The 57671-nt window shown below is 71.3% G+C and carries 49 protein-coding genes (1 of these 49 running past the window's edge); 34 read left to right on the top strand and 15 right to left on the bottom strand.

The window, feature by feature from the left end:
• The 16 genes from U8525_RS21455 to U8525_RS21380 all read left to right on the top strand — a co-directional run.
• Nucleotides 1–459: the 3' portion of a sigma-54-dependent transcriptional regulator gene (locus U8525_RS21455; protein WP_374268154.1), read on the top strand. Its footprint begins 954 nt before the window's first position; only the last 459 of its 1413 coding nucleotides appear in the window; its start codon lies off the left edge, out of view; it ends in the stop codon at nt 457–459.
• A gap of 225 nt (nt 460–684) precedes the next feature.
• Nucleotides 685–1767 carry a type IV pilus assembly protein PilM gene (gene pilM, locus U8525_RS21450; protein ID WP_014399064.1) on the top strand — a complete coding sequence of 361 codons (1083 nt, stop codon included), beginning with the start codon at nt 685–687 and terminating at the stop codon, nt 1765–1767.
• A 30-nt stretch (nt 1768–1797) separates the two neighbouring features.
• Complete coding sequence (locus U8525_RS21445) at nt 1798–2481, top strand: PilN domain-containing protein (protein WP_374268153.1); 684 nt, start codon at nt 1798–1800, stop codon at nt 2479–2481.
• A 22-nt stretch (nt 2482–2503) separates the two neighbouring features.
• The gene (locus U8525_RS21440; protein ID WP_374268152.1) at nt 2504–3121 is read left to right on the top strand and encodes a type 4a pilus biogenesis protein PilO; all 618 of its coding nucleotides are present in this window, start codon (nt 2504–2506) and stop codon (nt 3119–3121) included.
• Between the two features lie 44 nt (nt 3122–3165).
• Nucleotides 3166–3726, top strand: coding sequence for a pilus assembly protein PilP (locus tag U8525_RS21435; RefSeq protein ID WP_374268151.1), 561 nt, complete (start codon nt 3166–3168; stop codon nt 3724–3726).
• Between the two features lie 58 nt (nt 3727–3784).
• A complete protein-coding gene (gene pilQ, locus U8525_RS21430; RefSeq protein WP_374268150.1) occupies nt 3785–6559 on the top strand; it encodes a type IV pilus secretin PilQ in 2775 nt (924 codons plus the stop codon).
• 35 nt (nt 6560–6594) lie between these two features.
• The gene (locus tag U8525_RS21425; RefSeq protein ID WP_374268149.1) at nt 6595–7251 is read left to right on the top strand and encodes a hypothetical protein; all 657 of its coding nucleotides are present in this window, start codon (nt 6595–6597) and stop codon (nt 7249–7251) included.
• A gap of 33 nt (nt 7252–7284) precedes the next feature.
• Nucleotides 7285–7647: a hypothetical protein gene (locus U8525_RS21420; RefSeq protein ID WP_374268148.1), complete on the top strand. Its 363-nt coding sequence runs from the start codon at nt 7285–7287 to the stop codon at nt 7645–7647.
• 141 nt (nt 7648–7788) lie between these two features.
• Nucleotides 7789–8370, top strand: coding sequence for an elongation factor P (efp, locus tag U8525_RS21415; protein WP_374268147.1), 582 nt, complete (start codon nt 7789–7791; stop codon nt 8368–8370).
• 40 nt (nt 8371–8410) lie between these two features.
• The gene (gene accB, locus U8525_RS21410) at nt 8411–8992 is read left to right on the top strand and encodes an acetyl-CoA carboxylase biotin carboxyl carrier protein (RefSeq protein ID WP_374268146.1); all 582 of its coding nucleotides are present in this window, start codon (nt 8411–8413) and stop codon (nt 8990–8992) included.
• A gap of 73 nt (nt 8993–9065) precedes the next feature.
• A complete protein-coding gene (gene accC / locus U8525_RS21405) occupies nt 9066–10451 on the top strand; it encodes an acetyl-CoA carboxylase biotin carboxylase subunit (RefSeq protein ID WP_374268145.1) in 1386 nt (461 codons plus the stop codon).
• 191 nt (nt 10452–10642) lie between these two features.
• Entirely contained in the window at nt 10643–13774 is a 3132-nt protein-coding gene (locus U8525_RS21400) for a tetratricopeptide repeat protein (protein WP_374268144.1), read from the top strand.
• 26 nt (nt 13775–13800) lie between these two features.
• A complete protein-coding gene (locus U8525_RS21395) occupies nt 13801–14742 on the top strand; it encodes an ExeA family protein (protein ID WP_374268143.1) in 942 nt (313 codons plus the stop codon).
• Nucleotides 14743–14746: 4 nt separating this feature from the next.
• Nucleotides 14747–18667 carry a translocation/assembly module TamB domain-containing protein gene (locus tag U8525_RS21390; protein WP_374268142.1) on the top strand — a complete coding sequence of 1307 codons (3921 nt, stop codon included), beginning with the start codon at nt 14747–14749 and terminating at the stop codon, nt 18665–18667.
• Between the two features lie 14 nt (nt 18668–18681).
• Nucleotides 18682–21744, top strand: coding sequence for a POTRA domain-containing protein (locus tag U8525_RS21385; protein WP_374268141.1), 3063 nt, complete (start codon nt 18682–18684; stop codon nt 21742–21744).
• Nucleotides 21745–21799: 55 nt separating this feature from the next.
• A complete protein-coding gene (locus tag U8525_RS21380) occupies nt 21800–22291 on the top strand; it encodes a hypothetical protein (protein ID WP_374268140.1) in 492 nt (163 codons plus the stop codon).
• An 11-nt stretch (nt 22292–22302) separates the two neighbouring features.
• Here the strand turns inward: U8525_RS21380 and U8525_RS21375 are convergent, their stop codons facing one another.
• The 3 genes from U8525_RS21375 to U8525_RS21365 are packed head-to-tail and all read right to left on the bottom strand — an operon-like array spanning nt 22303 to nt 25468.
• On the bottom strand, nt 22303–23469 hold the full coding sequence (locus U8525_RS21375) for an Ig domain-containing protein (protein ID WP_374268139.1): 1167 nt from the start codon (nt 23467–23469) through the stop codon (nt 22303–22305).
• A complete protein-coding gene (locus tag U8525_RS21370) occupies nt 23466–24218 on the bottom strand; it encodes a hypothetical protein (protein WP_374268138.1) in 753 nt (250 codons plus the stop codon). The genes U8525_RS21375 and U8525_RS21370 overlap by 4 nt, the downstream gene beginning before the upstream one ends.
• Nucleotides 24215–25468, bottom strand: a complete 1254-nt coding sequence (locus U8525_RS21365; protein ID WP_374268137.1) for a hypothetical protein — start codon at nt 25466–25468, stop codon at nt 24215–24217. The genes U8525_RS21370 and U8525_RS21365 overlap by 4 nt, the downstream gene beginning before the upstream one ends.
• A gap of 129 nt (nt 25469–25597) precedes the next feature.
• Here U8525_RS21365 and U8525_RS21360 point away from each other — a divergent pair, with 129 nt between their 5' ends.
• The 4 genes from U8525_RS21360 to U8525_RS21345 all read left to right on the top strand — a co-directional run bounded on the left by U8525_RS21360 (nt 25598) and on the right by U8525_RS21345 (nt 29802).
• Nucleotides 25598–26227, top strand: a complete 630-nt coding sequence (locus tag U8525_RS21360) for an RNA polymerase sigma factor (RefSeq protein WP_374268136.1) — start codon at nt 25598–25600, stop codon at nt 26225–26227.
• Nucleotides 26224–26994: a hypothetical protein gene (locus tag U8525_RS21355; protein ID WP_374268135.1), complete on the top strand. Its 771-nt coding sequence runs from the start codon at nt 26224–26226 to the stop codon at nt 26992–26994. Before U8525_RS21360 ends, U8525_RS21355 begins: the two co-directional genes overlap by 4 nt.
• Before the next feature lie 416 nt (nt 26995–27410).
• Nucleotides 27411–28730, top strand: coding sequence for a lysophospholipid acyltransferase family protein (locus U8525_RS21350; protein ID WP_374268134.1), 1320 nt, complete (start codon nt 27411–27413; stop codon nt 28728–28730).
• Between the two features lie 124 nt (nt 28731–28854).
• Nucleotides 28855–29802, top strand: a complete 948-nt coding sequence (locus U8525_RS21345; RefSeq protein ID WP_374268133.1) for an NAD(P)/FAD-dependent oxidoreductase — start codon at nt 28855–28857, stop codon at nt 29800–29802.
• A gap of 67 nt (nt 29803–29869) precedes the next feature.
• On the opposite strand, the gene U8525_RS21340 is transcribed toward U8525_RS21345, so the two are convergent.
• From U8525_RS21340 to U8525_RS21305, 8 genes are all read right to left on the bottom strand, one after another.
• Nucleotides 29870–30721, bottom strand: coding sequence for a helix-turn-helix domain-containing protein (locus tag U8525_RS21340; protein WP_374268132.1), 852 nt, complete (start codon nt 30719–30721; stop codon nt 29870–29872).
• Between the two features lie 98 nt (nt 30722–30819).
• The gene (locus U8525_RS21335; RefSeq protein ID WP_374268131.1) at nt 30820–32100 is read right to left on the bottom strand and encodes a spinster family MFS transporter; all 1281 of its coding nucleotides are present in this window, start codon (nt 32098–32100) and stop codon (nt 30820–30822) included.
• Entirely contained in the window at nt 32097–33032 is a 936-nt protein-coding gene (locus U8525_RS21330; RefSeq protein WP_374268130.1) for a Ppx/GppA family phosphatase, read from the bottom strand. Before U8525_RS21330 ends, U8525_RS21335 begins: the two co-directional genes overlap by 4 nt.
• A gap of 14 nt (nt 33033–33046) precedes the next feature.
• Entirely contained in the window at nt 33047–34243 is a 1197-nt protein-coding gene (locus U8525_RS21325; protein ID WP_374268129.1) for an aminotransferase class V-fold PLP-dependent enzyme, read from the bottom strand.
• A gap of 57 nt (nt 34244–34300) precedes the next feature.
• On the bottom strand, nt 34301–35590 hold the full coding sequence (locus U8525_RS21320) for an LpqB family beta-propeller domain-containing protein (RefSeq protein WP_374268128.1): 1290 nt from the start codon (nt 35588–35590) through the stop codon (nt 34301–34303).
• Nucleotides 35587–36357: a TonB family protein gene (locus tag U8525_RS21315; protein WP_374268127.1), complete on the bottom strand. Its 771-nt coding sequence runs from the start codon at nt 36355–36357 to the stop codon at nt 35587–35589. Before U8525_RS21315 ends, U8525_RS21320 begins: the two co-directional genes overlap by 4 nt.
• A gap of 3 nt (nt 36358–36360) precedes the next feature.
• Complete coding sequence (gene tolR / locus U8525_RS21310) at nt 36361–36849, bottom strand: protein TolR (RefSeq protein WP_374268126.1); 489 nt, start codon at nt 36847–36849, stop codon at nt 36361–36363.
• A 12-nt stretch (nt 36850–36861) separates the two neighbouring features.
• Nucleotides 36862–37578: a MotA/TolQ/ExbB proton channel family protein gene (locus U8525_RS21305; RefSeq protein WP_374268125.1), complete on the bottom strand. Its 717-nt coding sequence runs from the start codon at nt 37576–37578 to the stop codon at nt 36862–36864.
• Nucleotides 37579–37733: 155 nt separating this feature from the next.
• On the opposite strand from U8525_RS21305, the gene U8525_RS21300 reads away from it, so the two are divergent.
• Nucleotides 37734–38744, top strand: a complete 1011-nt coding sequence (locus U8525_RS21300) for a hypothetical protein (RefSeq protein WP_374268124.1) — start codon at nt 37734–37736, stop codon at nt 38742–38744.
• Nucleotides 38745–38855: 111 nt separating this feature from the next.
• A complete protein-coding gene (gene murI, locus U8525_RS21295; RefSeq protein WP_374268123.1) occupies nt 38856–39671 on the top strand; it encodes a glutamate racemase in 816 nt (271 codons plus the stop codon).
• 37 nt (nt 39672–39708) lie between these two features.
• Here the strand turns inward: murI and carF are convergent, their stop codons facing one another.
• Nucleotides 39709–40566: a plasmanylethanolamine desaturase gene (gene carF / locus U8525_RS21290; RefSeq protein WP_374268122.1), complete on the bottom strand. Its 858-nt coding sequence runs from the start codon at nt 40564–40566 to the stop codon at nt 39709–39711.
• A 267-nt stretch (nt 40567–40833) separates the two neighbouring features.
• On the opposite strand from carF, the gene U8525_RS21285 reads away from it, so the two are divergent.
• The 10 genes from U8525_RS21285 to U8525_RS21240 all read left to right on the top strand — a co-directional run bounded on the left by U8525_RS21285 (nt 40834) and on the right by U8525_RS21240 (nt 52003).
• Entirely contained in the window at nt 40834–41403 is a 570-nt protein-coding gene (locus U8525_RS21285; RefSeq protein WP_374268121.1) for a hypothetical protein, read from the top strand.
• 102 nt (nt 41404–41505) lie between these two features.
• The gene (gene ftsE, locus U8525_RS21280; RefSeq protein ID WP_374268120.1) at nt 41506–42198 is read left to right on the top strand and encodes a cell division ATP-binding protein FtsE; all 693 of its coding nucleotides are present in this window, start codon (nt 41506–41508) and stop codon (nt 42196–42198) included.
• Nucleotides 42195–43097 (top strand): cell division protein FtsX, encoded by a 903-nt coding sequence (locus tag U8525_RS21275; protein ID WP_374268119.1) that lies wholly within the window; start codon nt 42195–42197, stop codon nt 43095–43097. The genes ftsE and U8525_RS21275 overlap by 4 nt, the downstream gene beginning before the upstream one ends.
• The gene (locus tag U8525_RS21270) at nt 43094–44230 is read left to right on the top strand and encodes a murein hydrolase activator EnvC (RefSeq protein ID WP_374268118.1); all 1137 of its coding nucleotides are present in this window, start codon (nt 43094–43096) and stop codon (nt 44228–44230) included. Before U8525_RS21275 ends, U8525_RS21270 begins: the two co-directional genes overlap by 4 nt.
• 82 nt (nt 44231–44312) lie before the next feature.
• Nucleotides 44313–45173 carry an alpha/beta fold hydrolase gene (locus tag U8525_RS21265; RefSeq protein ID WP_374268117.1) on the top strand — a complete coding sequence of 287 codons (861 nt, stop codon included), beginning with the start codon at nt 44313–44315 and terminating at the stop codon, nt 45171–45173.
• An 84-nt stretch (nt 45174–45257) separates the two neighbouring features.
• Nucleotides 45258–46604 (top strand): S41 family peptidase, encoded by a 1347-nt coding sequence (locus U8525_RS21260; RefSeq protein WP_374268116.1) that lies wholly within the window; start codon nt 45258–45260, stop codon nt 46602–46604.
• Between the two features lie 67 nt (nt 46605–46671).
• Nucleotides 46672–48546: a PEGA domain-containing protein gene (locus U8525_RS21255; RefSeq protein ID WP_374268115.1), complete on the top strand. Its 1875-nt coding sequence runs from the start codon at nt 46672–46674 to the stop codon at nt 48544–48546.
• Nucleotides 48547–48548: 2 nt separating this feature from the next.
• Nucleotides 48549–48851, top strand: a complete 303-nt coding sequence (locus tag U8525_RS21250) for a hypothetical protein (protein WP_374268114.1) — start codon at nt 48549–48551, stop codon at nt 48849–48851.
• Between the two features lie 313 nt (nt 48852–49164).
• On the top strand, nt 49165–50139 hold the full coding sequence (locus tag U8525_RS21245; protein WP_374268113.1) for a D-alanine--D-alanine ligase: 975 nt from the start codon (nt 49165–49167) through the stop codon (nt 50137–50139).
• Between the two features lie 340 nt (nt 50140–50479).
• The gene (locus U8525_RS21240; protein ID WP_374268112.1) at nt 50480–52003 is read left to right on the top strand and encodes a cellulose synthase family protein; all 1524 of its coding nucleotides are present in this window, start codon (nt 50480–50482) and stop codon (nt 52001–52003) included.
• Nucleotides 52004–52098: 95 nt separating this feature from the next.
• Here U8525_RS21240 and U8525_RS21235 read toward each other — a convergent pair whose 3' ends face one another.
• On the bottom strand, nt 52099–52626 hold the full coding sequence (locus U8525_RS21235; RefSeq protein WP_374268111.1) for a hypothetical protein: 528 nt from the start codon (nt 52624–52626) through the stop codon (nt 52099–52101).
• A gap of 83 nt (nt 52627–52709) precedes the next feature.
• Here U8525_RS21235 and U8525_RS21230 point away from each other — a divergent pair, with 83 nt between their 5' ends.
• Nucleotides 52710–53729: a PEGA domain-containing protein gene (locus tag U8525_RS21230; protein ID WP_374268110.1), complete on the top strand. Its 1020-nt coding sequence runs from the start codon at nt 52710–52712 to the stop codon at nt 53727–53729.
• Between the two features lie 51 nt (nt 53730–53780).
• Here U8525_RS21230 and U8525_RS21225 read toward each other — a convergent pair whose 3' ends face one another.
• Nucleotides 53781–54377 (bottom strand): hypothetical protein, encoded by a 597-nt coding sequence (locus U8525_RS21225; RefSeq protein ID WP_374268109.1) that lies wholly within the window; start codon nt 54375–54377, stop codon nt 53781–53783.
• A 51-nt stretch (nt 54378–54428) separates the two neighbouring features.
• Here U8525_RS21225 and U8525_RS21220 point away from each other — a divergent pair, with 51 nt between their 5' ends.
• Nucleotides 54429–56255 (top strand): M1 family aminopeptidase, encoded by a 1827-nt coding sequence (locus tag U8525_RS21220; RefSeq protein WP_374268108.1) that lies wholly within the window; start codon nt 54429–54431, stop codon nt 56253–56255.
• 12 nt (nt 56256–56267) lie between these two features.
• Here the strand turns inward: U8525_RS21220 and ftsY are convergent.
• On the bottom strand, nt 56268–57671 hold a 1404-nt coding region (ftsY, locus tag U8525_RS21215; RefSeq protein WP_374268107.1), incomplete at its 5' end, for a signal recognition particle-docking protein FtsY.

Raw genomic sequence — 57671 nt, 5'->3', positions numbered from 1 at the left:
CGCCGCGAGGACATCCCGCTGCTCGCCCGCGCCTTCCTCCAGCGCTTCAACCGCGACCTGAACCGTGATCCGCCGTTGGAGGGCTTCACCCCTGAGGCCGCGGCCCTGCTGACGGCCTACGCCTGGCCCGGCAACGTGCGCGAGCTGGAGAACGCCATGGAGCGCGCCGTGCTGCTTTCGGAGGGCGTCCTCGTCGAGCCGGGCAGCCTGCCGGAGAAGCTGTGGGCGGCTTCCGCACCCGCTCCGGCCGGGACAGCCGCGCCGCTACAGGCCGGTGGCGACCTGTCGCTCAAGCGCGCCATCCGGGAGCTGGAGGAGTCCTACATCCGGGCGGCCCTGCGGCGCACGAAGGGCAACCGCACCCGGGCGGCGGAGGTGCTGGACATCAGCCACCGGGCGCTCCTCTACAAGATAAAGGAGTACGGCATCGACCCGGACGCGGAAGGGGCTCGGAGCTGAGGGCAGGGGAGCGGGTGGCGGGCAACCTCCCAGATTCCTCCACGGACATTTGACGGAACGCGGCTGGGGCCGGAAAATCGGGCCTCCGCGAAGGTGGGTCCGGGGGCGCGGTCGTGGTCGGCTTTCACGGCGCTCTCCCGTCCGCAGGGCGGCCGGGCGCCAAGCACTTTTTAGGAGGGGTATCAAGCCGGTGCTACGCTGGCGCCCTCTCCGATGGAGTTACGCATGGCGAAGGGCAAACTGGCACTCGGGCTGGATATCGGGTCGACGTCGATCAAGATGATCATGCTCAAGGAGCAGCGCAAGCGCGGTGAAGTCGGCTACGCGCTCCAGAGCTTCGGAATGAAGCCGCTGCCTCCCGAGGCCATCGTGGACGGCGCGTTGATGAACTCCACGGCCATCGTGCAGGCCGTCCAGGAGCTGATGTCCGAGCTGAAGGTCAAGGGCAAGGACGTCGCCATCGGCGTGTCCGGTCACTCGGTCATCATCAAGAAGATCCAGATGCCCCGCATGAGCCAGGAAGAGCTCGAGGAGAGCATCCAGTGGGAGGCGGAGCAGTACATCCCCTTCGACGTGAAGGACGTGAACATCGACACGCAGATCCTGGATGGCGGGGGCAACGACGCCACTGGCCAGATGGACGTCCTGCTCGTCGCCGCCAAGAAGGACATGATCAACGACTACACCACCGTGGTCTCCGAGGCGGGCCTCGCGCCGGTGGTGGTGGACGTGGACGCGTTCGCCGTCCAGAACATGTTCTCCACGAACTACGAGCTGCCGGACAAGGAGACCGTCGTCCTCATCAACGCCGGCGCCTCCGTGGTGAACATCAACATCATCGCCAACGGCGTCACCGTCTTCACCCGTGACGTGACCATCGGCGGCAACCAGTTCACCGAAGAGATCCAGAAGCAGCTCAACGTCTCCTACGAGGAGGCGGAGGCGCTGAAGATCGGCGGCAACCGCGCGGACGCGGACGCCGTCGTTCCCCAGGACGTGGAGCGCGTCCTCTCCAGCGTGGCGGAGCAGGTGGCCGGCGAGATCCAGCGCTCGCTGGACTTCTACGCGGGCACCGCCGCGGACTCGAACTTCACCAAGGTCTACCTGTCCGGCGGCACCGCGAAGATCCCCGCCCTGTTCAAGACCATCGAGGCTCGGACCGGCGTGCCGGTGGAGATCCTCAACCCGTTCCGGAAGATTGAAGTGGACAACCGCAAGTTCGACCCCGCGTTCATCATGGACGTGGCGCCCATGGCCGCGGTGGCAGTGGGACTGGCGCTCCGGCGCCCGGGCGACAAGCTGGGCTGATACCGCTCTGGCCACGAGGAACTCACGCACATGATGATCCGAATCAACCTGCTGCCCGTCCGGGCGGTGAAGAAGCGGGAGATGGGCCGGCAGATCCTGGCCATCTACGCCGTAGCGCTGCTGCTGGCGGTGGGCGGCAACTACTTCTGGTTCAAGAACCGCAACGACGAACTGGACAGGGCCAAGCAGGGCATCGCCCAGACGCGCGCGAAGATCGCGGAGCTGGAGAAGGTCATCGGCGAGGTGACCAACATCAACGCCCGCAAGAAGGAAGTGGAGGGCAAGCTCGCGGTGCTGGACTCCCTGCGCAAGGGCCGCAGCGGGCCGGTGCGCATGCTGGACGCGTTGTCCTCCGCGATGCCCAAGAAGGTCTGGCTCAAGGACTTCGTCGAGTCCTCCAACAAAGTCACCATCAACGGCTCCGCCGTCAGCCACGACGAGGTCGCGGAGCTGATGCGCGGTCTGGGCGGCATGGTGTGGACGCCCAAGGGCATGGGGCGCCTGGTGGATCAGGCCCGCGGCGCCGCCAAGACGTCGCGCGTGGAGCTCTTCAACACGGAGACCGCGAGCGTGGAGGAGTTCTCCGCGAGCGACATCAAGCCCTTCTTCGGCAACATCGAACTGACCAACGCCGTGCAGTCCAAGACCACCCAGGCCGGCGCCCCGACGTTCGTCGATTTCAAGCTCACCCTCACCGCCAACTACGCCATCTGATTGGCGGCGAAGGACCCCTGTCATGGAAAAATACCTGGATCAGCTCGCGAAGGCCCCCCCCGCTGCGAAGTTCGGCGGGCTCGTGGCCCTCGTCGTCCTCTTGACCGTGGCCAACTTCTTCTCGTTCATCCAGCCCACGGAAGAGGAGATCGTGCGCAAGAACTCGGATCGCCGGAAGCTGGACCTGGAGCTCGCGGAGAAGAGCGAGATCGCCCAGAACCTCAACGAGCGCCGCCGTGAGATGGACGTGCTCGAGCAGAAGCTGGCGGAGGCCCTCACGGAGCTGCCGGAGCGGCGCGACATGGAGGAGCTGCTCGCGCAGATCAACGACATCGGCAAGAAGTCCGGTCTGGAGATCTCCCGCGTGGAGCCCGACAAGGAGTACGTCAGCGGCAACGAGTTCTTCGCGCGCATCCCCATCAAGATGACGGTGAGCGGCAACTACCATGAGATCGCCATGTTCCTGCAGGAGATGGCGAACATGCGACGCATCGTGAACGTCAACAACATCAAGCTCGATGGCGCGACACTGAAGAACGAGAAGGTGGTCCTCCAGAGCAGCTTCCTGGCGACGACGTTCCGGTTCGTCGACACGAAGGCCGCAGACACGAAGGCCACCGACAAGAAGAAGCGCAACTAGAAACTTGATCCGCCCGGCAACAGGGGCGACAAGGGATGACGCGGATGAAGACGTTCAAGTCCACGATGACCGCTGCGGTGATGGCGCTGACCCTGTCTGCTTGTTCGGACACGCCCAAGGCCCCACCACCTGCTCCCCCCCAGGCCGCCGCCCCCGCGCCGGCCCCGGTGGAGGAGAAGACCGAGGCGTCGGCGGCGCCAACGTTCGTCTACACCTACAGTCCGGTGGGCAAGCGGGACCCGTTCCGCAGCCCGCTGGAGGAGCTCGGGCCGGTGGCGCGCGACGCACCGGAGCGGACGTGCAACGAACCCCTGTGCGTGTTCGACCTCGACCAGCTCAAACTGGTGGCGGTCGTCACCGGGGATGCCAGCCCGCTGGCGATGGTCGAGGACCCCCTGGGTCGCGGCCACATCGTCCGGCGCAACACCCGCGTGGGGCGCCAGGGCGGCAAGGTCACACAGATTCTCCGGGACTCGGTCACCGTCACCGAGGTCTTCACGGGGGCCAAGGGCGAGCTCATCAGCAATCCGGTGAGCCTGCAGCTCAAGGCGGATGGCGCGAAGGACCCCGCCTACAACCTGATGACGGGCAAGAACTGGGAGTAGCGCCCCACGGCGCGCCGGCGGGCAGATGTGGCCCGCTTCCAACTTGTTGAGGGGACGCATGCTCGAGCAGAGCGCTGTGACGAGGGGCAAGTGGATCATGGCGGCCGCATGGGCGGTCGTCCTGGCAAGCGCCAAGGTGTACGGCGCGGATCTCAATACGCTGAAGGACCTGCAGGTGACTCGGACAGGAGCCGGCGCCCAGGTCGTGGTGACCGGGAACCGGCCGCCCACCTTCACCGTCTTCCGGCTCAGCGGGCCGGAGCGGCTGGTGGTGGACCTGTCGTCCGCGGACGCCACCGGCATCAAGGGGCACCACGACGGCACCGGTCCGGTGTCCGGCGTGGTCGCCGCCCAGTTCTCCGACGCGCGCGCCAGCGTGGGCCGCGTGCTGGTGGCGCTCGACCAGGCCTCCCAGTACGACGTCCGCGCGGAGGGCAACCGCGTGGTCATCTCCGTGGACGGCTCGCCGACGGCCCCCGCCGCCGCGACCGCCCAGGCGCCGCAGGCTCCGGTGGAAGCGAAGCCCTCGGAGCCCGCGCCGAAGCCCTCCGTCGCCGCCGCGCCCGTGAAGGACACGTCCGCGCCGGTGGAGGCGATGGTGGCGGTGGTGCCGGAGGCGGGGACCTCCTCCAAGGCGGCCCCGTCCCAGGCGCCGGGCCGTGAGAACGTGGTCGCCACGGAGGCGGATGAGCGCGAGGTGGCCCACCCGGCCCAGCGCATCACCCGGCTCGCGCTGGACGGGGACGCGCTGCGCGTCACCACCGACGGTGAGATCGCCCGCTACGAGGTCCTGGAGCTGGTGGACCCGCCGCGCCTGGCCGTGGACGTGTACGGCGTGGGCCTGAGCGCGAAGGCGCCCAAGATGAAGGGCAACCTGCTCAAGGACGTGCGCGTGGGCGCGCACGAGGACAAGGTGCGCCTGGTCCTCGTGGCCAAGGGCGACATGCCCGCCTACCGCGTGGACCGCGCCGAGCGCGGCCTTGATGTGGTGCTGGGCGGCGCGGTGGCGCGCAAGCCCAAGCCGTCCCAGCCCCGCGACGCGGTGGCGGAGACGGAGCCCCTGCGCCCGCAGCCCCTGCCCGTGGAGACGGCGAAGCCGCAGCCCGCCGTGGCGCAGGCCGCGCCGCAGCCGGCGGTGGTGGAGGTCAAGGACCTGTCCTTCGACGAGAGCCCCTCGGGCGGCCGCGTGCAGCTGAAGCTGTCCGGCGCGACGGCGTGGAAGGTGGACCGGCCGGATCCGCGCAGCGCGGTGCTGACGCTGGAGAACGCGCGGCTGCCCAAGAAGCTGGAGCGCAGCCTGGACACCAGCGCGCTGGATACGCCGGTGAAGATGATCAGCGCCTTCAGCGTGCCGGGTGAGGGCCGCAAGGTGCGCCTGGTGGTCGCCGCGGACGGCGCCATCGAGGAGAACGTCACCCAGGGCGCCAACAGCCTGAGCTGGCGGCTGGACGTGCAGGGCGTGAAGACGGAGGAGGTGGCCGTCACCCAGCGCACCGCCGGCTTCACGGCGGAGGCCCCGGCCTACGCGGCGGAGGGCGCGCCCCAGCAGGCGCGCTACCGCGGCAAGCGCGTGTCCTTCGAGTTCAAGGACATCGACATCCAGAACCTGCTGCGCGTCATCGCGGAGATCTCCAAGCGCAACATCGTGGTGGCAGACGACGTGTCGGGCCGCGTGACCATCCGCCTGCGCAACGTGCCCTGGGACCAGGCGCTGGACCTCATCCTGCGCACCAAGCAGCTGGGCCAGGAGCAGGTGGGCAACATCATCCGCATCGCGCCGCTGAAGACCCTGGAAGAGGAGGCGCGGCTGCGCCAGGAGCGCAAGAAGTCGCTGCAGCAGCAGGAGGACCTGCTGGTCAGCCTGGTGCCGGTGAACTACGCGGTGGCCGGTGACATGTCGGCGCGCGTGAAGGACGTGCTCAGCGACCGCGGCTCGGTGACGGTGGACACGCGCACCAACGTGCTCATCATCAAGGACATCCGCTCCAACACGGAGAAGGCGCGCGCCCTGGTGCGCAGCCTGGACACGCAGACGCCGCAGGTCCTCATCGAGAGCCGCATCGTGGAGGCGAGCACCACCTTCAGCCGCGCCCTGGGCGTGCAGTGGGGCGGTCAGACGCGGTTCTCCACGGCGACCGGAAACCCCACCGGCCTCATCTTCCCCAGCACCGTCGGCGTGACGGGCGGCGCGGGTGGCACGTCGCCGGGCGTTCCCGCCCAGCCCAACTTCGCGGTGAACCTGCCGGCGGCGGTGGGCCAGGGCCTCGGTGGTGCCATGGGCTTCGCCTTCGGCTCCGCGGGCGGCGCCGTGCAGCTCAACCTGCGCCTGTCCGCGGCGGAGACGGAGGGCGCGGTGAAGACCATCTCGTCGCCCAAGGTCACCACGCTGGACAACAACACGGCACGCATCAGCCAGGGTCTCTCCATCCCGTTCAGCCAGACGTCGGCTGGCGGCGTGAACACGACCTTCGTGGAGGCGCGCCTGTCGCTGGAGGTCACGCCGCACATCACCCAGGACGGCAGCATCCTCATGTCCATCGCGGCGCAGAACAACCAGCCGGATCCGTCCAACACGGGGGCCAACGGCCAGCCGTCCATCCAGCGCAAGGAGGCCAACACCCAGGTGCTGGTGAAGGATGGAGACACGACGGTCATTGGCGGCATCTACGTGCGTCGAGGCAGCACCTCGCGCGACGCGGTGCCCTTCCTGTCGCGGATTCCCGTGCTCGGCTTCTTCTTCAAGAGCACCTCTGAGACGGATGAGCGTCAGGAGCTGCTCATCTTCATCACGCCCCGCATCCTCAACCGGCAGACCATCGCGCAGAGCCTCTGAGCTGCATCGCGCCCTGATTGGGAGAGACCATTCCAATGAAGCCCTTCATCATCGCGGCGGCCCTGTCGCTCGGGCTCTGCTCGTGCACCGAGAGTACCCCCGTCGTCCAGATCACCAGCCTCAAGCTGCCCAGCGCGACATGCGAGGTCCAGCTCACCGCGCCGGGCATCGCGCGCGGCTCACTCAACGTCGGGGTTGGCCGTAGCTACGTGCTGGCCTTCCTCGTGAACAACACGTACCTCCAGACGGGCATCGAGATCGGCGACAGCCCCCTGGAGCCGGGCGACGGCACGGGGGGGGCTGGCACCGCGTTCATCAAGTCGCTGCGGCTGTCCTACGCGACGTCTCCGAACCTCAGCCTCCCCGATGGAGTGGTGAACTACACAGCGGGCCTGTCTCCCTCCAGCGAGGACAACATCCTCGTGGCCAACCTGCTGACTGCGGAGGCCGCGCAGAAGCTCGCGGACAACGTGGCGGCTGGTGAGGACGTCGAGGTGAGCGTCACCGCCCAGTTCGCCGGGGAGTTCAGCGCGAGTGGAAAGAAGTTCGAGACCAACGAGGTCGTCTATTCGTTCCGCGTCTTCAATGCTCCCGTGACCATCCCCGCCTGCGAGCCCGATGAAGTTCCCGACCCCGTGGCCCCCTGCGGCCAGGCCGGCGGACAGGATGGCATCTACCCCAAGTGCCAGTAGCTCCGGCACCCGTCACCCCGCGCAGGGAGGACCATGTCTTTTCGCACGCACCTTGAAGCGGTGGTGAACCAGGTGGACGGAGCCCTCGCGTGCAGCGTGATGGGCTTCGACGGCATCTCCGTGGAGACGTTCCAGAAGGACGAAGCCACGGAGCTGGACGTCTCCGGCACCTGGGTGGAGTACGCCAACCTGCTCACGCAGTTGAAGCACGCGGCCGAGTCGCTGAAGACGGGCACCGTCACCGAGGTGTCCGTCAACAGCGAGAAGGTCCTCACCGTCATGCGCCTGCTGACGCCGGAATACTTCCTCGTGCTGGCCCTGCGCGCGGACGGGAACTTCGGCAAGGGGCGCTATGTCCTGCGCGTCACCGCGCCGAACGTGAAGGCGGAGTTGTAGCAGCGCACGTCCGCTCGGGCAGGGGCTTGTCGAGCCTGCCCGGCGACGCAGCGTGCCTCCGCTTTCCTCTTTGCAGGAACCAGGGCATGGGCTAGACACCCCGGACTTTCGTCTTTACGTCTGTCTGAAGGAGTCGGTCCCATGGCCGGTTTTGTCGATACGTCCGAGTTCCGCAATGGTTTGAAGATCTTGTGGGAGGACCGGCCGTTCGTCATCGAGTACTTCCAGCACGTCAAGCCGGGCAAGGGCTCTTCCTTCACGCGCACGAAGATCCGCAGCCTGCTCGACGGTCGCGTCCTGGAGCCCACGCTGAAGTCCGGCGACAAGGTGGGCGTCCCCGACATCGAGTCCAAGGACATGCAGTTCCTGTACGTCCAGGGCGACGAGTACCACTTCATGGAGAAGAAGACCTTCGAGCAGACCTTCCTGACCAAGGAGGGCCTGGGCGAGGCGGCCAACTTCCTGAAGGAGAACCTGGACGTCGAGATCCTCTTCTGGAACGGCAAGGCCATCAACGTGACGCTGCCGAACTCCGTGGACCTCAAGGTCACCAAGTGTGACCCGGGCGTGCGCGGCGACACCGTGTCCGGCGCCATGAAGCCCGCGACGCTGGAGACCGGCTTCACCGTGAACGTGCCCCTGTTCATCAACGAGGGCGACATCCTGAAGATCGACACGCGTGAAGGTGGCAAGTACCTCACCCGCGTGGCCACCGCGGGCTAGCAGCGGCTTCCCATCACCTGACGACCCGGGAGGGGTCTGAATGGCAACGAAGCGCAAGGCAACCCGGCCGGCTGTGTCCTCGGGCGCGGCCTCCGGGCGGGATTCGGGCAGCACGACCCTGGACGTGGACGCCCTCCGGCAGATCGTCGAGATCCTGGAGGCCTCTGACGTCACCCGGCTGGTGTGGACGAAGGGCCCGGAGAAGCTCTACATCCGCCGCGGTCACGCGCCGGAGACGACCATCGTCCACCACACGGCGTCGTCCGGCCCCGGGGTGACGGTGTCGCCGCCGGTGGAGTATGCCGCGCCGGCCGCGCCCCGCCCGCCCCCCGCCGCGCCCGCGGCCGCCGCTGCGGCGCCGGAGAAGCCCGCGGAGAAGCCGGGCCACCTGGTGAACAGCCCCTTCGTGGGGACGTTCTACCGGACCCCCGCGCCGGATCAGCCCCCGTTCGTGGACGTGGGCACGGTGGTGCGCAAGGGCCAGGTGCTCTGCATCGTGGAAGCGATGAAGTTGATGAACGAAATCGAGTCCGAGGTCGCCGGCCGCATCGCCGAGGTCCTCGTGGAGAACGGTCGCCCGGTGGAGTTCGGCCAGGCGCTGTTCCGCATCGAGCCGGCCTGAGTCTCTCTTTGTCAGGCGCGTCCGGCCCTCCCGGGCGGGGCGCGCCTCAAGGCCCTCGCGAAGGAGCACGGCCGTGTTCAAGAAGGTCCTGGTCGCCAACCGCGGGGAGATTGCCCTGCGGGTCATCCGCGCATGCCGTGAGCTGGGCATCGCCACCGTGGCGGTGCACTCCACCGCCGACGCCAACGCGCTGCACGTGCGCTTCGCGGACGAGGCCGTCTGCATCGGGCCGCCTCCGTCCAAGGAGAGCTACCTCAACGTGCCGCAGCTGCTCTCCGCAGCGGAGATCACGCGCGCGGACGCCATCCACCCGGGCTACGGCTTCCTGTCGGAGAACGCCGAGTTCGCGGAGGTCTGCGAGAACTGCAAGATCCGCTTCATCGGCCCGCGTCCGGAGATGCTGCGGCTGATGGGCAACAAGGTGAGCGCGCGCGCCGCGGCCCGCGAGGCGGGCATGCCGCTGCTCCCGGGCAGCCCCGGCACGGTGAAGGATCCGCGCGAGGCGGAGGCGTTCGCGAAGGAGATCGGCTTCCCGGTCATCCTGAAGGCGGCGGCGGGCGGCGGCGGCAAGGGCATGAAGATCGTCCGCGAGCCGGGCGTGCTCGCGCAGGCGTTCTCCACCGCGCAGGCGGAGGCGCTGGCCTCCTTCAACAACGGCGACCTCTACATCGAGCGGTACGTGGAGAAGCCGCGCCACATCGAGATCCAGATCGTCGCGGACGAGCACGGGAACATCATCCACCTCAACGAGCGTGAGTGCTCCGTGCAGCGCCGGCACCAGAAGCTCATCGAGGAGAGCCCGTCGCCCGCGCTCACGCCGGAGCTGCGCCAGCGCATGGGCGAGGTGTCCGTCGCCGCGATGAAGAAGCTCCGTTACAACAACGTGGGCACCATCGAGTACCTGCTCGACGAGCGCGGCGAGTTCTACTTCATGGAGATGAACACGCGCATCCAGGTGGAGCACCCCGTGACGGAGCTGGTCATGGGCGTGGACCTGGTCCGTGAGCAGATCCGCATGGCCTACGGGCACCCCCTGCGCTTCAAGCAGGAGGACATCCAGATCCGCGGGCACGCCATCGAGTGCCGCGTGAACGCGGAGGACCCCGTCACCTTCGCGCCGTGGCCGGGGAAGATCACCGGCTACAGCGTGCCGGGTGGCTATGGCGTGCGCGTGGACTCGGCCGCGTACGAGAACTACACGGTGCTGCCGCACTACGACAGCCTGCTGTCGAAGCTCATCGTGCACGCGGAGGACCGCGAGACGGCCATCCGCCGCATGCAGCGCGCGCTCTCCGAGTACGTCGTGGAGGGGATCCGCACCAACATCCCGTTCCACCGGGCCGCACTGGCGGAGGAGTCCTTCCAGGAGGGCAATTACGACACCCGCTTCGTGGAGCGCCTGCTGGCGAGCGAGACGGGGTCGCGCCGCCTCAAGAAGGCCGTGGAAGAGACGCCGTAGCGCTCGTGGCGAAGTCGTGGAAAGCCCGCCGGGCGGACGAGCGTCCAGGCGGGTGATCCAGCCCTGGGGGAGGGCAGGCTGTTTCTTGACCCGCATCGGAGGATTCCGTTAGCCTCCGAACCTCCCCCCCAGAGAAGGACTGAAACCCGCGAAGTTCCTCGGGGTTTCTGCCTGCCGGAAGCGCACGCTCGATGGACAAGAACAAGATCATCGAAGCCGCCGCGAAGCTGGTCGCGAAGGGCGCGTACGACAAAGCCATCAAGGAGTATCAGAAGGTCCTGGAGGTCGACCCCAAGGACATCCGGGTCCTCCAGAAGATGGGGGAGCTGTACCAGAAGAAGAACGACAACGCGCAGGCGGCGCACTTCTTCATCAAGGTCGCGGAGAGCTACTCCTCGGACGGCTTCTTCCTCAAGGCCGTCGCCCTCTACAAGCAGGTCCTCAAGCTCAACCCGAACCTGCTGGAGGTGAACCTCAAGCTGGCGGAGCTGCACCAGCAGCTGGGGTTGATGTCGGAGGCGATGGCGTACTTCCAGATCGTCGCCAATCACTACGACAAGGCGGGCGACACCAAGTCGAGCCTCGATACGCTCAAGAAGATGGTGGATCTCGACCCCGAGAACGTGGCGTCGAAGATCAAGCTCGCGGAGCTGTACGCGCGCGAGAGCATGACGCAGGAAGCGGCGCAGGAGTTCAAGCGCGCCGCGGAGTACCTCAAGCGCAACGCCCGCGCGGATGACTGGCTGCGCGTCGCCGAGCGCCTCTCCGCGCTGGAGCCGGACAACCTCCCGCTCGCGAAGGAGCTGGCCGCGTCGTACCTGCAGCGCGGTGATCAGAAGCGCGCGCTCGCCAAGCTCCAGGTGTGCTTCAAGGCGGATGGCCGCGACGTGGAGACGCTGACGCTCCTGGCCCAGGCGTTCCAGGGGCTGGGCCAGGTCTCCAAGACGGTGTCCGTCTACAAGGAGCTCGCGAAGATCCACCAGGAGCGCGGCCGCACCGCCGAAGCGGACGGGGTGTGGACGCAGATCGAGCTGCTGGACCCGCAGGACCCGGATCTGCTCGCGCGCCGGGGGCCCGTGGCCGCGCCGGAGCCGGAGCCCGCGCCCGTCGCCGTGCACGCCCCCATCGAGGAGGCCGCGCCCGCATGGAGCGCGCCGGCCCCCGCGGCGCCGCCCCCGTCCCGTCCCGCGCCGCCCGCGGCCGTGGTGCCCCCCCCGCCCGCGGGCTTGAGCCGCGAGCAGCTGTCCAAGCTGCTGACGGAGACGGACGTCTACGTGAAGTACGGGCTCCACGACAAAGCGCTGGAGCACCTGCGCAAGGTCTTCTCCGTGGATCCGGAGAACCTGGACGCGCACGAGAAGGCGTACCACATCTACGTGGCGGCCAATAACGCCGCGCAGGCGTCGGAGCAGCTGCTGAACGTGCTGCGCCTGTGCACGCGCCGCGCGGACGTGCAGCGCGCGCAGCCCTACCTGGCCACCATCCTCCAGGAGGATCCGGGGCATCCGGAGGTGCCCGCCTTCCTGTCCGTGCTCCGCTCGGAAGGCGGCATCATGGCGCCGGCGGTGACGCCGGGCGTGGAGTCGCTGGAGGAGGACGCCATCCTGGTGGACTCCAACGACGACGAGATCCTCGTCGCGGATCCACCGGAGGACGCGCTCGCGCAGCCCGTGGGGGATGAGCTGGCGCTCGCGGCGCTGAGCCACGGGGGCGACTCGGACGAGATCGTCGACGACGAGGTCGCGGAGGCCACGTTGAGCGGCGAGGAAGCCGTGATGGGCGAGCCCATCAGCTCCGCCGAGAACACCGTCTACGACCTGCCGGCCCAGGACGGCCTGGTGATGGGGGCCGACGAGGACTCGCTGGTGCTCGCGGACGAGCCGGGCCTGGGCGGCCTGGAGGCCTCCGACGACGAGCCGCTGGTCGCGCAGGACGACGCGCTGGAGTATGCGGGCGGAGACGAGCCCATGGTGCTCGCGGACGACGCGGGCGGCATGTCCCTGGGGGATGAGGACGAGCCGCAGCCCACGCGCGTGCTGTCCCCGACGCGCGCGCTGCTGGACGAGGCCGCGCCGGACACGCTCCAACTGCCGGCCCTGGTCGACGCCGGCGACGAAGCGCTGCTGGACCCCGGCATGGCGCTGGGCGAGGACAACGACGCGCCCACGCGCGTGGGGCTCGCGCCGCTGGATGCGTCCGCGCTGGACGACGCCGGCCTCGACGAGAGCTTCACCACGCCAGCGGAAGAGGCGCCCTCATACGATGGCGGCGTGTCGCTGGGCGACGAGGACGACGACGAGCCCACCGCCGCGCACATGGTGCTCCCGTCGATGGAGTCGCTCTCCTACGACGAGCCCCAGGTCGAGGAGCCCACGCCGGAGCCTGAGCCGGAGCCCGTGGCGGTCGAGGCCGAGCCGGACGCCGAGCCCGAGGAGGAGCCCGCCTCCGAGGAGTGCGACGAGGCGTCGTTCTTCCTGGACCAGGGGCTCTTGGAAGAGGCGCGCGAAATCCTGGAGACGGTGGCCATCGCGTTCCCGGGCCACGTGCGCGCCTCCGAGCTGATGGCGCGGCTGGAGGAGATGGAGGCCGGCGGTGGCGCGGCCTCCGCGGACGACGCGCCTTCCGAGCCGATGCACGTGCCCTCCGTGCAGCCCGTGACGGACGCGTCGGTCGACGACGACGCCGGTGGCGGCGACGCGTTCGACCTGGCGGCGCAGCTGGCCGGCGAGCTGGACGACCTGGGGGGCGAGTCGCTGGCGGCGGTGCCTCCGGCGGAGGAGGACTTCCAGTACTCGGTGGACGAGGTCTTCGCCGAGTTCAAGAAGGGCCTCGCCAAGGTGGTGAAGCCCGAGGACGTGGACACGCACTACGACCTGGGCATCGCCTACAAGGAGATGGGCCTCCTGGACGACGCCGTCCACGAGTTCGACGTGGCCCGCCAGGGCTGCGCGGGCACCCCGCGCGAGCTGGACTGCCTGACCATGATTGGCATGCTGCACACGCTGCGCGGCAGGCCGGACGAGTCCGTGACCGTGTTCAAGGAAGGCCTCGCCAACGTGCTCGCGACGGGCGAGGTGGCCAAGGCGCTGGGCTTCGAGCTGGCGACCGCCTACGACGCGCTCAACGAGCAGGGCAAGGCGCTCTTCCACTTCCAGCGTGTGGCCGCCATGGACGCGAAGTATCGCGACGTGGGGGCGCAGGTGACGCGCCTGTCGGCGGTGACCGCCCCGGAAGAGGACCCGCTGCCTCGCGCCGGCAAGGGCCCCGCGACGCCGGTTCCCACCGCGGGCGCGCCGAAGGCTCGTAAAGTAGGGTACGTGTAGCGCGTCCCCACGAGGCCCGGCGAGCGATGACGACCTACCTCGATTTCTTCGAACTCACCCAGGAGCCGTTCTCCAACGCTCCGGTGAGCCGCTTCTATTACAACTCCGCGCAGCACTCGCAGGCCCTCACCCGGCTGATGCACGCCGTGGGCTACATGAAGGGCCTGTCCATCCTCATCGGCGACATCGGCGCGGGCAAGACGACGCTCGCCCGGCGCATGCTCGACTCGCTTCCGGAGTCCGAGTACGAGGCCGCGCTGCTCGTCATCATCCACTCGGGCATCACCGCCCAGTGGCTGCTGCGCCGCATCGCGCTCCAACTGGGCGTGGAGAACCCCGCGCAGGAGAAGCTGGCGCTCCTGTCGCAGCTCTACCAGCGGCTGCTGCAGATCTACGAGTCCGGCAAGAAGGCCGTCGTCCTCATCGACGAGGCGCAGATGCTGGAGACGCGCGAGCTGATGGAGGAGTTCCGGGGGCTGCTGAACCTGGAGGTGCCCGAGCGCAAGCTCATCTCCTTCGTCTTCTTCGGCCTACCGGAGATCGAGAAGAACCTGAAGCTGGATCCGCCGCTCGCCCAGCGCGTGGCGCTCCGCTACAAGCTGGAGCCCTTCACGGCGGAGTCCACGGAGGCCTACGTGAAGCACCGGCTGCGGCTCGCCGGCTGCCCGCGCATGCCCTTCACGCCGGAGGCGCTGCTCGCCGTGCACGAGCACTCCGGCGGCACCCCGCGCGTCATCAACACCCTGTGCGACAACGCGCTCTTCGAGGCGTTCCTCGCGCGCTCGGAGACCATCAGCGCGGAGCTGGTGCACCGCATCGGCGACAACCTGGGGCTCCAGGGCGGCTCGGCCGCCTCCCAGGCGAGCGAGCGGCCGAGCGCGCCCGCCACGTCGCTGCCCCGGACGGCGAACACGAAGATCGACCTGGCGGAGATCGACCGCTACCTCGAGGGACTCGGTAAGCTCTAGCGGCTTGTCCATCCCCAGCCGCAACGGTGCGCGCAAGGCGCTCTTGTTGGTGCTCCTCGTGATTTCGGGGAGCGTCTTCCTGTTGCGTCAGCCGTTCACCTGGGACGCCGCCTGCACCGTGGCGCGCAGGCACCTGCCGGACCTGCTGGGCGTGGACGTGGGCATCGGCCGGTGCGAGCTGGATCCGCTGGGCTCGCGCGTGGTGCTGCACGGCGTGTCGGTGTTCGCGCGCGGGACGGACACGCCGCTGTTCGCCGCGGACGAGGCGGAGGTGGCGCTGGGCTTCCTGTCGCCCCTGTCCCGCCGCCTCATGCTGGGCCAGGTGCGCGTGCGCCATCCTCGCGTGGTGCTGGACCTGTCGCGGCCTTCCTCCAGCCCCCCTTCCGCCGACGGCACGTGCCCGCTCACGCCGCTGACGCGCGTGGGCGTGGGGCGCGTGGACATCACCGGCGCGGCGGTGCGCCTCGCGCTGCCGGACGGGCGGGGCGTGGAGGTGGAGAGCCTGGACGTGGGGTGGGTGGAGCGCTGGGGCGTGATGGAGCTGGAGGTGGGCGCGCGGCGGGGCCTGGTGCGCCTGGGGCCGGGCGGCGGCGAGCTGACGCTGGGGAAGCTGGGCTTCACCGGCGCGCTGGACCCGGACGAGGGCCTCCTGGACGTGGAGCGCGCGGAGGTGACGCTCGATGACATCACCGCCACGGTGTCCGGCCGCGTGGAGACGCTGTGCCACCCGGTGCTCGCGCTGGACGCGCAGGTGTTCCTGCCGCTGCGCACGCTGTCGCAGGCGAGGCTCTTGCCGCGTCCGGCCACGGGGCACCTGTGGACGCGCCTGTCCGTCACCGGGAAGCCGTCCGCGCTCGTGGTGGGCGCGGACCTGTCCGCGAGCAACCTGGCCTATGAGCAGTACGGCCCGGTGAGCCTCAACGCGCGCCTGTCCTACGCGGGGGACCACGTGCGCGTGGAGTCGCTGGAGGCCCCGCTGGGCACCGGCAAGGTGAAGCTGTCGGGCGCGCTGCGGCTCACGCCGGAGCTGCCGGTGGACGTGACGCTCCAGACGGAGGACGCGTCGTTCGGGCGCATCCTGGAGCGCGCGGGCGTGGCGGGCTCCTGGGTGGACTTCCCCGCGACGGCGAACGCGCACCTCAGCGGGACGCTGCTGCCCCGTCCGTCGCTGTCCGGGCCCCTGGACCTGCGCAGCGGCCGCTTCGTGCTGGCCACGCGCGCGTTTGATGCGCCGGTGAGCGCCGGCAAGACGCTGCTCACCTTCGAGCGGGGCCGCGCGCAGACGGCCGTGAAGCTGACGGGGGACCGCGTGTCCTTCACCCGGCTCACCGTGGAGTCCGGCCGCTCGCGCGTGCACGGCGACGTGACGCTCTACTTCGACACCGTGCGCGGCCTGGACATCCAGGGCAACGGCGAGCTGGAGCTGTCGGACTTCGGCCACATCGCGGAGCTGCCGTGGTCCGGGAAGGGCTCCGCGAACTACTCCATCGTGGGGCCGTACTCGGACGTGAAGGTGGACGCGAGCCTGTCCCTGCGCGACTTCACCTTCTGGGGCTTCGGCCTGGGCGTGACGCAGGCGAAGCTGTCGTACTCGGATGGGCTGCTGTCCTTCCCGTCGCTCACCGGCCAGAAGGGGCGCACGCAGTACTTCGGCAAGGCGGCGCTCACCTTCGCGCGCCTCCTGCACCTGCGCCTGGACGTCACCGTGCCGCAGGGGCGCACCGAGGACCTGGTGGACGTGGTGGCGGGCCTGAGCCCGTCCATCGCCGTGGTGCAGGGCCAGTTCGCCGGCGCGGCCTCCGGACGCGTCGAAATCGACAGCCCCCTGGAGAAGCTGGAGGGGCTGGTGGCCTTCGACCTGCGCGACACCACGTACCTGGGGCGCCGGCTGGGCGCGGGCTCCGCGCGGCTGCGCTTCGTGGACGGCAAGGCGATGGTGCTGGAGCGCACCGTGCTGGACGGCCGCCTGGGGCGCACGTGGGTGGAGGGCACCTTCGGCTTCGCGGGCACGCTGGACTACCGCTTCGGTGGAGAGAACCTGTCGCTGTCGGAGGCCGTGGGCCCGGAGACCGCGGAGCGGATGGGCATCCAGGGCACGCTCGCGCTCCAGGGGACCGTGGCGGGCTCGGCGGACAAGCCGGACATCCAGGCCACGCTGCGGGGGCCGCGCATCACCTTCGCGTCGCGCGACCTGGGCGCCATGGACCTCGCGCTGCACCAGGAGGGCAAGCAGCTGCGCGTCACCGGCCGCCCGTTCCGCGACGCGCAGGGCTTCCTGAACATGACGGTGAAGGAGCCCTACCTCTTCGAGTCCACCGTGGACCTGCTGCTGCCGGAGATCAGGCCGCTCCTGCCGCAGGTGCCGGCGCTGGCGGGCGTCACCGGCATGCTCGCGGGGCGCGTGACGCTGCAGGGGCCGCTGCTGCAGCCGGAGGGCTACCAGGTGGGGGCCACGGTGCGGGAGCTGTCGCTCGCGCGGGGCGACCTGCGCGGCCGCAACCAGGGGCCGCTGGTGCTGACGTACCTCAACGGCCGGCTGGACGTGCAGCCGTTCCGCTTCAGCGGCGCGTCGGTGGACTTCACGCTGGGCGGCTGGGTGAGCCCGCGCGCCATGAACATGAGCCTGCGCGAGGGGCGCATGGACGTGCGGCTCCTGGAGCCGCTGTTGCCCGGCATGGAGCGCGTGGGGGGCCAGCTGCGCGTGGACGCGGAGGCGACGGGCTCGCTGGACGCGCCGTCGGTGGTGGGCAGCGCGGAGCTGTCCGACGTGCGCCTGTCCATGCGGGACCTGCCGCTCACCGTGCGCGGCATGTCCGGGCGCCTGGAGCTGACGGGCCAGCGCGTGCTGCTGGAGCACCTGCAGGCCCAGGTGAACGAGGGCCAGGTGTCCGCGCGCGGCGACATCCGCCTGGAGCGCTTCGTCCCCAAGCGGCTGGCGCTGACGCTGCAACTGGACGCCGTGCCGTACCGGATGACGGAGGACCTGCCGCTCACGGTGTCCGGCCTGTTGCAGGTGGTGGGGCCGCCCACCGGGCCCACCGTCACGGGCGGGCTGGACATCATCAAGCTGCGCTACCAGAAGCCGCTCGACATCGAGGCGCTGCTCAAGACGATGCAGAAGAAGCCGCAGCTCGCGGTGGGCGGCGGAGGCGAGCGCGCGAGGGACCCGTTCTTCACCTGGGACGTCAACGTGCACTTCGGCGACGTGCGCGTGGACAACAACCTGGCCAAGGCGCGGCTGTTGGGCGACGTGCGGCTCACCGGCACGGACGTGAAGCCGGGGCTGCTCGGCCGCGTGGAGGCGGCCGAGGGCAGCCAGGCGTTCTTCCGCAACAACCTCTTCACCATCGACCAGGGGCAGCTGGAGTTCCGCGACGCGTCCGGCATCGACCCGGTCTTCGAGGTGCAGGCGCAGACGTCCGTGCGCGAGTTCGTGGTGAAGCTGCACGCCTTCGGCCGGCCGTCCAACCCGCTGGTGGTGCTGTCGTCGGAGCCGGTGCTCACGGAGGGTGACATCCTGTCCCTGCTGACACTGGGGGTGACGAGCGCGGACAAGGACACGGCGGCCTCGGCGAGCTACGGTCTGGCGGCGGAGGCCCTCTTCAACGTGTCGGGACTGGATCGGCAGGTGCGCCGGTTCCTGCCCAGCAACCCCGTCCTGCGCGACCTGTCCCTGCAGATCTCCACCACCTACAACGACGCCACCCGGCAGGCGGAGCCCACCGCACAACTGGAGTCGAAGTTCCTCTCCGAGCAGCTTAAAATCGGCATGACCCAGCCTGTGAGTGGGCGTGGCACCCGGGCACGCGCTGAGTACCGCTTCGACGACCGTCTTTCCGCACAGGCCCAGTGGGACAACGAGAACAGCCAGGCGTCGTTCGGAAACCTCGGGCTCGAGCTGAAGCTCGGCTGGGAGGTCGAGTAGCCGCGCTCGCCGCGGTGCTGCTCCTCGTCTGCGCGCGGCCCGCCCTCGCCGCTGCCCCGGACGACGGCGCGCCGGAGGTGGCGGCCGTGGAGTTGCACCTGCCGGAAGGTGTGGCCTCGGAGGGGCTCTCGGGGCTCGTGACGCTGCGCAAGGGGCAGGCGCTGACGCCCGGGGCGGTGCGCAAGTCGGTGGAGCGGCTCTTCGCCACGGGGCGCTTCGCGGACGTGGTGGCGCTCACGCAGGACGTGCCGGGCGGCGTGCGGCTGGTGTTCCAGCTCACGCCGCTGCCGCTCCTGTCGCACGTCGCGGTGAAGGGCAACCACGTCCTCACGTCCGGGGAGCTGCTGGACGCGAGCGGGCTGTTGCAGGGCGGGCCGTTGGATCCCGAGGAGCTGGACACGGCGGCGGCCGCCGTGCGCGAGGCGTACCAGCGCAAGGGCTACGACGCCGTCGACATCCAGGTGGAGGAGCGGCCGGTGCCTGCGGGCGGCGTGGCGGTGACGCTGGTGGTGGAGGAGGGCAAGCCCACCCGCGTGCGGCAGGTGACCTTCTCCGGCAGCCCCGCGCTGCCGCTGTCGCGCCTGGTGGAGGCGCTGGGGGTGAAGCCCGGGGAGGTGTTCGACCGGGCGAGGCTGGACGGCGGCCAGGAGCGGCTGCGGGCGCTCCTGCGCGAGGGCCAGCACTGGCGCGCCTGGGTGGGCTCGCCCGCCGTGGTGGTGGAGGACAGCGAGGCGTCCGTGGCGGTGCCGGTGTCGGCGGGGCCCGCGTTCCACCTGCGCTTCACGGGCAACCGCCGCTTCCCGGACGCGCTGCTGGCGCGGGTGATGGCCTACGACGGAGAGGAGGCGCTGGACGAGACCGTCTCCGCGCGGCTCGCCCGGCGGCTGGAGGCGTTCTACCGGCGGCGCGGCTTCCACGACGCGCGCGTGCGGGCGCGGGAGGTCCTCCGGCCGGACGGGGACGCGGCGGTGCTGGGCTTCCAGGTGGACGAGGGCGCCCCGCTGCGCGTGACGGACGTGCGCTTCCACGGCAACGCGGCGCTGTCGTCCGACGCGCTGCGCGCCATGCTCACCAACCAGGTGGCGGTGCTGGAGACCTGGCCGGAGCTGGACCTGCCCCTGCGCGAGGACCCGCTGGAGACGGAGGGGCGCGAGCGGCGCTTCGACGCGAGCGTGATGTCCCCGCCCGACCCGTCCACGGTCTACCTGGAGGACACGTGGCTGGAGGCCGCGGACGCGATGACGACGGCCTACCGCGAGCAGGGCTTCGCGTCCGCGCAGGTGGCCTTCCGGGGCCTCACGGTGGACGCGGTCCGCCACACGGCGGAGGCGGACTTCGACGTGGAGGAGGGCCCCCGGGCGCTGCTGCGCGAGCCCGTCTTCGTGGACATGCCGCCGGAGGTGAACCCGAACTGGGTGAAGCTGCTCCTGCCCACCGGGCAGCCGCTGAGCTTCGAGAAGGTGGACCAGGCGCAGGCCGCGCTGGAGCGGGGCCTGGGCCGCGAGGGCTACCTCTTCGCCCGGGTGAGCAACGCGGTGTCGGTGGAGCAGGGGGGCACGGCCGCGCAGGTGACCTTCCGCGCGGACGCGGGCCCTCGCGTGCGCGTGGGGCAGGTGCTGCTCCAGGGGCTGACGCGCTCGGATCCGGACGTGGTGCTGGCGCAGCTGGACCTGAAGCCCGGCGCGCCGCTGTCGGTGGAGGCGCTGGGAGAGGCGCAGCGCCGGCTGTCCCGGCTGGGGTTGTTCCGCCAGGCGGAGGTGTCCCTGGCGGACCCCAACCGCCGCGAAGCCTCCAAGGACGTGCTGGTGACGGTGCAGGAGCGTCCGCGCATCGACGGTGAGGTGTCCGGCGGCTACTTCCTGGTGGACGGCCCCCGCATCACGCTGGACACGACGTGGCGCAACCTGGACGGCCGGGGGCTCAACCTGCTGGCGCGCGGCAAGGTGAACTACGCGGGCGCGAGCGCGGAGGCGCTGTCGTCGTCGCGGCTTCCGGCCGGGTGCTCCACCGGGGAGCTGTCCGGCGAGGCGTGCGAGTCCGACCTGTCCGGCTTCAGCGGCCTGGGCGGGCGCGGCAACCTGGCGCTGTCCCAGCCCCGGCTGTCCTTCCTGGCGCCGCAGGAGATTGGCGCGCGGATGGACCTCATCGTCGAGCGCGTGCACCGGCCGTCGTACCTGTCCACGCGGTTCGCGGCGGTGGCGGGCGCGGACTGGGCGCTGGCGTCGTGGGTCAGCGTGTCGCTCCAGTACGAGCTGGAGAACAACCGGCTGCGCTCGCGCGCGGGCGTGCTGGAGCTGGTCAACCGCGCGGACCAGGAGCGCCTGCGCTATCCGTATGGCGACTTCACGCTGCACTCGCTGCGCCCGTCGCTGACGTTGGACTTCCGCGACGACCCGGCGAACCCCCGGCGCGGCATGGTGCTCAGCAGCAGCGTGGAGTTCATGCGCGGCATCAGCGTCCACCCCACGGACGTCGCGGGCAACCGCGTGCCGGAGTTCCCCATCGACGGCGTGAAGCTGTCCGGCAGCGTGAGCGCGTACGCGCCGCTGGGCCGCCGCGCGAGCGTGGCGGTGAGCGCGCGCGCGGGCACCATCCTCCCGCTGACGCAGGGGGCGCAGAACATCGGGTCCAAGCTGTTCTACCTGGGCGGCTCCTCCAGCCTCCGGGGCTTCCGCGAGGACGGCGTGCTGCCGCAGGACGTGCGCGAGGTGCTGCACCAGCGGCTGGCCGCGTGCCGCGCGGTCATCTCGCCCGCGGGGTGCTCGGACGACCTGAAGGCGGTGCTCGCGGGGCAGGTGCCGGCCAGCCAGGGCGGTGAGCTCTACACGCTGGGCAAGGCGGAGCTGCGCGTGCCGGCCATCGCGGCGGTGGACCTGGGGCTGTTCTTCGAGGCGGGCAACCTGTGGCAGGACCGCACGCTGTTCGACCCGGGCGTGCTGCGCTACGCGGCGGGCGTGGGCCTGCGCTACGTGACGCCCGTGGGCCCGCTGGCCTTCGACGTGGGCTTCAACCTGGACCGCGACGAGGCGCTCAACGAGGCGCCCACGCAGTTCCACTTCAGCATCGGGACGTTCTGACCGGAGGCCTTCGCCCATGCGGACCCTGCGTGCACGCCGTGGAGTGGCTGGGAGCGTGGCCTTGCTGGGCCTCGTGGCGCTCGCGTGTCAGCACGGCCCGGACGCGGACGCGAAGGCGCCGCGCCCCTCGTGGATGCCGCCGGAGGGCAGCTGTCCTCGCGGCGCGCAGCTCCAGATGGAGCGGCTGGGGCTGAAGGTGGGGGACCGCATCCCCGTCATCGTGGACAGCATCCAGGACCACCCGGGACCGGCCCGGTACAACTACAGCTTCGTCATCGCGCTGCCGCAGGGGGAAGGGGAGGCGAAGCTGCCGGGGGCGCGCATCGGCGGGCGGCTCTACGTGACGAAGCACCGCGTGTTCGGCCGGTACGACCGCATCTTCACCCCGGAGAGCGGCGCCACGTCGGTGCCCTTCTGCGGCGTGCTGCTGGACTCGCGCTGGGACAGGGACGGCGAGGGGCTCATCGCGTACCCCAGCCCGATGAAGGGCTTCTCCGTCGTGCAGGACAACACCGGCGTCATCCAGGTGGTGGACCGCTACCCGTGAGGCCCGGGCCTTCAGTCCACGTGCAGGCTGTACGAGCGCTCGTCGCTGAACAGCAGGTCCAGGACGCCAATCTTGAACGTGTAGTCCCCCGCGCTCATGGGCTTGCCGTAGAGGACGCCTTCCTTCGTGTCCAGGAGGATGCCCGGCGGCAGGGCGCCGTCCTTCAGGCTCCAGCTGAACGCGTTGGAGCCGCCGGTCGTCCGGAGGCTGTAGCTGTAGTCGGCCCCCACGCGCCCCGAGGGCACCGCCCACGACAGCAGCGTGACGGTGCCGGGCGCGCCCGTGAGGGTGATGGAGAGCCGGGCGGAGGCGGACTGGGGCGGCGTGTCGCTGTCCGTCACCACCACCGTGAACGCCTGCGTCCCCGCCTGCGTCGTGGTGCCGCTGACGGTGCCGTTCGCCGCGAGCGTCAGGCCCGCGGGCAGCGACTGCTCCGGCGCGAGGGCGAAGGTGTACGGCGCCTTGCCGCCGGTGGCGGAGATGCGCTCGGTATAGGTGCGGTTGTTGGGCGCGTTCGCGAGCGGCTCCGGGCCCGCCACCCGGAGCAGCGGGCGGGCGCGCAGGGTGAGGCTGCCGCTCGCGCGCTTCGTGGGGACGCTCAGGTCGGTCACCTCCACCGGGAGGACCAGGTCCCCCGCGCGCGTGGGGGTGCCGGTGACGCGGCCCTCGGTGTCGAGCGCGATGCCCGCGGGGAGCAGGCCGGTGGCGTTGAACGTGTACGGCGGGGTGCCGCCCCGGGCCTGGAGCTGCGCGGAGTAGGGGGTGTTTTCGATGGCCTCCGTCAGCAGGCTGGAGTCCAGCGAGAGCGGGGAGGGGCCCGCGTCGCCGCTGCCCGCATCCAGGTCCCCCGCGTCCGTCACGCCGGCGTCCACGAGGCCCGCATCCACGTCCGTGCCCGCGTCGCCGCCGCCCGCGTCCAGGTCCGTGCCCGCGTCCACCTCCGTGCCCGCGTCCGGCTCCTCCAGGGTGTCGGGCCCGTCGCAGGGGCCCCCCTCACCGCAGGTCGGCAGACAGCGGTTCTCCGGCCTGAGGCAGGTCGTGCCCGAAGGGCAGCCGCCCGCCGGGTCGCACGTGGTGAAGCGCGACAGGTCCGGCGCGAACGAGCATGCCGCCAGGGTGAGGACGGCGGCGCCCGTCAGCGCGGCGAGCCACGTCCGCGGCGCGGGAGGTCTTCTCATGGCAGCTCCCAGATGAAGGACACCGCGCCCCCGAGGCCCAGCAGCGCGCCCGCGCCCAGCAGCACGTTGGAGGTCCGCGCCTGACGGCGGCCGGCGTCGAGCCGCGACGCGAAGCAGTCCGCGAAGGACTCGCCGGCCGCGGCGCACTCGCCGCCGTTCTTCGACACCTTCGACTCCGTGTGCCGCGCGGCCAGCCCGAAGCCCACGCCCGCGAGGAGCGCCGCGCCCCCCGCGCCCCACAACACCTTGGGCAGCAGGCGCGGACCCTGGGGCGCCCGCGCCGGCTGCGTCGTCACCAGCGGCGACCACACCTGCTGGAGCGCCTGCCTCGCGCGCGCGTCCGCTTCACCTGGGGCCGTGGCAGGGGCCTCGAACTGCGCGCGCGCCTCCGGGCCTCGCGCGTCCGTCACCGTGAGCGCCACGCTGCGCTTGCCTCCCACGCCCAGCGCCACGCCCCGCACCAGCCTGCGCACGCCCAGCGCCGTGGCCTGCGCGCTCCGGCACGCGGCGTCGCCGCAGGCCGCCAGCGCCGCGCCCGAGCCTCGCAGCCTCGCCACAGTGTCCTCGCGCGACTCCAGGCACGCGCCGGGCAACGCGGCCACCGCGCGCCGCGTGGCGTCCTCCAGCTTACGCGCGTCCGCGGACGGCAGGGCCAGCCGCTCGAAGGGCATGAGCACCACGCGCGTGTTCGTGTCGCAAGGGGCCGACATGCTCAGCAGCAGCAGCGCCAGGGATGCGGACGGGCTCATGGCACGAGGGCAGCGTCGGCTTCATCCGACGGCGGCGTGATGCCGAGGCTCGCCATGTAGCCCCGGTAGAAGCGCGGTCCGAAGGGCACGGAGAAGAGCCTGTCGCGCATCGTGTCCTGCGCCGCGCCCCGGGCCGCCACGGCGGCGTCGTGCCAGCCCAGGCCGCCGGCGTCCACCACCTCCGCCGCGCGCGTGATGGCGAACGGCGCCTCCCGGCCGCTGGTCCGCAGGTAGTAGCCCCGCCCCACGGGCAGCGCCACCACCAGCGGGCGCTCGCGCTCCTTGTGCAGCTCCACCACGCGGATGCCGCGCGCGTCCTCCACCCACAGCCGGCCCGCCAGGCCCGTGGGTACCATCAGGTAGCCCAGGGACGTGGCCTCGCCCAGGTCCGTCAGCGCGAACGCGCGATTCAACGCGGGCGGCTGGATGAACACGCTCGGTTTGCCCCGCACGTCGTCCGTGCCCTGGCTCGCGGCGGCCACGAAGGCCCGCAGCTCCGCGTAGTCCACCTTGCCGTCCCCGTTCACGTCCCCCGCGCCCGACAGCGCCGAGCGCACCATGTGGCTGAAGACGCCGGAGCGGATGGCGCTCCACTCCTGGCTCTCCTGCTCCGACGCCGTGGACAGCACCACGCCCACCTGCGGGAAGCGCGCCAGCTCGCGGTTGCCCAGGAGCCCCTTCACCGCGTCCGCGTACGCGGGGCCCACCGGCAGCGCGCCGCGCGAGTTGACGAAGAAGTACGAATCACACGCGTCCACGATGAGCTGGAGGAAGGACGCCTGGGTCGGCGAGATCACCCGCGCGTACAGCTCCGTGCGCGTCAGCGGCCCGTCCAGCAGGCTCACGGCGCCCTCGCCCGCGGCGCCGCGCTTGCCGTGGCCCACGAAGACGAAGGTCAGCACCGGCACGGCGCCCCTGGCCCGGTCCTCCGCCATGCGGGCGTTCAGGCGGGCGAGCGCGGCCCCCAGCGCGGGGTGGGTGGTCGGGCGCGTCTTCGCGGCGAGCCCCGGGTGCAGGGCCTGGGTCTCCGCGTCCAGGACGCTCAGCAGCACCACCTCGCGCGAGCGGGGGGCGAACAGCTCGTAGTACCGGGCGCCGTCGTCGTCCGCGTAGCGCAGGGGCGCCTGGGACGGCTCCGTGCCCGTGTTGTTGGCCACGATGAGGGCGTAGTGGACCTGTTCCGGCTCGGCGCTCGCGGCGGTTCCGGCCAGGAGGAGCACACCCAGGACCAGCGGCCTGTGAGAGGTCATGTCCATCAAGGATTGGCGCGACGCGGTGTGCGAAAGGATGCCACGGGCCGCAACCGACAATCCACCGGTGGCCGCTCGCGACAACATGCGGATGACGGGACCGCGACGGTCGCGGTAAGCCCTTGAGGGATGGAGTGGGATGACGACACGCTGCGCCGTTTTCGCGAGGGCACCCCGGAGGTGCTCGCGGAGGTCTATCGCGCGCACGCGGAGCCTCTCGCTCGCTTGCTCAAGGCGGCCGCATGGCGGGGGGCCTTCACCCGCCTGAGGAACGCGATGGAGCTGGAGAACACGCTGCTGGAGACCTTCGCCCGCGCCTTCGAGCCGCGCACGCGCGCCGCCTACAACGGCACGCGCCCCTATGCCCACTTCCTGATGGGCATCGCGCGCAACGTGCTGCTGGAGCAGTCCCGGGAGCGCGAGCTGGTGGGCAGGGACGAGCCCTTCGAGGGGTTCGCCGAGACCTCCTCCGACGAGGGCGGGCTGGACGAGCTGCTGGAGGACCGCGAGGTGGAGGCGCTCCTCGCGGCGTTCAAGGAAGGCCTGTCGCGTGAAGAACACCGGCTGTTCGAGCTGCGCTTCGGGGAGGGGCTGCCCCAGGAGGAGGCCGCCACGGCGCTGGGGCTCACGCGCATCCAGGTGCGGCGGCGCGAGTTCGGGCTGAAGGCCAGGCTGTTGGGATTCCTCCAGTCGAAGGGGTACCTGGAGGACCTGGAGACGCAGGGCTGGAGCTTCTTCAAGCGGCGAGGTGCGCGATGAACGGATGTGACGACCGCCGGACGAAGCAGGCGATGGCCGCGCTCTTCGAGAAGGGCCAGGACGGCCTGGACGCGGAAGGCTTCCAGCACCTGCGCGCGCACCTCGCCACCTGCCCCGAGTGTCAGGAGGCGTACACGCGCCTGTCGCGCGTGGAGTCCGTGCTGGAGCAGCGGGCGCTGCCCCGGTCCCGGAGCGCGCTCCTGGAGCAGGCCCTGTTCGCCCGGCTTCAGCCCGCCCCCGCGCGGCCGGCGGTGGCGCCCGAGCGCAAGAAGTGGTTCGCGTCCCCGCTCTTCATGCCCCTGGCGCTGAGCGCCGCGGCGGCGGGCGTGGCGCTGGTCGTCGTGGCGCCCTCGCTGGAGCGCCGGGAGCGGGACGCGCCGGAGTGGCAGGCGCGCTCGTCGGCTCCGGGTGAGCAGGCCTGGGGTGTGCGCGCCTTCTGTATAGCGCCCGCGGGCACGGTGCTGGCGGAGGCCCAGCCCGGTGGGACGCTGACGTGCGCGGAGGGCAACGCGGTGCAGTTCAGCTACACCGCGCCGGAGCGCGTGCGCCTGTCGCTGGAGGGGCTGCCGCAGTCGGGTGAGCCGCTGCGCTTCTTCCCCAGCGAGGGCCCGGCCCCGGAGGTCGCCGCGGGCGTGGACGTCCCGCTGCCCTTCAGCACGCCCGTGCAGGGCGGGTGGCTGGCGGGCCCCGTGCCGGTGCGCGCGCGCTTCACGGACGCGCAGGGCCGCACCGTCGCGGACACGCAGGTGACGCTCACGCCCCGCTGAGCGGCCTTCCGCTGGGCCTCACGCCAACGAACAACCCCCCTCCCATGCCAGGCACAGGAGGGGGGCGGGGACTGTCGTGCCTTGTGGGGTCCGTGAGTGACGACGGACGCGGGACGCGGCGGTCCACTTCCGCGGTGCCGGTGCCCTGGGTGGCCACGTTCAGGAAGCCCTCGAGCTGAATGAACGCGTCAGGTGCCGGCGGGTGGGTTCGGACGGAGGTGCGGCGATGCTTCCGGTGCTGCACGCAAGAGAGGGGTGACTCCAGAGGGCCGGCCTGGATCGCGGTCGGATGGGATTGTTCCGTGCCGGCTGAACCCGCTGGGCTGGCGGGGAAGAGGGGCTTTCACGCCCCCGGCGGTGACAGTGTCTGGAGCGCCGACGGGCCCGGGGGAGTTCGCCGGTATACAGTCCGGGGTGTGTTCTACGCGTGTGTGCGGGCGGTGGTGGCGCTGGGGCTGCGGCTCTTCTACCGGGTGAAGGTGAACGCCCCGGGGGAGGCGCCCGCCGGTCCGGTGCTCTTCGTGGGCAACCATCCGAACGGGCTCATCGACCCGGCGTTGGTGTTCATCCTCACGCGGCGCCAGGTGACGTTCATGGCCAAGGCGCCGCTGTTCAAGCTGCCCGTCATCGGCTGGCTCCTGAAGGGGCTGGACGCGCTGCCGGTGTACCGCAAGCAGGACGACCCGACGCAGATGGGGCGCAACGAGGGCACGCTGGAGGCGGCGAAGGGCGCGCTCGTGCAGGGGCGGGCCATCACCATCTTTCCGGAGGGCAAGAGCCACTCGGAGCCGGAGCTGGCGGAGCTGAAGACGGGGGCGGCGCGCATCGCGCTCAACGCCGCGCGCGAGGGGGCTCCGGTGCGCATCGTCCCGGTGGGGCTCACCTACGCGGAGAAGAACGTCTTTCGCAGCGAGGTGCTCATCGACCAGGGGGCGCCCATCGACGTGGCGGCCTTCCTGCCGAAGGACGCGGCGGCGGAGCAGGACGCGGTGCGCGCGCTCACGGAGCGGGTGGCGGAGGGGCTGCGCTCGGTGACGCTGAACCTGGAGCAGTGGGCGGACCTGCCGGTGGTGCAGGTGGCGGAGCGGCTCTACGCCTTCCGCCAGCGCGGCGCGGAGGACGCGGAGCGGCTGCGGCTGTGGGCGCGCGGGGTGCGGCTGTTCCGCACGCAGGAGCCGGAGCGCTACGAGCGCCTGCGGAAGGACCTGTCCTCGTTCGGCCACCGGATGTCGCTGGTGCAGGCCGCGCGTCCGGAGGAGCTGTCCGTGGAGTACCGCCCGGGCAACGTGATGCCGTTCGCGGTGAAGACGCTGGCGCGGCTGGTGTTCGGGCTGCCGCTGTTCGCGCTGGGGCTGGCGGTGTTCGCGATTCCGTACCCGTTGCCCCGGATGGCGGCGCGGCGCGCGGAGCTGGACATCCAGGCCACGGTGAAGTTCCTCACGGCGGTGGTGGTGTCCGTCGTGTGGTGGTGGGGCCTGACGGCGGTCGCGGCGGGGTGGGGCGGGTGGGCGTGGGGGCTGGGGGCCTTCGTGGGCATTCCGCCGCTGGCGCTGTTCACGCTGTCATTCGCGGAGCGCTGGGACGCCATCCGCCACGACCTGGCGCTGTTCTTCACGCTGGGCAACCGCAAGCGGCTGAAGGCCCGGCTGCTCGCGGAGGGCGAGCGGCTGGCGGGCGAGGTGGAGCGGCTGGCGGAGGAGTACCGGCCGAAGCTCGACGTGCCTGTCGCCCGGTAGTCCTCGGCATGGCGGCGGACCGGAAGATCCGCCGATGCCGTCGAAAGGCCCGCCCTCCTGTCCTGCCCGGTGCGGTCGTTAGGTTCCTCCCAGGGAATCAACGAACGACACGAGGAGCAGGGCAATGGCGGCATATGACGTGGTCATCGTGGGAGGCGGCCCGGGAGGGCTCAACGCCGCGCTGTATCTGGGGCGGGGGCGCAAGCGGGTGCTGCTCTGCGACGCGGGCACGCCGCGCAACGCGGCGGCGGAGCACATGCACGGCTTCGGCTCGCGCGACGGCATCCCGCCCCCGGAGTTCCGGCGCATCAGCCGCGAGCAGCTGAAGGCCTACCCCAACGTGGAGGTGCGCGACACGCGCGTGGGCGCCGTGGAGAGGCACGCGGGCGGCTTCCGCGTGGCGCTGGGGGACGGCGCCACGGTGGACGCCCGGCGCCTCCTGCTGGCGATGGGCGTGGTGGACGTCATGCTGGACATCCCCGGCTACAAGGAGCTGTGGGGTCCGAGCATCTTCCAGTGTCCCTACTGTCACGGCTGGGAGGTCAAGGACCAGCCGTTCGCCATGCTGGCGAAGAACCCGCAGTATCTGGAGGGCGCCCCCATCCTCCAGAACTGGTCCCGGGACCTCATCGTCTTCACCCACGGCGCCTTCGAGGTGCCGCCGTACCAGCGTGAGCGGCTCCAGGCCCTGGGCATTCCCCTGGACGAGCGGAGGATCCGCGCGCTGCACGGCAAGGACGGGCGCCTGGCCGAGGTGGAGCTGGAGGACGGGACGCGCATCGCCCGGAGCGTGATGTTCTCCGCGCCGCCGCAGCGGCAGCACGAGCTGGTGACGCAGCTGGGGCTCGCGCTGGATGACCTGGGCTACGTGAAGGTGAGCCCCTCGGGTGAGACGTCCGTGCCGGGCGTCGTCGCGGTGGGGGACATGACGACGCCGATGCAGGCCGCCATCGCGGCGGCCAGCGCGGGCACCATCGCCGCGGCGATGATGAACCACGCGCTCATCCTGGAGGACGCGGACCGCCGCTATACGGAAGTGACGGGCAAGGCTCCGCCCGCGAAGCAGCACTGAGCGGGCACCGCCTCGCGCGCGTCGTGTCCGTGACCGCGCGAGGCCTCCGACGCGCTCCGCCTGACGCTCAGTGCGCGTCAGGCGCGCGGTGCCGCTTGCGCCACGCGGCGGGCGTGAGCCCCTCCGCGCGCCGGAACAGGCGGATGAAGTGCGTGGGGTCCGCGTAGCCCACGCGCTCCGCGATGATGTCCACGCGCTCATCGGTGGACATCAGCCGCCGACGGGCCTCCGCCATCCGGCCGGAGATGAGCCACTCCACCGCGCTGCGGCCCGTGGCCTGCTTCAGCGCGGTGGTGACGTGCGCGGGAGAGCGCCCCACGGCGGCGGCCACCTCGCGCAGCGAGATGGGCTCCAGGCAGTGCCGTTCGATGTACGTGAGCGCTTCACCCGCGAGCGATGCCCGCGCCTCCACGGGAGCCCAGGTGCTGGAGCGGGCCACCTCCGCGAGCACCAGGGAGAAGAGGCTGCGCGTCACCTGCTCCCCCAGCGCGCGGTGCGGTGCGCGCGTCTCCGCGCGCAGCTCCGACAACAGCCGCACCAGGTGCTCCTGGCGCCCGGAGGGAATCGGGACGACGGCGGAGGCGCCCTGGCGCACGCGCTCGAAGGGCTCCAGCAGCGGCCCCACCTCCGTGTGCGCGAAGGCGGACGGGTGGAACCCGAGCCCCCAGACCTCCGCCCGCTCGGCCGTCACCGTGCGGTGCCTCTCCCCCGCGGGGATGAGCATCACGTCGCCCGCGGACACCGTCAGGCGGGTGCGCTGGTCGATGACCGCCCGCCCACCCGTGTAGAGGGCGAGCACGGCCTGCGGATGCGAGGCGGCGTGGGGGGAGGGCGCCTGCTGGGCATGGCCGCACGCGACGACCAGCGTGCTCGACGGCGTATCCCAGACGTGCACCGGCTGTGAATGCGCGACCGCCACGAGCGCCTCCGCTTCCTTCCCTGGCGGGCAGGAAACCTGCCCGCGCCGTTGAACAGGGCTCGGATGCGCTCCAAGCCCGGGCGTTTCAACCCGAAGCTTCAGCCCTGCTGCGCGCGGGGCACGGCCTCGCGGAACAGCCTCGCGCCCAACAGGAGCGCCAGGCCGCCCAGCAGCACCGGCACCGCGTTGACGGCGATGGCGGTGTGGAGGCTGGACATGTCGGCGATCTGCCCGATGAGCGTGGGCGAGATGGCGTCGCCCAGCATGTGGATGCACAGCACGTTGAGGCCCATGGCGAAGGCGCGGAACGCGGGCGGCACGCAGTTGACGATGGCCGCGTTGATGGGGCCGCTGTTGAGGAAGATGAGGAACTGCGCCACGCCAATGGCCGCGAACGTCAGCGTCGTGTCGTGCAGGTTCACCGCCAGGTACATGCACGGCGCCGCCAGCAGCAGGCCGATGCCGGACAGCCACAGCCCGCCGCCCGCGCGCTTGCGGTCCATCTTGTCGCCCAGCCAGCCGCCGGCCACGGTGCCGGTGAGGCCCGCCACCGCCGTGATGGCGCCGAACACCAGGCCCACGCGGCCCGGGTGCTCCAGCCACAGGTGCCGCTCGCGCACCAGGTACGTGGGCATCCAGAACGCCAGGCCGCCAATGGAGAACGTCATCAGGGTGTAGCCCGCCGTCGTGGCCCAGAAGGCCATGTTGCGGCCCAGCCCCCGGAGGCCCTCCATGAACGGCAGCTTCACCGCCGCGTCCGGGCCGTCCATGGCGCCGCGCTGCGGCTCCGGCATGAAGAAGGCCATGGTGCCCAGCACCAGCCCCGGCACGCCGCCCGCGAAGAACGCCGCGTGCCACGAGTACGTCTGCGTCAGCCACCCGCCCAGGCCGTAGCCCATGGCGGAGCCCACCGGGATGGCGATGTAGAAGTACGACAGCATCCGCGTGCGCTGCTCGCGCGGATACAGGTCGGAGATGATGGACGGCGCCACCGCGCCGTAGCCCGCCTCGCCAATGCCAATCACCGCGCGCGCCAGCAGCAGCGCCGTGAAGCTGGCGGCCAGGCCGCTGGCCCCCGTGGCCAGGCTCCACAGGATGACGCCGCCCGCCACCAGCAGCCGGCGGGGGATGCGGTCTCCCAGGAAGCCGCCCAGGGGCGACGCCAGCATGAAGACGACGATGAAGACGGTGCCCAGCAGGCCGGACTGCGTGTCGTTGATGCCGAAGTCCTTCTGAATCTCCGGCAGCGCGACGGCGATGATGTACCGGTCGAGGTAGTTGACCAGGTTGATCAGCGTGAGGATGAACAGCGCATAGCCCGCGCGCACGGACTGCGTGGCGTGCGAGCTGGACGGAGCGGCGGGGGAGGAGGCGTTCATGAGGGGGAGGTGCCGGAGCCGAAGCGGTGTGCCAGGAGGCCCCAGCGCAGGCCGCGGTCACTCACGCGGCACGCGTCCACGCCCAGCGCCTTCACCGCCTCGAGCAGGATGAGGGCGCCCGCGGGGATGACGTCCGCGCGCTTGGGCTGGAGGCCGGGCAGCGCCCGCCGCGCGTCCAGGGGCAGGGCGCACAGCCGGTCCGCGAGCGCGCTCAGCTCGCTCCGGGACAGCGTGCCGCCGTGGACCGCATCCGCGTCGTAGGTGGCCATCTGGTGCTGCACGGCGTAGAGCGTCGTCACGGTGCCGGCCACGCCCACCAGCATCGAGGCCGGGGGCGGCGGGGGCAGGGCGGAGAAGGTGTCGCGCAGGTGTGCCTCGATGCCCGCGCGCTCATCGGGAGACAGCGGGTCGGTGCGCACGTAGCGCTCCGTGAGGCGCACGGCGCCCACGTCGAAGCTGTGACGGAAGGCCACCGTGCCGGCGTCCGTGCCGTAGATGAACTCCGTGGACCCGCCGCCAATGTCCACGACCACCAGGGGCCCCGCGGACTCGCTCGCGAAGTCCTGGGCCACCGCGGCGAAGGACAGCTGCGCCTCCATCTCCCCGGGGATGATCTCCACCGTCACGTCCGCGCGGGCCCTGGCCTGGGCGATGAAGTCCGCGCCGTTCTTCGCGTCGCGCGCGGCGCTGGTGGCGGACACGGCGATGCCCTCCGCGCCCAGCTCGCGGGCCTCATTGGCGAAGGCCACCAGCACGGCCAGCGTGGCCTCCATGCCTTCCGTGGACAGCGTGCGGCTGGTGTCCACGCCCCGGCCCAGGCGGGTGATTTCGGCGCGCTCCACCACGGGCGTGAACCGCCCGTCCGGCAGGCGATCCGCGACCAGCAGCAGCACGGAGTTGGTCCCGATGTCGATGGATGCGAAGCGAGGCATGCCGCGAACACTACTCAACGCAGCAGTGCTTCCAAAGCGCGCGCCAGGGCCTCGTAGTCCGCCGGACTGTTGTAGAGCTGCGCGGACAGCCGCAGGTGCCGCTGGGGCGCCCGGGGCCAGGCCGTGACGGGGATCTCGATGTGGTGCTCCTCGAACAAGCGCACGTGGAGGGGGTCCAGGTAGAGCGGCGGCTCGGGGTGCTCGGGGAAGCCATCCGGCAGGGCCACGCACGCCATGCTGCCCACCATGGGCTCCGGGCACAGCGGCGTCGCGTTGCCCAGCTTCGCGTCCAGCCGCCGCCGGGCCGCCAGGGCCATCTCCCGGTTGGACTCCATCACCTCCGCCCACCCGCCTGGCAAAAGCCCGCCCACGACGCGGATGGCGGTGGGGATGCACAGGAAGGGCGTGGGGTCGACCGTGCCCACCCAGTCGAACTCCAGCCGGAAGCGCGAGCGGTCCGCGCGCGGCGAGTTGTGCCCGTGGCTCACCACCAGCGGCTTGAAGTCCGCCTGCAGGTCGCGGCGCACGTACAGGAACGCGGCGCCCTTGGGCGCGCACAGCCACTTGTGGCAGTTGCCGGTGTAGTACGCCGCGCCCAGCGCCTGGAGCGCCAGCGGCACCATGCCCGGCCCGTGCGCGCCGTCCACCAGCGTCTCCACGCCCTGCTCGCGCAGCTTCCGCACCAGCTCCGCCAGCGGCATGACCAGCGCCGTCTGGCTGGTGATGTGGTCCACGAGGAGCAGCCGCGTGCGCGGCGTCACCCGCGCCATCACCGCGTCCACCACCGACTCCGGCGACGTCACGGGCCAGGGCAGCCTCGCCACCACCACCTTCACGCTCTGCTCCGCGGCGGCCGCGTCCAGCGCGTTCCTGGACGCGTTGTATTCGTTGTCGGTGGTGAGCAGCTCGTCGCCGGGCTGGAAGCGCAGGTTGCGCAGCACGGTGTTCACGCCCGTGGTGGCGTTGGAGACGAACGCGAGGTCCTCGGCGGCTGCCCCCACGAAGCCCCCGAGCGCGGCGCGCGCCTCGTCCAGCAGCGGCTCCAGCTCCCGGGCGAGGAAGCGCACGGGCTCCGCCTCCAGCCGCGCCCGCAGCTCCGACTGGTGCTGGAGCACCGCCCGGGGGCACGCGCCGAACGAGCCGTGGTTGAGGAAGACGACCTGGGGAGCCAGGCCCCAGTGGGTCTTGTGGGCGGAGAGGGGAGCGCGCATGGGGCGTGAAATGCACCCCGGCGCGTCCCCCCTGTCAACGTCACCCGCCGTGCCGGGCTACTTCGCCGCCGGAGCGGTGCCCCAGTCCGGGGTCAGCCAGCTGCCCTTCTCCATGGGCAGCGGCACCTGGTTGTTGCCGTCCGCGGTCATCACCCACAGGTGCGCCGTGCCCGTGCGGTTGGAGCTGAACATGATGAGCCGGCCGTTGGGGGAGAAGGTGGGCTCCTCGTTGTTGCCCTGGTCCTGCGTGAGCCGCGTCACCTTGCCCGTGTCCACGTTGACCGTGAAGAGGTCGAACGCGTTGCGCTCGTCGCGCGCGGTGAAGGCGACGAGGTCCCCGCGCGGCGACCAGTCCGGCGTCTGGTTGTAGTTGCCCTGGAAGGTGAGCCGCTTCACGCCAGAGCCGTCCGCGTTCATCACGTACACCTGCGGGCTGCCGCCCCGGTTGGACACGAACGCGATGCGCTTGCCGTCCGGCGACCAGCTGGGGCTGGTGTTGAGGCCGTAGGGCGTGTCCGTGACGGCCTTGGCGCCGGAGCCATCCGCCGCGGCGACGTAGATCTGCGCGCTCTCCCCCTCCGCCAGCGCGTAGGCGATGCGCCTGCCGTCCGGCGAGTACGCGATGCCCGTGGCCATCTGACCCTCCGTCACCAGGGGCTTCGCCTCGCCGCCGGGGGACTGCACGTAGATGTCCGGCCGGTTCTTCCGGTACGACGTGAAGGCGACCTGTCCGGACGGGCTGAACGTGGGGAGGATGTGCGTGCCGCCCCTGGTGAGCGCCTGCGCGTTCACGCCGTCCCAGTCCGCCACGTACACGTCGCGGTTGGCGCCCGCCTTGCGCACGAAGGTGATGCGCGACAGGAAGGGGCTCGGCTCGTGGGTGAAGTGCCGGTAGAGCGCGTCCGCCAGCGTGTGCGCCAGCTTCCGGGGCTCACCGGCCGGCGCGTCCTTGGACACCTTCAGCTCCTCCTTGCCCGTGGCCACGCTGAACAGGCGCAGCTCGCCGCGCAGCGCGCCGCCGTCCTGCGCGAGCGACACCTTCACCAGCGACTCCGCGCCCACGTCCGCCCAGCGGCTGAAGTTGATGCTGCCCGCCGTCATGCCCTCCTTCGCGTCCGCGGTGAAGCTGTTGCGGTCCAGCACCTGGAAGATGCCGGAGGCGGTGAGGTCGTAGGTGAAGGCGGTGTCGAAGGTCTGGGCCGCCTTCTTGTCCGCGCCCTCCTGCACCACGGGGGCGGGGGCCGCGAGCGGCAGCGGGCGGAAGTTCGCGCCGGAGATCTCGATGACGGGCGCCTGCGCCAGCACCAGCGCGGGGACCAGGAGGAGCGACAGCAGGAGGGCTTTCATGGGCTGAACACCAGGACGACGCCGTTCTTCTGGAGCGCATCGCGAAGCGCGTCGGGGGGAGGAGAGAAGGGAGATGCCTTGCGCACGGCGGCCACCACCGCCGCGTCGAACAGCTCGTTGCCGCTGGGCTTGGCCAGGCTCACGTCCAGCACTTCACCCGCGCGGCCCAGCTTCATGGCCACCTGCGCCTTGAGGTACAGGCGCTCCGCGTCGGGGATGGTGTCCGCCACGTTGTAGTGACGGCGCACCTGGGACTTCAGGAGGCCGTAGTACCGCTCGCCCTCCGCCACCGCCGAGTCGCCGTCGGGGTCGCCGTCCTCGGCGCCCTCCAGCTCCTCCGGCTCCGTGGGCTTCGCGGACTTGTCGAACGCGCCGAAGAGCTTCTTGCGCCGGTCCTCCGCGTTCGCCTCGCCCTTCTGGGGCGCGGGGGCCGGGGCGGGCTTCACGCCCGGCACCGCCACCGCGGCGGGGGAGGGGGGAGGCACCTCCGCGGGCGGCGTGGGCGTGGGCTTCGCCACGACCTCCTTGGGCGGCGGCTGCGCCACCTCCTTCCGCGGCAGGAGCTTGGGGTCGCGCGGCTTGCCCAGGCGCACCAGCGACGCGTTGATGGGCTTCTGATCCAGGTCCACCTTCGGCGCGGAGGTGAGGCCCGCGTAGAGCAGCGCCGCCGCGACCACCGCCACGTGCCCGACCACGGAGACGACGAGGAAGCGCGACAGCCGCGTGGGCCGGCTCACCAGCAGGCTGTGGGTCACCGCGGAGCTCATGGGCTAGCGCTTCGCCTCCTGGGGCTTGCCCTTGCCGCCGGGGGCGGGGGCCTTGCTGGAGTTGGACGCCTTGGAGCCCTTGGCCGGTTCCGTGATCATCCCCACGTTGGAGATGCCCGCGCGCTGGGCCGCGGCCATCACCTCCACCACCACGCCGTAGGGCACGTCCCGGTCCGCGTGGAGATACACCTCCTTGTCCGCCTGCGCCTTGGCGTTGGCGGCGAGCTTCGTCTCCAACTCCTCCAGCGGCACCTCCGCGTCCCCGATGTAGACCTTGCGCCCCGCGTCGATGGAGAGGACGACCTTCTTCTCCGTCGCCTCCACCGGGGCCGCCTTCGTCTCCGGGAGGTTCACCTTCACGCCCTGCTGGATGAGGGGCGCCGTCACCATGAAGATGATGAGCAGCACCAGCATCACGTCCACCATGGGCGTGACGTTGATCTCGCTCATGGTGGTGCGGCCACCGCCGCCCTTGCCTCCGCCCATGCCCATGTGACGGGTCTCCTAGCGGAAGAAGTGCCGCTTGATGATGTTGAGGAAGTCCGCGGAGAAGTTGGACATCTCCGTGTCGAACACCTTGATGCGGCTGACGAACGAGTTGTACGCGACCACCGCCGGGATGGCCGCGAACAGCCCCGCCGCCGTGGCGAACAGCGCGTTGCCCACCGGCGCCGCCACCGTGGCCAGGGTCGCGTTGCCCTGCTCCGCGATGTTGTTGAACGCGCCCAGGATGCCAATCACCGTGCCGAACAGCCCCACGAACGGCGACGCGGCGCCCACCGTGCCCAGGAAGGACACGCGGTTCTCCAGCTCCGTGATCTGCGCCGTGGCCGCGCGGTTGAGCGCGCGCTCCACGTTCTCAATGCCGCCCAGCTTGGCGCTCATCGCGTCCTCGGCGCCGCCCTCCTTGTTGCCCGCCTGCGCCAGCTTGCTCAGCTCCTCGTAGCCCGCGCAGAACACCTTCGACAGCGGCGAGCCCTCCAGCTTCTGGGCGGATTGATAGATGGCCTCCAGACGGGAGGCCTTCCAGAACGTGTCGAGAAAGGTGAGCGACTGAGCGCGGGCGCGCGACAGCTGGGTGGCCTTCATGGCGATGAGGGCCCAGGAGGCGACCGAGACGGCCATGAGGAGCAGGAGCACCGCGAGCTCGATGAACGACGCGTCGCGGATGATCTCCACGTAGTTCATGGCGCCAAAGGCCAGGGGCAGGTGGGGTATCATGGGGTCCAGCGCGTAACATTCCGTCCTCGGGTGGGTCAAACTCGCCGACACACGCCCGGTTGCTTTGGACGGCACTGAATAATTCCCGAGGCCGGTCGTCTGGAGGGGTGTTCCGGGCCAACGACCTCAACCATCCCGAACCACGGATGCCCACCATGAACGCGAGAACGCTCGCCGCATTCCTCTGCCTGACCTCTGGCCTGACCGGCTGCATCATCGAGGACCACCGCTACCCCGGCGACGTTCGGATGTCGTGGAGCTTCGACGGCGCCACCTGCGGCCAGATGCGAGACATCGACGGCGTCGACATCTACATCGACGGCGAGATCCTCGAGGGCGACGGCAAGTATCCGTGCTCGGCGAACGGCTTCGACGGCATCGTCCTGCACGACTTCGCGCCCGGCACGTACTCGTTCACGGCGCAGGCGGTGGACTACGACGGCGTGGCGGTCTACTCGTACCGCGGCAGCTTCTCGGTGGACGGCAACGTGTCGGTGGCCGTCAACTTCAACACGGGCCGCACGGGCTCCACGTCCTACGCCTACGTGAACTGGCTGTTCCCGACGGAGGCGGGCTCGTCCTACCCCACCTGCGGCCAGGCGGGGGTCGCCTACGTGGATGCCCGCGTGGATGACGGCGCATGGGCGCGCTTCAACTGCAACGAGGGCAGCGAGGGCCGTTACGTGGAGACGCCGGAGCTGGTGCCCGGGCAGCACTACCTGGAGATCGTCGCCGTCGACGCCTACGAGCGCCCCCTCTACTACTACGGCGGCGGCTTCACCTCGCAGGCCAACATCCCGGCCTCCATCACGGCGAACACCTGGGCCATTGGCGGCGCCGCGGTGGGCTGGCGGCTCTACGAAAACTCCACCCCGCTCAACTGCGACATGGCCGGCGTGAGTGAGGTGGGCGTCAACTTCCAGGACGCGCACACCGGCGAGTGGGTCTACGGCGAGGAGGGGCAGTGGTTCCGCTGCAACGAGTCCCCGGCCATCTTCGAGTTCCTGCGCCCCGGTGAGTACCTCGTGTCCATGCAGGCCAACGGCACGGGCGGCCGGCGCTACATCTCGCCCCGGGGCAGCGACGCCCCGTACGTGCGCGTCTACGCCCACGACTTCCCGGGCGCGTCGCAGGCCGGCATCGTCCCGCTCGACCGCGTGCAGTAGGCGCGGGGCCCACCCGGAACGGACGTCATGAAGGGGTCGGAGGCCTTCCAGGCTTCCGGCCCTTCGTGCGTTCCGGGGGCGTTGGCATCAAACGTGATAGGGACTGCCTCCATGCGGCAAGACAGCCACGGTCCCATCGGCGTGTTCGACTCCGGCATCGGAGGGCTCACGGTCCTCAAGGCGCTCATGGCGCGGCTCCCCCACGAGCGCACGCTCTACCTGGGGGACACCGCCCGGGTGCCCTACGGCACCAAGTCCGGGGAGGTGGTGACCCGCTACTCGCTGAAGAACGCGGAGTTCCTCCTGGAGCGCGGCATCAAGCTCCTGGTGGTGGCGTGCAACACCGCGTCCGCCGCGGCGCTCCCCGCCCTCCAGGCCGCGCTGCCGGTGCCGGTGCTGGGCGTGATTGAACCCGGCGCCCGCACGGCGCTCCAGCGCACCCGGGGCGGCGGGGTGGGCGTCATCGGGACGCCGGGCACCGTGCGCTCCGGCGCGTACCAGCGGGCGCTGGAGGCGGGCGACCCGAAGGTCGCGGTGAAGGCGACGGCGTGCCCGCTCTTCGTGCCCCTGGCGGAAGAGGGGTGGACCACCGGCGACGTGCCGCTGCTCGTGGCCCGCGAGTACCTGGCCGGCTTCGCGCGCGACGGCGTGGACACGCTGGTGCTGGGCTGCACCCACTACCCGCTGCTCAAGGGCGTCATCGCGGAGGTCGTGGGGCCGCACGTGTCGCTGGTGGACTCGGCGGAGGCCACGGCGGAGGCGGCGGCGGTGCTGCTGGAGGAGAAGGGGCTCCTGGCGCCGGCCTCCGCGGGCGCGCCGGAGCACGCCTTCTTCGTCACCGACGTCCCGGAGCGCTTCGTGGAGGTGGGGGCCCGCTTCCTGGGGCGCCCCATCCCCTCCGCGGAGCAGGTGGACCTGCGCTTCTAGCCGGGGTGTGGGCCGCCCGGCCCTCACCGCGTGCCTCTCAGGGCACGGGGCGGGTGGGGACGCTCTGGGCGGGCTCCTCGGCGGAGGCCTTGAGCAGCTCCTTGGCCGCCTGGATGACGGGCACCTCCTGCGCGCCGTCCACGGCGACGAGCGCCTGGGCGGCCTCCGTGCCGATGTCGTCCTGGCGCGGCAGCTGGCCGGTGGCCCAGGTGATGAGCCGCTCCATCAGCGGGAAGAAGTGGATCATCTTCAGCGGCTTGTTCATCCAGCCCACGGTGATGCAGTAGTACTGGTTGAAGGGCGCCGTGTGGTGGATGCGGTGGTGGTCCGGCGGCAGGATGAGGTGCACGCGCTGCAGGAAGCCGATGAGCGCGGGCGGCTCGTCCAGGTGCGACCACTTGTGGAACTGGTTGGTCGCCATCACCCAGAAGATCATCGCGCCCAGGAACGCGGCCAGGAACACCCAGCCCGGGCCGTTGAGCGGCACGGCCACCGCGAGCGCCGCCACCGGCAGCGACACCAGGCAGTTGTTGCCGTTGGTCTCCACGAAGTCGTGGCGGGTGATGGCCTTCTCGTCCACGTGGTGCTCGCGGAAGGGGCGGATGAACGCCTTGCCCAGGACGGGCATCTCCGTGGAGCCCCAGGTGTCGCCCATCCAGTGGACCAGGCCGGACACGAAGTCCGCGGCCAGGTAGCCCAGCACCACCGCCAGGGTCAGCATCCACGGCCCGGTGTGGTGGGTGGTCCAGAGCTTGTAGACGAGCGCGCCCTCCAGGCCCACGAACGCGATGATGGAGGCGATCTCCATGGCGCGGATGGCGGGTGAGTAGCCCTGCGCGAGCGCCTGCGCGTCCTGCAGGCGGACCTTGTCCGCGATGGTGTCCGGCTTTTTCATCGGTGGTGTTCCGGCCGCGACAGGGAGCGAGGGACTGACGGCGCGATCGTCAGAGGGTTTACGTACCCCAGGGCGTTTCGGCTTTTCAACAGAGCCGCCCATGCCCGCCAGGCTGGTGTCCACGTGTGGATCCGTACACCGAGCGTCGCGGGAGGTGGCGGGCGCACACCCTGGGGAGCGGGCAGGCGCGCGCAAAAAGACGTGCGGAGCGCGTGACGCTTACCTTGTGAAGCCCGGACCCCGCTGCTACGGTGCCCGACCTCGGCAATGGCGAAAACCTTCGAAAAAGCCGTCACCGGCTTCAATCACAACATCAAGCACAAGGGGAAGGTCTACCACGTCCAGACCGAGGACTCGGGCGTCAACAACCCCCACATCATCACCCACCTGTTCGTGGGCGGGAACATCCTCGCGTCGAAGAAGACGTCCTACGCGGACATCCTCAACGCGGAGAACCTGGCGGAGGTCGTGCGCGAGCTGATGGAGGAGCAGCACAAGGAGATGCTGCGCAACCTCATCAACGGCGTGTACGACAACTACGAGTCCACGGTCCGTTCGTATCAGCCGGGGCAGCTCGCCACGGACGCGGAGGTGGCCGCGCAGCCCAGGCCGCCGCAGGCGCCCGCGCAGCCTCGCCCGCCCACGCCGCCTCCGCCGCCCGCCGCGGCCCCCGCCGCGCAGCTGCCTCCAGAAGTCGCCGCCGCGCGCGCGCTGAAGGAGAAGCCGCGGATCAACGAGGTGGGCGTGGAGACGCTCTTCGGCGAGGACCTCATCTCCGAGAAGAGCCTGGACGAGGTCATCCTCAGCTACCTGGCGAGCGAGGGCGACCCCTCGTAGTCCGCGCACCCGCCGCGCCGCCGTCTGGCCTGCCCGGCCCGTTCCTGGGCGGGCTCCGGGGGCGTGGTACGCTCCGCCGGAGGGCCCCGCGCTGCTCCGGTCATGATCCAGTTCTTCCACGTCTACAAGGCGTATCCCGGCGATCCGCCGGTGCTGCAGGACATCAACCTGAACGTGGAGAAGGGCGAGTTCGTCTTCCTCACCGGCCCGTCCGGCGCGGGGAAGACGACGCTGCTCAAGCTCATCTTCTGCGGGGAGAAGGCCACCAAGGGGCAGATATTGGTGGGCGGCAAGAACATCGCGCGCATCCGCGAGTCGGCGGTGCCGTACCTCCGGCGCAACATCGGGGTGGTGTTCCAGGACTTCAAGCTGCTGCCCCACCGCACCGTCGCGGACAACGTGGGCTTCACGCTGGACGTGCTGGGCGTGCCCCGCCCGGAGGCGCGGGAGAAGGTGCACCGGATGCTTAAGCGGGTGGGGCTGGAGCACAAGGCGCACTCGCTGCCCCTGCGGCTGTCGGGTGGAGAGCAGCAGCGCGTGGTGATCGCGCGCGCGCTGGTGAACGACCCCACCATCCTCCTGGCGGACGAGCCCACGGGCAACCTGGATCCGGCGCTCACGGTGGAGATCATGGACCTGCTCACGGACATCAACATCCGGGGCACCACGGTGATGGTGGCCACGCACGACGCCACGCTCCTGTCGCGCTACCAGAAGCGCACGGTGCGCCTGGAGCGCGGGCTCATCGTCTCCGACGAGGACGGCGTCAAGGCGGCGCGGCGGATGCTGGTATGAGCGTGCTGTCGAAGGCGGCCTACTTCTGGCGCTCGGCGGCCGGGGGGCTGAGGCACTCGCCCTTCGTGCACTTCATCGCCGTGTCCACCATCGCCATCGCGCTGTTCGCGGCGGGGCTGGCGCGGGGCGCGTCGCACGTGGTGGACAACCTGCTCGCGTCGCTGGGCGGCGAGGTGGAGGTGACGCTCTACCTGGCGCCGCAGCTGGGCGAGGACGAGGTGCACGGCGTGTACTCGCGCGTGGTGGACCTGAGCCACGGCGAGGTGTCGGTGGTGCCGCCGGACGCGGCGCTCCAGCGGCTCAGGCGCGAGCTGGGCGACCTGGGCGAGGCGCTGTCGGAGCTGCCGGAGAACCCGCTGCCCGCGACGCTGGAGCTGCGCGTGCCGGAGGCGCGCCGCTCCCCCGCGGCGCTGGCGGCCCTGGCGAAGGAGCTGCGCGCGCTGCCCGGCGTCACCGGCGTGGACTACGGCGAGGCCGCGGTGGAGCGGCTGTCCGCCATCGGCCGCGCGCTGAGCTTCGGGGCGCTGGTGGCGCTGGTGGTGGTGCTGGGGACGACCGTGGTCATCGTGGCGGCCACGCTCCAACTGGCCATCTATTCGCGGCGCGAGGAGATTGAAATCCAGAAGCTGGTGGGCGCCACGGACCGCTTCGTGAAAGCGCCGTTCCTGCTGGAGGGCCTCCTGCAGGGACTGCTGGGCGCGCTGGTGGCGGTGGGCGGGCTGTGGCTGTTCGGCAGGGTCATGGGGCCCACGCTGGGCTCGCTCTTCGCGTTCCTGCTGGGGCCGGGCGTGTCCGCGCCGTGGGTGGAGACGCGCACCGCGCTGGAGCTGCTCGTGGCCGGCTGCGCGCTGGGCCTGGGCGGCAGCTTCGTGGCGGTGGGGCGCTTCCTGCGCGTATGAGGCGGCTCGTCTGGCTCATGGCGCTCCTGGGAATGGCCTCCGCGTCCGCCCAGCAGTCCGAGGAGGCGGAGCGCGCCGCCATCCGCGAGAAGCTGGCCGCGCAGCGCGCGACGCTGGCCCTGGTGGAGGCGAAGAAGCTGTCCGTGCTGGAGGGCATGGAGCTGATGGAGGACATGGCCGCCTTCTCCCGCCGCCGCGTGCGCGCGCTGGAGGGCGACCTGAACCTCTTCCGCCGCCGCGTCGCGCTCGCGGAGCGCGAGGAGGCCGTGCTGCGCGAAGCCCTGCGCGCCCAACTGCGCCGGCTGTCCCCGCGCCTGCGCACGCTGTACCGGCTCCAGCGCCGCCGCCCGCTGGAGGTGCTGCTGTCCGCGGACGACTTCGCCGCGCTCATGTGGCGCGCCCGCGCGCTGGAGGCCAGCATGGCCGGCGACCTGGAGCTCTTGCGCACCGTGCAGCACGTGGCGACCCTCCAGCGGCAGGCGACGCTGGAGCTGAAGCGGCTGCACAGCTCGCTCTCGCAGCGCGTGGCCTTCCTCCAGCAGCAGTCGAAGCAGGCCCAGGCGCAGCAGGAGGCGCTGGAGGAGGTGGTGGGGAGGCTGGCCGGCGAGGCGGAGCTGGCGAAGCGCGCCGTGCGCGAGCTGGAGGGCGCGGACGCGGAGCTCACCCGCATGCTGGCGGACCTGCACGAGGCCCCCGCGACCAGCGGCTTCGGCGCCCTGAAAGGCAAGCTGCCCCGGCCCGTGGCCGGCATCGTGGAGGTGGGCTTCGGCCGCGTGGTGAACCCGCGCTTCAACACCGTCACCGTGCAGAAGGGCGTGGACATCCGCGCCCCGGCGGGCACCCCCGTGCACTCGGTGGCCGAGGGCACCGTCGTCTACGCGGGCTGGCTGCGCGGCTACGGCAACCTGCTCATCGTCGACCACGGCGATGACTTCCACACGCTCGTCGCCCACCTCTCCACCATCGCCGTCGCCGTGGGCGCGCGCGTGGCCCCGGGCGACGTGGTGGGCGAAGTGGGGGACACCGGCTCCCTCAAGGGCGCCTACCTGTACTTCGAGGTCCGCCGCGCCGGGCAGGCCATCGACCCCGCCCCCTGGCTGGCCCCCGCCCCCGACGCCGCCAGACCGCCCTGACACTGTCTGTTTTGATGCGCTGCGTCCAAGATGCGGGGGCGTTAGAACCCGGTGGTCGTCGGTGGACGAAGGAGGCCCTCGCATGGACCTGATGGGTGGGATGCAGGAGGCGATGCGCCGTGTGCTGGTGGCGCGGGGTGTGACGTCGGAGACGGTGGACGTCGGTGGTCAGACGGTGCACCACTACGCGCTGGAGGGGCAGGGCAAGGGGCCGCCGGTGGTGCTGGTGCACGGGCTGGCCGGGTCCGCCAGCGGCTTCGGGCGCACGCTCCACGGGCTGGGCAAGCGCTTCTCGCGGGTGCTCGCGCCGGACCTGCCGGGCCACGGCTTCTCCGGCGAGTACTGCGGCGGCCCCATCTGCGTGCAGGGCCACTTCGACGTGCTGCGCGGCTACTTCGAGACGGTGGTGAAGACGCCCGCCCTCGTGGTGGGCAACTCGCTGGGCGGGGCCATGGCCGTCAACCTGGCCGCCGAGCATCCCGCCCGGGTGAAGGCGCTGGCGCTGGCGGCCCCCGCGGGCGCGGAGCTGACGCCCCAGGCGCTGGCGGCGCTCCTGGGTCACTTCGCGGTGAAGTCGAGCGCGGACGTCCGCGCCCTGACGCGCAAGCTCTTCCACCGCCCGCCCTTGGGGGCGCTGCTGCTCGCGCCGGCGCTGCGCAGCCTCTACACGACGCCCACGGTGCAGGCGCTGGCGGCGGACGCGCTCGCGACGCAGGCGAGCATCGCGCCCCAGGCGGTGCGGGATTTGAAGATGCCGGTGCTCTTCCTCTGGGGCGGCAGCGAGCGGCTGCTGCCTCCGGAAATCCTCGCCTGGTACCGGCAGCACCTGCCCGCCCAGGCGGAGGTGCACGTGGTGGAGGGCTTTGGCCACGTGCCGCAGATGGAGCGGCCGGACGCGTTCGTGTCCCACCTGGTGGGCTTCGCGGACCGGGCCGGGCTCTAAGGGCGGGAATCGTCCGGCGGGTCGGGTGTAGACTCAGGGGCCTTGCGACGGCCCCTTCCATCCGACCCCCGAGGACGCGCTCCCGTGACCCGTTTCCCGAAGCCGTGGCGCCTGGGACTCGCCGCGCTCCTCCTGTGGGGGGCGCCCGCGCTCGCGCAGAAGCCGGGGGACGCGGCCGGCCGGGAGGAGTCCGCGTACCGTCAGCTGGAGCTCTTCGCGCGGGTGCTCTCCTACGTGGAGAACAACTACGTGGAGAGCGTGGACCGCAAGACGCTCATCCAGGGCGCCATCCAGGGGATGCTCGACACGTTGGATCCGCACACGGTCTTCATGCCGCCGGAGATCTTCCGGGAGATGAAGATCGACACGTCCGGCGAGTTCGGCGGCCTGGGCATCGAGATCGCGCGCAAGGGCGACCGGCTGGTGGTGGTGGCGCCCATCGACGACACGCCCGCGGCGCGCGCCGGCATCAAGGCCGGGGACGAGCTGCTGGCCATCGACGGTGAGAGCACCCAGGGCATGGACCTGGCGCGCGCGCTCCAGAAGATGCGCGGGCCCGCGGGTGGGCGCGTGCTGCTCACGCTCATGCGCGCGGGCTTCAACGCGCCCCGGGAGCTGGCCATCCTGCGCGACCACATCCGCATCGTGTCCGTGGAGGGCGCGCTCTACGACGGCATCGGCCACGTGAAGGTGAAGAACTTCCAGGACCGCACGGACCTGTCGCTGAAGAAGGAGCTGGACCGGCTGCGCGCGCTCAACGGCGGCAAGGAGCTGGACGGGCTGGTGCTGGACCTGCGCAACAACCCCGGCGGCCTGTTGGATCAGGCCGTGGCCATGAGCGACCGCTTCCTGCCGGGCAACCTGCCCATCGTGTCCACGCGCGGGCGCGACGGACGCAACGCCTCCGAGGAGCGGAGCCGCGACCGCGACACGGAGAAGGACTACCCGATGGTCGTCCTGGTCAACGCGGGCAGCGCCTCCGCGTCCGAGATCGTCGCGGGCGCGCTCCAGGACCATGGCCGCGCGGTCATCATGGGCACGCAGACGTTCGGCAAGGGCAGCGTGCAGACCATCATCGAGCTGGAGGACGGCTCCGGCCTGAAGCTCACCATCGCGCGCTACTACACGCCCAAGGGCCGCAGCATCCAGGAGAAGGGCATCACTCCGGACTTCCTGGTACCGGAGGACTCCTCCGGCAAGGCGGGAAGCGACGCACCCCGGGAGAAGGACCTGCGGCGCCACTTCAAGGCGGAGCCGTCCCAGACGACGTCGGAGGTCGCGGCCCCGCCCCGGACACTGCCCGCGAACCTGAAGGACTGGGCGGTGACGGCGAAGCTCGCGGATCCACAGCTGAAGGTGGCGCTCAACTACCTCCATGGGTTGGCGCCAGGGTCCGCGTCCCGGACCTCCGGGAGCACCGCGGGTCGCTGAAACCCCTTTCGAGGCTGGCGTTCCGCTGCGCAGTGCGTGTAATGCGCACAGCAACGAGGGAGACCGGATGCGACGTCCTTTCAATCGCGCGCTGCACGCGACGCTCAGTGGCTGGCTGGTGGGAATGCTGGCCGTGGGCCCCGCGGCCGCGCAGCAGCAACACGTATCGCTGCGGCTGATGCCGCGAACGCTGCCTGCGGCGGCGGGCCCCCGCGTGGCGGTGGTGGCCATTCCCGTGGATGCCTCGCTCGAGGGGGAGGCGCTGGCGCTGACGCACTGGGCGGAGCAGGCCGTGGCCCGCTCCGGCCGGCTGGAGCTGGTCCGGCTGGCGGACGCGCTGGATGCCCAGGGCGCGAGCACCCGCCAGGAGAAGGCGGTGGAAGGCAACGCCTCGTTCAAGGAAGGCGCGAAGGCGTACGACGAGCTGGACACCGTGAAGGCGCTCCAGAGCTTCGACAAGGCGGTGCGCGCCTACGAGCAGTCGGACCTGTCGCGCGCGTTCCCGCTGCTCAGCCGTGCGCGGGTGATGAAGGCCGCCACGCAGGTGGCCAACGGGGAGAACAAGGCCGCGGAGCTGGAGATGCGCGCCGTGCTCGCGGTGGATCCGCGCGCCACCTTCAACCCCAACTACTTCCCGCCCGAGACCATGGCGTTCGTGGAGAAGGAGCGCAAGGCGCAGCTGGACGGCGCGCAGGCCGCGCTGCACCTGCGCACGCAGCCGGGGCCCGCGCAGGTGTTCGTGGACGGCACCTACCGGGGCGTGTCCCCGCTGGAGCTCACGGGCCTCACGCGCGCGGACCACTACGTGACGCTGGTGGCGCCGGGCTACGGGGTGATGGAGGGGCGCGCGCGCGAGGGCGAGGCGTCCTTCACGCTCACGAAGCTGCCGGTGCAGCAGCGCTACGCCGCGCTCGTGGAGCGCATCGCGAAGAACCCCGACGGCGAGGAGCGCGACCAGGCGCTGCAGGAGCTGGGCGTGCTCGCGGGCGTGCCGCAGGTGCTGGCGCTGATGGTGCGCGGCGGCCCGGGCAACGCGCCGCTGACCGTCACGGGCCTGCGCATGGACGTGGCGGACGGCCACAACCAGGCCTACGCGCTGGGCCAGGTGCCGCGCGGTGACGCCATGGCCACGGGCTCCGAGGCGCTCCTGACGGGGCTCGTCGCCCAGGACGCGGCGCGCGTCAACGGCAAGCCGGTGAAGCACTTCTCCAGCGGTGGCGTCGTGAGCCGCCGCACCGCGGGCTACGTGCTGCTGGCCACGGGCGTGGCGCTCCTGGCGGGCGGCATCTACTTCGGCCTGGAGGCCTCCTCCAAGGCGGACGCGTTCAAGACCGCGCCGCAGGGCAGCTCGCGCGCGGACGACCTGAAGAGCACCGGCAAGACGTACGCGCTGGTGGCGGACATCGGCGTGCTGGCGGGCCTGGTGTCCGCGGGCGCCGGCAGCTACCTGGCGTTCTACAAGAAGGGTGGGGGCTCGTCGTCCAGCGCCCCCGCGACGTCCGCGCGCGCCGCGCCGGCCGCGGAGGCGAAGCCCATGGACGAGGCGCTGCCCATGCCGCCCCCGCCCGCCGCCAAGACGGAGGAGCCGGCCCCCAAGGCGAACGCCACGTCCACGCCGGCCCCCGAGCCGGCACCGGAGACCACGCCCCCGCCCCCCATCTTCGAGCCGCCCCCGCAGCCGCCGCCCTCCCAGCCCGCGAAGAAGATGACGCGCAAGGAGCGCGAGGCCGAAGCGAGGCGCCAGCGCGAGGAGGCGGCCCGCCTCAAGCACGAGGAGGAGCGGCGCCAGAAGGAAGAGGAGGCCCGGCGCAAGCAGGAGGAGGAGGCGAAGCGCAAGGCGGAGGAGGAGGCGAAGCGCAAGGCGGAGGAAGAGGCCCGGCGCAAGCGCGAGGAAGAGAAGAAGCGTCCCAAGCTCGACGAAGACGATCTCCGGAACTACTAGCCATGCGCCGCCTTTCATCGCTCATCGTTCCCTCGGCCCTCGTCATGGGCCTGTCCGCCTGCAGCCTGCTCGTGAGCTTCGACCCCGAAGGGCAGCCCTGTGACCGGGGCCAGTGCCTGGAGGGCTACGTCTGCCGCGACGAGGTCTGCACGGCCGAGGACGGCACTCCCTCCGACGCGGGCACGTCCGACGCGGGCACAGCCGATGCCGGCACGTCCGACGCCGGCACGTCCGACGCGGGTGACGACACGGACGCCGGCCTGCCGGACGGCGGGCTCCTGCCCGAGGACGGCGGCGAGGGCTGACGCTCCCCTCGCCAGGCCCGCGTCACCGGTCACCGCACCGGACCGGGCCTCTCCCGGCGGGCCGCGTCCTGGCCTGCCGCCGCCGCGCCTGTGGGGTCCCTGCCTTCAGGGACCCCGGGCGCGGCACCCTGTGAACACCCTCGCACGTGGCCGCCGGGCCGCGCCGTGTCCCCCCGGACACGGCTGCCTGTCCGCGCGCCACCGCGAAACCCCCGTCATTCCAGCCACCTGCACGCGACGTCCGCGCCGGAGCGGACCGCCGGTGCGTGGCATCATCCGTGCTCTGACGCGGGCCCAAGGAGGCATCATCGACATGGGCAAGCGCGTGGGAGTGCTGATGGGCGGGTGGGGCGAGGAGCGGGAGGTTTCGCTCAAGACGGGGGAGGCCGTGGTGGCGGCCCTGGAGACCCTGGGCCACGCCGTCACCCGCGTCTTCGCGGGCCCCGGCCTGGACCGGGCGCTGCGCGCGGCGGACCTCGACGTGGCCTTCATCGCGCTGCACGGCCGCATGGGCGAGGACGGCCGCGTGCAGGGCCTGCTGGAGCTGCTGGAGCTTCCCTACACCGGCTCCGGCGTGCTGGCCTCCGCGCTGGCCATGGACAAGCCCATGGCGAAGAAGCTCTTCCAACTGCACAACCTGGCCTCGCCCCGGGGCTACCGCGTGGCCCGCGAGGACGCGGAGCGCGCGCTCGCGCTGCACGGCGACAGCGGCTTCCCCTGCGTGGTGAAGCCCGCGAAGGGCGGCTCGTCCGTGGGCCTGTCCGTGGTGCACGACGCCGGGGCGCTGGTGCCCGCGGTGGCCCAGGCGTGCCGCTTCGGCGGCGAGGCCCTGGTGGAGCGCTTCGTCCAGGGCCAGGAGGTGACCGTGGGCATCCTCGGCGACCGCGTGCTGGGCAGCTGCGAGGTGTCCTACCCGCGCGAGGGCTTCGACTACGAGGCCAAGTACAAGGGCGGCGCCCAGTACTTCCTCCCGCCCCGCCTGTCCGACACGCGCCGCGTCAACGTGGAGGCGCTCGCGCTCGCGGCGTACCGCGCCCTGGGCTGCCGGGGCTACGGCCGCGTGGACCTGATGTGCTCGGACACGGAGAACGACGTCGTCCTGGAGGTGAACACCCTGCCGGGCTTCACCCCCACCAGCCTCCTGCCGAAGATTGCCGCCCGGGCGGGCCTGGACTTCCCGGCGCTGGTGCAGGGCGTGCTGGAGCTCGCCACCCGTGACGAGTCCCACGTGGCGGAAGGCCCTGCCGTCACGCCGGTGGTGCCCGTGCCCCTGCGCGCCGCCCGCTAGGTCCTCCATCGCTCGGAGCACCCGGGACGTCGTCTCCAGCCGGGGCCGTGAAGGTCCCCAGCCTCGCCCTGACGCAGGGAAGAAAGGGGTGACATCCTGCGTTAAAATCGCCTTTCAAAGCCTCTCGAATCCGGGGAATAGTTTGACACGACCCGGGTGGCTCCCTATTGTCCGCCGGCGATCAGTAGCCGGAAGGTCAAAGCCCTGTCTTTACGGGCACATACGGGGCGGGGCTCAGCAGACCCACAGGCGGCGGTCAGCGTGAGCGGTCGGTTGGCATGCCGCCACGTCTGGTAGGACCGCTGGCGACAGGGCCAGCGGGAGGGGCTGAGCGTCACTGATGACCACCGTCGAGATCATCTTCCTGGCTGTCTATTTCAGCCTGCTGAGCGTGCTGGGGGTCTACGGCTCTCACCGCTACCGCATGGCGTTTCTGTATTACCGCCACAAGTTCAAGCTGCCGACGCCCAACGGCACGCTGAAGGCGCTGCCCAGGGTCACCATCCAGCTGCCCATCTTCAACGAGATGTACGTGGTGGAGCGCTTGGTGGAGTCGGTGTGCCGCATCGACTACCCGCGCGAGCTGCTGGAGATCCAGGTGCTGGACGACTCCACGGACGAGACGTGCGCCATCGCGCGCGCGTGCGTGGAGCGCCACCGGCAGAAGGGCCACGACATCGTCTACATCCACCGCGTCAACCGCCAGGGCTTCAAGGCGGGCGCGCTGGAGAACGGCCTCAAGCTGGCCACGGGCGAGTACGTGGCGGTGTTCGACGCGGACTTCGTCCCGAGCCCCGACTTCCTGATGCGCACGGTGCCGTTCTTCGCGGACGCGAAGGTGGGCATGGTGCAGGTGCGCTGGGGCCACCTGAACCGTGAGTTCAGCATCCTCACGCAGGCGCAGAGCATCTTCCTGGACGGGCACTTCATCATCGAGCACACCGCGCGCAACCGCGCCGGCTGCTTCTTCAACTTCAACGGCACTGCGGGCATCTGGCGCCGCACCACCATCGCCGACGCGGGCGGCTGGCAGCACGACACGCTCACGGAGGACCTGGACCTGTCCTACCGCGCCCAGCTGAAGGGCTGGCAGTTCGTGTTCCTCCCGGAGGTCATCTCCCCGGCGGAGGTGCCCGTGGACATGAACGCCTTCAAGAGCCAGCAGCACCGCTGGGCCAAGGGCTCCATCCAGACGGCGAAGAAGCTGCTGCCCACCATCCTCAAGAGCGACCTGCCGCTGCTGGTGAAGCGCGAGGCCTTCTTCCACCTCACCAACAACATGGCCTACCTGTTGATGGTGCTCCTGTCCGTGCTGATGCCCATCAGCATGGTGGTGCGCTTCCAGCACGGCCTGTACGGCACGCTGTTCCTGGACCTGCCCTTCTTCATCACGGCCACGGCCAGCGTCTGCGTCTTCTACGTGGCCGCCCAGCGCGAGCGCGGCGTGAAGGGGTGGGATCGCTTCAAGTACCTGCCCTTCCTGATGAGCCTGGGCATCGGCCTGGCCATCAACAACGCGAAGGCCGTGGGCGAGGCGCTGCTCAACCAGCAGTCGGGCTTCGCGCGCACGCCGAAGACGGGCGCGGAGGGCAAGAGCGTCAAGGCCGTGAAGAAGAGCTACCGGGGCAGCAAGACGCTGATGCCGGTGGTGGAGCTGCTCTTCGCCGCCTACTTCACCGGGGCGCTGTGGTTCGCCATCGACTCGCGCATCTACACGTCGGTGCCCTTCATCATCCTGTTCCTGGCGGGCTTCCTCTACGTGGGCGTGTCCAGCCTGCTCCAGGGCCTGGCCGGCAAGGCGAAGGTGGCCGAGGCCGCCCCCGCCGTGACGTCCTCCGAGGAGCAGCCGCGCCAGGCGGCCTGAGTCCCCGGCACCGCTTCGCGCTTCCCCTTCGCGCCGTCGCTTCCCACCTGGATTCACAGGGCGGGGAGGGCGGCGCGGTGCTTTTCCCCGTGGGGCTACAGGCCCGCGTCGGGCGCGCCGCGCAGCAGCACCTGTTCCTGGCGCACCGGGGCGGGGCCGGAGGTGGCGGGGCGGCAGCCCTCGTCGATGGCGGTGCTGGACGCGGCCCTCAGCGTGAGGCCGGCGTCGGTGCAGGCCACGGCCTCCGTGGGGAAGGTGACGGGGCAGGGCGTGCCGGAGGCGCTGAAGCCGGTGGCGCGCGTCTCGCCCACGAAGCCCTCCGGCGTGCGGGTGAGGACGATGCCCACGGACCCCGCGTCCGGGGACTCCACGCCCCCATCCGCCCACGCGCGCACCACCGCGAGCGACAGGGTGCGGCCGTCGTCCTGGCCCAGGTACCGGAAGGCCGGGTTTTGCGCGTGGTGGTAGTCGCCGGACTGGTCCTGCTCACACCCGGGCGGCACGTGGATGGGCGGCGGCGTGGAGGCCGTGGCGGTCTCCACCCGGGGCGGGGCCTTGCCCGGACAGGCCGTGAGCGAGAGGACACAGAGGCCAAGGGGGAGGGTGACGAGGGCGCGGTGCATGGGGCGCGGATATTCTCCCAACGGACGGCCCGGTGGGACGGTGTTTGCTTCCCCTGGGGTGACTCTCTAACCTTCGGACCGACATGAGTCTCCGCCGCTTCGCCATCCTGTCGCTCGTCGCCACCCTGGCGCTGCCGTCCGCGGCGTTCGCCCAGGACATCGATGAGCTCCTGGGGCCTTCAACGCCGCCGCCCACCAAGTCCAAGGCCAAGCCCAAGCCGGCGAAGCCGGCGAAGACGACGGTGAAGCGCAAGACGCCGCCCAAGAAGGAGAAGGTGGGCGCGCGCAAGGGCAAGGCGGGCAAGAACGCCGCGACGGCCACCGCCGAGGACACGACGCCGCAGAAGGCCACGCTCGCGCTCAAGCTGGGCAGCAACGCGCGTGGCGCAAAGGTGACGGTGGACGGCCAGGAGGTGAACCCCCAGACACCGCTGGAGCTGACGCCGGGGGAGCACATCGTCATCGCCCGCCGCCAGAACTATCTGGAGTTCAACCAGCAGGTGACGCTGGCGCCGGGCCTGACGACGGAGCTGCTCATCGCGCTGGACGCGGCCACGGGCTTCGCCACCCTGCGCGCGGACGTGCCTCGCGTGGTGGTGTTCGTGGACGGGGCGCGCGTGGGCCTCGCCCCCATCGACAACCACCCCTTGACCCAGGGGCCGCACGAAATCGAGTTCCGCGGGCCGGGGCTCAAGGACGTGAAGAACATCAACGTGCGCGCCGGCCAGCTCTACGTCGTGGAGGGGCGCCTGCGTCCCTCCGCCGACACCACCGCGTCGGTGGCGCAGGCGGGCGACACGCCTCGCTCGACGGTGCTGGAGCCCTCGAAGTCCCTGGAGCCGATGGACCAGCCCGGGCTGGCGCTGGGCGCCGAGCAGCCGCCGGAGGTGAAGGAGAGCACCAGCAAGTCCTGGTACCAGAAGTGGTACGTCTGGGTGGGCGTGGGCGTGGTGGCCGCCGCGGCGGGCGCCGGGGCCTACGCGGCGACCCGGAGCCCGGCGGAACTCAGCCCTGAGGCCGTCTGTGGCGAGGGGGGTTGCGACGGCCAGATTGGCTTCTCCAGCCTGCGCCCGGCCCTGCCCGCGAACGGCGTGCGCTTCTGACCGCGCGGGGCGTGCGCCCTCCGCGCCCGCCCGGACCCACCGGGGCCGCGTTCAGTGGCCTCGCAGGTCGTCCTCGGCGCGGCCCGCGCCGGGCTCCAGCCGGAGGAAGACGTTGGTCACGCGGCCCACGCCCCAGTAGTCCAGCGCGGTGGCGCGGAGGCGGAAGGGCTCGGACTCCGGCAGCAGGGCGGTGACGTCCACCTCGTTGGGCTCGAAGCTGAAGGCGCGCCGGCCCACGTTGTCCACCTGCTCGTTGCCGATGAAGACGCTGTCCGCGAAGCCCACGGCGGCGCGGCGCGACACCTTCCCCTTCGTGTCCAGCACCTCCAGCAGGAGGAAGTTGTCCACGGAGAAGCCCTGCGTGCAGGCCGCGTCTCCGCAGAGCTGGGCCTTGGCGCCGTCCAGCAGCAGCTGCGGCGTCTCGCCGGTGGCGACGACGCGCGGCGTGCGCTCACCCTCGCGCGTGTCCACCTCTACGTCCTCGCGCTTCGCCTCCAGGCGCGCGGTCTCTCGCTCGGGCGTGGCGCTCAGCAACTGCACCGAGCGCGGCTCGGGCGGCGCGGCGGCGGTGGACGGGGGAACCTGCTTCGCGCAGGCCAGGAGGCTCAGCGCGGCGGCGGAGAGGGTCAACGTTCGCGAGTGGCGCACCCGGAGGCTTGTAGCGAGCGGCCCCGGACGGGGTCAATTAGCATGCCTCCCATGCGGACCCTCCCCGGATGGTGGCTGCTGTGCGCGCTGGTCGCGAGCCCTGGGGCCGCGGCCCCTCCTCCCGCCCCCGCCGTCCCCGGCGCGGCCAGCGTGGCGCCGGAGGTGCAGCTGTGCCTCCAGCACCTGAAGCCGGAGGAGCGGGATCGGGCCGCGCGGGCGCTGGGTCCGCTGGAGTCCGTGCCGCTCTACCGCGTGCAGCTGGAGGTGGAGCCGAAGGAGCGGCGCGTCTGGGGCAAGGTGCAGGTGGAGCTGGTGGCGAAGGGGCCCCGGCCGGTGACGGAGCTGTACCTGCGGCTGACGCCCAACACCCGCTCCCGCCAGGTGACGCTGTCCGGCGCGAAGCTCAACGGGAAGGCCGTGGCGCTGGAGGTGGGGCCGGAGCCCACGCTGCAACGCATCGCGGTGGAGCCGCCGGTGGCCCCGGGCGGCAAGGTGGCGCTGGAGGTCGCGGTGAAGGGCACGGTGCCCAAGGCGGCGCCGGGCGCGGAGTCACTGCTGGGCGCGGGCGGACTGCTGGGGGGCGGCGCGAAGGGCGGCGCGGATGACCACGGGGCCTTCTCCGCCACGGCGGACGTGGTGAGCCTGGTGGGCGTGGTGCCGCAGGTGCCCCCGGTGGATGACCAGGGGCAGCCGTGGGCGGGCCCGCAGGGCACGGGGGACCTGGCGCTGTACGAGCCCGCGCACGTGCTGGCCACGCTCACCGTGCCGGCGGGGTGGGCGGCGCACGCCACCGGGACGCCCATGGGGGCGGTGCCGGAGCGCGACGGCCGGGTGCGCTACAGCTTCGCGGCGGCGGCGGTGCGCGACTTCCCGGTGCTGGTGACGCGCGGCTACCAGTCCGCCACGGCCACGGTGAGCGGCGTCACGGTGGAGAGCCACTTCGCGGCGCAGGACGCGGCGGTGGGCAAGCGCGTGCTCAAGTACGCGTCGCAGGCCCTGACGGAGTTCGAGAAGCGGCTGGGCCCCTTGCCCTACACCCACTTCCGCGTGGTGCAGGCGCCCCTGAGCGGCGGCGCGGGCGGCATGGAGTTCCCCGGGCTGGTGACGGTGGGCACGTCCCTCTACCGCGCGAAGCAGGACCCGCTGTCGATGCTGGTGGGCATGCCCGGCATGGAGGCCTTCCAGGAGATGCTGGACGCGCAGGGCGCGGGCATGCTGGCGCAGGTGGGCGCCCAGGTGGGCGCGTCGCTGGAGCGCACGCTGGAGTTCACCGTGGCGCACGAGGTGGCGCACCAGTACTTCGCGGGGCTCGTGGGCTCGGACCCCATCCACGATCCGGTGGTGGACGAGTCCCTGGCCCAGTACGCGGCGCTCCTCTACATGGAGTGGGTCCACGGCCCGGAGGCCGCCGAGTCCTTGCGCAACGAAGCCCTGGTGATGCCCTACCAGTTCTTCCGGATGGCGGGCGGCAGCGACGGCCGCGCGGACCGGCCCACGGGTGACTTCGACGGCGGCGAGCTGGAGTACGGCGCGCTCGTGTACGGCAAGGCGCCGCTGCTGCACCACGCGTCGCGCAAGCTCGTGGGGGACAGCGCCTTCTTCAAGGCCCTGCGCGCCTACGTGGACACGTACCGCTTCAAGTGGGCGTGCAAGGCGTGCTTCACGCAGGAGCTGGCGAAGGCGAGCCCCGCGAACGCGAAGGCGCTCACGCGGCTGCGCACGCGCTGGTGGGAGGAGGCCCACGGCGACGAGGACCTGGGCGCGGCGGACCTCCAGGGGCTGATGGAGGCCATGGGCGGCGGCCTGGGCGGCGTGAAGCTGGATGCCCAGACGCAGCAGCTCCTGGAGCAGCTGCTGCCCCAGCTCATGGGGCAGTAGGGCGGGGCCGCTTCAGTCGAACAGCGCCTGCACGAACTCGCGCGGCTCGAAGCGGCGCAGGTCGGCGATCTTCTCGCCCACGCCCACCCAGACCACGGGCAGCTTCAGCTCGTCGCAGATGCCGATGATGACGCCGCCCTTGGCGGTGCCGTCCAGCTTGGTGAGCGCGATGGCGGTGACGCCCACGGCCTCGTGGAACTGCTTGGCCTGCTGGATGGCGTTCTGCCCGTTGGTGGAGTCCAGCACGAGCAGCACCTCGTGGGGGGCGCCGGGCAGCGCCTTGTCCATCACGCGCTTGACCTTCTTGAGCTCCTCCATGAGCGGGGCCTTGGTGTGCAGCCGGCCCGCGGTGTCCGCGATGATGACGTCCGCGCCCTCCGTCTGGGCCTTCTTCACCGCCTCGAAGATGACGGCGCTCGGGTCGCCGTTCTCCGGGCCCTTCACCAGCTGGGCGCCCGCGCGCTCGGCCCACACGTCCAGCTGCTCCGTGGCGGCGGCGCGGAAGGTGTCGCCCGCGGCGAGCACCACCTTCTTGCCCTCGCCGGTGAGCTTCGCGGACAGCTTGCCGATGGTCGTCGTCTTGCCGGCGCCGTTGACGCCCACCACCATCACCACGTGCGGCGGGCCTCCGCCTTCCAGCGAGCGGGGCACGGGCAGGTCCACCATGCGCGCCACCTCGTCGCGGATGGCGCCCTTGATGCGCTCCGGGTCCTTCAGCTCCGCGCGCTTGAGCTTGTCGCGCGCTACCTCCACCAGGTGGTCCGCGGTCCGCACGCCGATGTCGGCGGTGAAGAGGATCTCCTCCAGCTCCGACAGGACGGACTCGTCCATGGTGCGCTGGCCACCGAAGAGGCCGTTGAGCCGCGCCATGAAGCCCTGGTTCTTCGTGCGGTCCAGGCCCTGCGCCAGCGTGCGGCCGCCCTCGGCCTCCACCTTGGCGCGCGCCGCGGCGGCCTCCGCCTGACGGGCGGCCTCCGCCTGGGCGGCCTCCGCCTGGGCGGCCTCCTCGCGCAGGCGCACCGCCTCGGCCTGCTCCCGCTTGCGGCGCTCGCGCGTCTCTTCGTCGAGGGCCTTCTTGGCGCGGTACTCGACGCGCTTGGCCTCCTCCTCGCGCTCCTTGAGGGCGCGGACCTCCGCCTCCAGCCGGGCCTTCTCCGCCGCGTCCTTCGCGTCGTGGGCGGCGAACGAGGCCGTCTCGCGCAGGCGGCGCAGCTCGTCCATGCGGGCGTGGGCGTCATCCAGCTCCTGGCGTCGGGCGAGCTCCGCCTCGTTGGGCGGCAGCTCCACGCGCAGCTCGGGGCGCTCCTCGGGCAGTTGGGGCACCTCGGCTTCGGGCTTCCCGGGGGCTTCCGGCGCGCGCTTCCTGCCGAAGAGCTTCCGGGCCGCGACGAGCGCCAGGACGACGAAGACGGCCGC

It is taken from the genome of Corallococcus sp. RDP092CA (assembly GCF_041903675.1).
Lineage (GTDB): Bacteria > Myxococcota > Myxococcia > Myxococcales > Myxococcaceae > Corallococcus.
The sequence above is the reverse complement of the archived record's forward strand: the minus strand, read 5'-3'. Positions and strand labels throughout refer to the sequence as shown.

Bases quoted from the DNA above. Each gene is read 5' to 3' on its own strand.
- ftsE (WP_374268120.1), top strand. From the start codon at position 41,506: ATGATCCAGTTCTTCCACGTCTACAAGGCGTATCCCGGCGATCCGCCG.
- U8525_RS21235 (WP_374268111.1), bottom strand. From the start codon at position 52,626: ATGCACCGCGCCCTCGTCACCCTCCCCCTTGGCCTCTGTGTCCTCTCG.
- U8525_RS21315 (WP_374268127.1), bottom strand. From the start codon at position 36,357: ATGAGCTCCGCGGTGACCCACAGCCTGCTGGTGAGCCGGCCCACGCGG.
- U8525_RS21265 (WP_374268117.1), top strand. From the start codon at position 44,313: ATGGACCTGATGGGTGGGATGCAGGAGGCGATGCGCCGTGTGCTGGTG.
- U8525_RS21300 (WP_374268124.1), top strand. From the start codon at position 37,734: ATGAACGCGAGAACGCTCGCCGCATTCCTCTGCCTGACCTCTGGCCTG.
- tolR (WP_374268126.1), bottom strand. From the start codon at position 36,849: ATGGGCATGGGCGGAGGCAAGGGCGGCGGTGGCCGCACCACCATGAGC.
- U8525_RS21440 (WP_374268152.1), top strand. From the start codon at position 2,504: ATGGAAAAATACCTGGATCAGCTCGCGAAGGCCCCCCCCGCTGCGAAG.
- carF (WP_374268122.1), bottom strand. From the start codon at position 40,566: ATGAAAAAGCCGGACACCATCGCGGACAAGGTCCGCCTGCAGGACGCG.
- U8525_RS21240 (WP_374268112.1), top strand. From the start codon at position 50,480: ATGACCACCGTCGAGATCATCTTCCTGGCTGTCTATTTCAGCCTGCTG.
- U8525_RS21220 (WP_374268108.1), top strand. From the start codon at position 54,429: ATGCGGACCCTCCCCGGATGGTGGCTGCTGTGCGCGCTGGTCGCGAGC.
- U8525_RS21270 (WP_374268118.1), top strand. From the start codon at position 43,094: ATGAGGCGGCTCGTCTGGCTCATGGCGCTCCTGGGAATGGCCTCCGCG.
- U8525_RS21370 (WP_374268138.1), bottom strand. From the start codon at position 24,218: ATGAGCCCGTCCGCATCCCTGGCGCTGCTGCTGCTGAGCATGTCGGCC.
- U8525_RS21395 (WP_374268143.1), top strand. From the start codon at position 13,801: ATGACGACCTACCTCGATTTCTTCGAACTCACCCAGGAGCCGTTCTCC.
- U8525_RS21360 (WP_374268136.1), top strand. From the start codon at position 25,598: ATGGAGTGGGATGACGACACGCTGCGCCGTTTTCGCGAGGGCACCCCG.
- U8525_RS21335 (WP_374268131.1), bottom strand. From the start codon at position 32,100: ATGAACGCCTCCTCCCCCGCCGCTCCGTCCAGCTCGCACGCCACGCAG.
- pilQ (WP_374268150.1), top strand. From the start codon at position 3,785: ATGCTCGAGCAGAGCGCTGTGACGAGGGGCAAGTGGATCATGGCGGCC.
- U8525_RS21255 (WP_374268115.1), top strand. From the start codon at position 46,672: ATGCGACGTCCTTTCAATCGCGCGCTGCACGCGACGCTCAGTGGCTGG.
- U8525_RS21425 (WP_374268149.1), top strand. From the start codon at position 6,595: ATGAAGCCCTTCATCATCGCGGCGGCCCTGTCGCTCGGGCTCTGCTCG.
- pilM (WP_014399064.1), top strand. From the start codon at position 685: ATGGCGAAGGGCAAACTGGCACTCGGGCTGGATATCGGGTCGACGTCG.
- U8525_RS21285 (WP_374268121.1), top strand. From the start codon at position 40,834: ATGGCGAAAACCTTCGAAAAAGCCGTCACCGGCTTCAATCACAACATC.
- U8525_RS21400 (WP_374268144.1), top strand. From the start codon at position 10,643: ATGGACAAGAACAAGATCATCGAAGCCGCCGCGAAGCTGGTCGCGAAG.
- murI (WP_374268123.1), top strand. From the start codon at position 38,856: ATGCGGCAAGACAGCCACGGTCCCATCGGCGTGTTCGACTCCGGCATC.
- U8525_RS21330 (WP_374268130.1), bottom strand. From the start codon at position 33,032: ATGCCTCGCTTCGCATCCATCGACATCGGGACCAACTCCGTGCTGCTG.
- U8525_RS21250 (WP_374268114.1), top strand. From the start codon at position 48,549: ATGCGCCGCCTTTCATCGCTCATCGTTCCCTCGGCCCTCGTCATGGGC.
- U8525_RS21435 (WP_374268151.1), top strand. From the start codon at position 3,166: ATGAAGACGTTCAAGTCCACGATGACCGCTGCGGTGATGGCGCTGACC.
- accB (WP_374268146.1), top strand. From the start codon at position 8,411: ATGGCAACGAAGCGCAAGGCAACCCGGCCGGCTGTGTCCTCGGGCGCG.
- U8525_RS21355 (WP_374268135.1), top strand. From the start codon at position 26,224: ATGAACGGATGTGACGACCGCCGGACGAAGCAGGCGATGGCCGCGCTC.
- U8525_RS21275 (WP_374268119.1), top strand. From the start codon at position 42,195: ATGAGCGTGCTGTCGAAGGCGGCCTACTTCTGGCGCTCGGCGGCCGGG.
- U8525_RS21230 (WP_374268110.1), top strand. From the start codon at position 52,710: ATGAGTCTCCGCCGCTTCGCCATCCTGTCGCTCGTCGCCACCCTGGCG.
- U8525_RS21325 (WP_374268129.1), bottom strand. From the start codon at position 34,243: ATGCGCGCTCCCCTCTCCGCCCACAAGACCCACTGGGGCCTGGCTCCC.
- U8525_RS21365 (WP_374268137.1), bottom strand. From the start codon at position 25,468: ATGACCTCTCACAGGCCGCTGGTCCTGGGTGTGCTCCTCCTGGCCGGA.
- efp (WP_374268147.1), top strand. From the start codon at position 7,789: ATGGCCGGTTTTGTCGATACGTCCGAGTTCCGCAATGGTTTGAAGATC.
- U8525_RS21345 (WP_374268133.1), top strand. From the start codon at position 28,855: ATGGCGGCATATGACGTGGTCATCGTGGGAGGCGGCCCGGGAGGGCTC.
- U8525_RS21420 (WP_374268148.1), top strand. From the start codon at position 7,285: ATGTCTTTTCGCACGCACCTTGAAGCGGTGGTGAACCAGGTGGACGGA.
- U8525_RS21305 (WP_374268125.1), bottom strand. From the start codon at position 37,578: ATGATACCCCACCTGCCCCTGGCCTTTGGCGCCATGAACTACGTGGAG.
- U8525_RS21445 (WP_374268153.1), top strand. From the start codon at position 1,798: ATGATGATCCGAATCAACCTGCTGCCCGTCCGGGCGGTGAAGAAGCGG.
- U8525_RS21320 (WP_374268128.1), bottom strand. From the start codon at position 35,590: ATGAAAGCCCTCCTGCTGTCGCTCCTCCTGGTCCCCGCGCTGGTGCTG.
- U8525_RS21375 (WP_374268139.1), bottom strand. From the start codon at position 23,469: ATGAGAAGACCTCCCGCGCCGCGGACGTGGCTCGCCGCGCTGACGGGC.
- U8525_RS21245 (WP_374268113.1), top strand. From the start codon at position 49,165: ATGGGCAAGCGCGTGGGAGTGCTGATGGGCGGGTGGGGCGAGGAGCGG.